General features: G+C 70.6%; 54 protein-coding genes and 1 pseudogene (1 of these 55 only partly in view). 19 read left to right on the top strand and 36 right to left on the bottom strand.

Features of this window, described 5'->3' with window-relative positions; translation table 11 throughout:
- The 10 genes in view from ACFWBB_RS08805 to ACFWBB_RS08760 are tightly spaced (at most 13 nt apart) and all read right to left on the bottom strand, a layout consistent with a single transcriptional unit that may run on beyond the window.
- On the bottom strand, positions 1-219 hold the 5' end (the start) of the coding sequence (locus ACFWBB_RS08805; RefSeq protein WP_385268594.1) for an NADH-quinone oxidoreductase subunit J. Its footprint begins 624 nt before the window's first position; the window shows 219 of its 843 coding nt (coding positions 1-219); it begins with the start codon at positions 217-219; the stop codon falls past the left edge of the window.
- A complete protein-coding gene (gene nuoI / locus ACFWBB_RS08800; protein WP_385268592.1) occupies positions 216-866 on the bottom strand; it encodes an NADH-quinone oxidoreductase subunit NuoI in 651 nt (216 codons plus the stop codon). The genes ACFWBB_RS08805 and nuoI overlap by 4 nt, the downstream gene beginning before the upstream one ends.
- On the bottom strand, positions 859-2,220 hold the full coding sequence (gene nuoH, locus ACFWBB_RS08795; protein ID WP_385268590.1) for an NADH-quinone oxidoreductase subunit NuoH: 1,362 nt from the start codon (positions 2,218-2,220) through the stop codon (positions 859-861). Before nuoH ends, nuoI begins: the two co-directional genes overlap by 8 nt.
- The gene (locus ACFWBB_RS08790; protein ID WP_385268588.1) at positions 2,217-4,751 is read right to left on the bottom strand and encodes an NADH-quinone oxidoreductase subunit G; all 2,535 of its coding nucleotides are present in this window, start codon (positions 4,749-4,751) and stop codon (positions 2,217-2,219) included. Before ACFWBB_RS08790 ends, nuoH begins: the two co-directional genes overlap by 4 nt.
- Entirely contained in the window at positions 4,748-6,100 is a 1,353-nt protein-coding gene (nuoF, locus tag ACFWBB_RS08785) for an NADH-quinone oxidoreductase subunit NuoF (RefSeq protein WP_385268586.1), read from the bottom strand. Before nuoF ends, ACFWBB_RS08790 begins: the two co-directional genes overlap by 4 nt.
- Positions 6,097-6,984 carry an NADH-quinone oxidoreductase subunit NuoE gene (gene nuoE, locus ACFWBB_RS08780; protein ID WP_385268584.1) on the bottom strand — a complete coding sequence of 296 codons (888 nt, stop codon included), beginning with the start codon at positions 6,982-6,984 and terminating at the stop codon, positions 6,097-6,099. Before nuoE ends, nuoF begins: the two co-directional genes overlap by 4 nt.
- Positions 6,981-8,303: an NADH-quinone oxidoreductase subunit D gene (locus ACFWBB_RS08775; protein WP_385268582.1), complete on the bottom strand. Its 1,323-nt coding sequence runs from the start codon at positions 8,301-8,303 to the stop codon at positions 6,981-6,983. Before ACFWBB_RS08775 ends, nuoE begins: the two co-directional genes overlap by 4 nt.
- Positions 8,300-9,064 carry an NADH-quinone oxidoreductase subunit C gene (locus tag ACFWBB_RS08770; RefSeq protein WP_385268580.1) on the bottom strand — a complete coding sequence of 255 codons (765 nt, stop codon included), beginning with the start codon at positions 9,062-9,064 and terminating at the stop codon, positions 8,300-8,302. The genes ACFWBB_RS08775 and ACFWBB_RS08770 overlap by 4 nt, the downstream gene beginning before the upstream one ends.
- Positions 9,061-9,615 (bottom strand): NADH-quinone oxidoreductase subunit B family protein, encoded by a 555-nt coding sequence (locus ACFWBB_RS08765; protein ID WP_062640096.1) that lies wholly within the window; start codon positions 9,613-9,615, stop codon positions 9,061-9,063. Before ACFWBB_RS08765 ends, ACFWBB_RS08770 begins: the two co-directional genes overlap by 4 nt.
- 13 nt (positions 9,616-9,628) lie before the next feature.
- Positions 9,629-9,988, bottom strand: a complete 360-nt coding sequence (locus ACFWBB_RS08760; RefSeq protein ID WP_007383963.1) for an NADH-quinone oxidoreductase subunit A — start codon at positions 9,986-9,988, stop codon at positions 9,629-9,631.
- A 738-nt stretch (positions 9,989-10,726) separates the two neighbouring features.
- Between ACFWBB_RS08760 and ACFWBB_RS08755 the strand changes: the two genes are divergently transcribed.
- Complete coding sequence (locus ACFWBB_RS08755; protein WP_385268577.1) at positions 10,727-11,536, top strand: C40 family peptidase; 810 nt, start codon at positions 10,727-10,729, stop codon at positions 11,534-11,536.
- A 173-nt stretch (positions 11,537-11,709) separates the two neighbouring features.
- A complete protein-coding gene (gene def, locus ACFWBB_RS08750) occupies positions 11,710-12,336 on the top strand; it encodes a peptide deformylase (protein WP_385268575.1) in 627 nt (208 codons plus the stop codon).
- 3 nt (positions 12,337-12,339) lie between these two features.
- On the opposite strand, the gene ACFWBB_RS08745 is transcribed toward def, so the two are convergent.
- Positions 12,340-13,635: a geranylgeranyl reductase family protein gene (locus tag ACFWBB_RS08745; RefSeq protein WP_385268573.1), complete on the bottom strand. Its 1,296-nt coding sequence runs from the start codon at positions 13,633-13,635 to the stop codon at positions 12,340-12,342.
- Between the two features lie 97 nt (positions 13,636-13,732).
- Here ACFWBB_RS08745 and ACFWBB_RS08740 point away from each other — a divergent pair, with 97 nt between their 5' ends.
- Together ACFWBB_RS08740 and ACFWBB_RS08735 are read left to right on the top strand one after the other, a co-directional pair.
- On the top strand, positions 13,733-14,239 hold the full coding sequence (locus ACFWBB_RS08740; protein ID WP_385268571.1) for a GNAT family N-acetyltransferase: 507 nt from the start codon (positions 13,733-13,735) through the stop codon (positions 14,237-14,239).
- A gap of 415 nt (positions 14,240-14,654) precedes the next feature.
- Positions 14,655-14,777: pseudogene (locus tag ACFWBB_RS08735) on the top strand (serine/threonine kinase); the annotation flags it as partial.
- A gap of 128 nt (positions 14,778-14,905) precedes the next feature.
- Here the strand turns inward: ACFWBB_RS08735 and ACFWBB_RS08730 are convergent.
- From ACFWBB_RS08730 to ACFWBB_RS08715, 4 genes are read right to left on the bottom strand one after another with little or no spacing between them, the layout of a single operon-like run.
- Entirely contained in the window at positions 14,906-15,601 is a 696-nt protein-coding gene (locus ACFWBB_RS08730) for a demethylmenaquinone methyltransferase (protein WP_385268569.1), read from the bottom strand.
- Positions 15,602-15,633: 32 nt separating this feature from the next.
- The gene (locus tag ACFWBB_RS08725) at positions 15,634-17,136 is read right to left on the bottom strand and encodes an acyltransferase family protein (protein ID WP_385268567.1); all 1,503 of its coding nucleotides are present in this window, start codon (positions 17,134-17,136) and stop codon (positions 15,634-15,636) included.
- Positions 17,136-19,511, bottom strand: coding sequence for a bifunctional polysaccharide deacetylase/glycosyltransferase family 2 protein (locus tag ACFWBB_RS08720; RefSeq protein ID WP_385268565.1), 2,376 nt, complete (start codon positions 19,509-19,511; stop codon positions 17,136-17,138). The genes ACFWBB_RS08725 and ACFWBB_RS08720 overlap by 1 nt, the downstream gene beginning before the upstream one ends.
- Positions 19,512-19,530: 19 nt before the next feature.
- Positions 19,531-19,947, bottom strand: a complete 417-nt coding sequence (locus ACFWBB_RS08715) for a hypothetical protein (RefSeq protein WP_385268563.1) — start codon at positions 19,945-19,947, stop codon at positions 19,531-19,533.
- A 307-nt stretch (positions 19,948-20,254) separates the two neighbouring features.
- Between ACFWBB_RS08715 and ACFWBB_RS08710 the strand changes: the two genes are divergently transcribed.
- Positions 20,255-21,298 (top strand): chitinase, encoded by a 1,044-nt coding sequence (locus ACFWBB_RS08710; RefSeq protein ID WP_385268561.1) that lies wholly within the window; start codon positions 20,255-20,257, stop codon positions 21,296-21,298.
- 109 nt (positions 21,299-21,407) lie between these two features.
- On the opposite strand, the gene ACFWBB_RS08705 is transcribed toward ACFWBB_RS08710, so the two are convergent.
- The 5 genes from ACFWBB_RS08705 to ACFWBB_RS08685 form a co-directional block, all read right to left on the bottom strand.
- Complete coding sequence (locus tag ACFWBB_RS08705) at positions 21,408-22,016, bottom strand: hypothetical protein (RefSeq protein WP_385268559.1); 609 nt, start codon at positions 22,014-22,016, stop codon at positions 21,408-21,410.
- Positions 22,017-22,045: 29 nt separating this feature from the next.
- Positions 22,046-23,245: a cyclic dehypoxanthinyl futalosine synthase gene (mqnC, locus tag ACFWBB_RS08700; protein ID WP_385268557.1), complete on the bottom strand. Its 1,200-nt coding sequence runs from the start codon at positions 23,243-23,245 to the stop codon at positions 22,046-22,048.
- A 72-nt stretch (positions 23,246-23,317) separates the two neighbouring features.
- Positions 23,318-24,160 (bottom strand): prepilin peptidase, encoded by an 843-nt coding sequence (locus ACFWBB_RS08695; RefSeq protein WP_385268555.1) that lies wholly within the window; start codon positions 24,158-24,160, stop codon positions 23,318-23,320.
- A gap of 130 nt (positions 24,161-24,290) precedes the next feature.
- Entirely contained in the window at positions 24,291-26,042 is a 1,752-nt protein-coding gene (locus ACFWBB_RS08690; protein WP_385268553.1) for a protein kinase, read from the bottom strand.
- Positions 26,043-26,113: 71 nt separating this feature from the next.
- Positions 26,114-26,962, bottom strand: a complete 849-nt coding sequence (locus ACFWBB_RS08685) for a menaquinone biosynthetic enzyme MqnA/MqnD family protein (protein ID WP_385268551.1) — start codon at positions 26,960-26,962, stop codon at positions 26,114-26,116.
- A gap of 288 nt (positions 26,963-27,250) precedes the next feature.
- On the opposite strand from ACFWBB_RS08685, the gene ACFWBB_RS08680 reads away from it, so the two are divergent.
- The 5 genes from ACFWBB_RS08680 (at position 27,251) to ACFWBB_RS08660 (ending at position 30,919) form a co-directional block, all read left to right on the top strand.
- Entirely contained in the window at positions 27,251-27,454 is a 204-nt protein-coding gene (locus ACFWBB_RS08680; protein ID WP_385268549.1) for a cold-shock protein, read from the top strand.
- A gap of 206 nt (positions 27,455-27,660) precedes the next feature.
- Positions 27,661-28,362, top strand: coding sequence for a class I SAM-dependent DNA methyltransferase (locus tag ACFWBB_RS08675; protein WP_385268547.1), 702 nt, complete (start codon positions 27,661-27,663; stop codon positions 28,360-28,362).
- 111 nt (positions 28,363-28,473) lie between these two features.
- Complete coding sequence (locus ACFWBB_RS08670) at positions 28,474-29,280, top strand: alpha/beta fold hydrolase (protein WP_385268545.1); 807 nt, start codon at positions 28,474-28,476, stop codon at positions 29,278-29,280.
- Positions 29,280-30,569, top strand: coding sequence for a PP2C family protein-serine/threonine phosphatase (locus tag ACFWBB_RS08665; protein WP_385268543.1), 1,290 nt, complete (start codon positions 29,280-29,282; stop codon positions 30,567-30,569). The genes ACFWBB_RS08670 and ACFWBB_RS08665 overlap by 1 nt, the downstream gene beginning before the upstream one ends.
- The gene (locus ACFWBB_RS08660) at positions 30,566-30,919 is read left to right on the top strand and encodes an STAS domain-containing protein (protein ID WP_385268541.1); all 354 of its coding nucleotides are present in this window, start codon (positions 30,566-30,568) and stop codon (positions 30,917-30,919) included. Before ACFWBB_RS08665 ends, ACFWBB_RS08660 begins: the two co-directional genes overlap by 4 nt.
- A gap of 69 nt (positions 30,920-30,988) precedes the next feature.
- On the opposite strand, the gene kstD is transcribed toward ACFWBB_RS08660, so the two are convergent.
- The gene (gene kstD / locus ACFWBB_RS08655) at positions 30,989-32,776 is read right to left on the bottom strand and encodes a 3-oxosteroid 1-dehydrogenase (protein ID WP_385268539.1); all 1,788 of its coding nucleotides are present in this window, start codon (positions 32,774-32,776) and stop codon (positions 30,989-30,991) included.
- A gap of 129 nt (positions 32,777-32,905) precedes the next feature.
- Positions 32,906-33,391, bottom strand: a complete 486-nt coding sequence (locus tag ACFWBB_RS08650; protein WP_385268537.1) for an ATP-binding protein — start codon at positions 33,389-33,391, stop codon at positions 32,906-32,908.
- A gap of 124 nt (positions 33,392-33,515) precedes the next feature.
- Between ACFWBB_RS08650 and ACFWBB_RS08645 the strand changes: the two genes are divergently transcribed.
- Positions 33,516-34,382: a helix-turn-helix domain-containing protein gene (locus ACFWBB_RS08645; RefSeq protein WP_385268535.1), complete on the top strand. Its 867-nt coding sequence runs from the start codon at positions 33,516-33,518 to the stop codon at positions 34,380-34,382.
- A complete protein-coding gene (locus ACFWBB_RS08640) occupies positions 34,379-34,624 on the top strand; it encodes a DUF397 domain-containing protein (RefSeq protein WP_385268533.1) in 246 nt (81 codons plus the stop codon). Before ACFWBB_RS08645 ends, ACFWBB_RS08640 begins: the two co-directional genes overlap by 4 nt.
- 10 nt (positions 34,625-34,634) lie before the next feature.
- On the opposite strand, the gene ACFWBB_RS08635 is transcribed toward ACFWBB_RS08640, so the two are convergent.
- Entirely contained in the window at positions 34,635-35,720 is a 1,086-nt protein-coding gene (locus ACFWBB_RS08635; RefSeq protein ID WP_385268531.1) for a DUF5937 family protein, read from the bottom strand.
- A 98-nt stretch (positions 35,721-35,818) separates the two neighbouring features.
- Between ACFWBB_RS08635 and ACFWBB_RS08630 the strand changes: the two genes are divergently transcribed.
- Positions 35,819-37,168 (top strand): MFS transporter, encoded by a 1,350-nt coding sequence (locus tag ACFWBB_RS08630; protein WP_385268529.1) that lies wholly within the window; start codon positions 35,819-35,821, stop codon positions 37,166-37,168.
- Positions 37,169-37,654: 486 nt separating this feature from the next.
- Here ACFWBB_RS08630 and ACFWBB_RS08625 read toward each other — a convergent pair whose 3' ends face one another.
- A complete protein-coding gene (locus ACFWBB_RS08625) occupies positions 37,655-39,586 on the bottom strand; it encodes an AMP-dependent synthetase/ligase (protein ID WP_385268527.1) in 1,932 nt (643 codons plus the stop codon).
- Positions 39,587-39,796: 210 nt separating this feature from the next.
- A complete protein-coding gene (locus ACFWBB_RS08620) occupies positions 39,797-41,155 on the bottom strand; it encodes an acetyl-CoA C-acetyltransferase (protein ID WP_385268525.1) in 1,359 nt (452 codons plus the stop codon).
- A 101-nt stretch (positions 41,156-41,256) separates the two neighbouring features.
- On the opposite strand from ACFWBB_RS08620, the gene ACFWBB_RS08615 reads away from it, so the two are divergent.
- Together ACFWBB_RS08615 and ACFWBB_RS08610 are read left to right on the top strand one after the other, a co-directional pair.
- Positions 41,257-42,735, top strand: a complete 1,479-nt coding sequence (locus ACFWBB_RS08615) for a 3-oxoacyl-ACP reductase (RefSeq protein WP_385268523.1) — start codon at positions 41,257-41,259, stop codon at positions 42,733-42,735.
- A gap of 17 nt (positions 42,736-42,752) precedes the next feature.
- The gene (locus tag ACFWBB_RS08610; RefSeq protein WP_385268723.1) at positions 42,753-43,601 is read left to right on the top strand and encodes a MaoC family dehydratase; all 849 of its coding nucleotides are present in this window, start codon (positions 42,753-42,755) and stop codon (positions 43,599-43,601) included.
- Positions 43,602-43,651: 50 nt separating this feature from the next.
- Here the strand turns inward: ACFWBB_RS08610 and ACFWBB_RS08605 are convergent, their stop codons facing one another.
- The 8 genes from ACFWBB_RS08605 to ACFWBB_RS08570 all read right to left on the bottom strand — a co-directional run bounded on the left by ACFWBB_RS08605 (position 43,652) and on the right by ACFWBB_RS08570 (position 50,248).
- Entirely contained in the window at positions 43,652-44,296 is a 645-nt protein-coding gene (locus tag ACFWBB_RS08605) for a TetR/AcrR family transcriptional regulator (RefSeq protein ID WP_385268521.1), read from the bottom strand.
- 48 nt (positions 44,297-44,344) lie between these two features.
- Positions 44,345-44,653 carry a DUF4229 domain-containing protein gene (locus tag ACFWBB_RS08600; RefSeq protein WP_385268519.1) on the bottom strand — a complete coding sequence of 103 codons (309 nt, stop codon included), beginning with the start codon at positions 44,651-44,653 and terminating at the stop codon, positions 44,345-44,347.
- A gap of 153 nt (positions 44,654-44,806) precedes the next feature.
- Positions 44,807-45,331 carry a GNAT family N-acetyltransferase gene (locus tag ACFWBB_RS08595; RefSeq protein WP_385268517.1) on the bottom strand — a complete coding sequence of 175 codons (525 nt, stop codon included), beginning with the start codon at positions 45,329-45,331 and terminating at the stop codon, positions 44,807-44,809.
- A 56-nt stretch (positions 45,332-45,387) separates the two neighbouring features.
- Positions 45,388-46,551, bottom strand: a complete 1,164-nt coding sequence (mqnE, locus tag ACFWBB_RS08590; RefSeq protein WP_385268515.1) for an aminofutalosine synthase MqnE — start codon at positions 46,549-46,551, stop codon at positions 45,388-45,390.
- 93 nt (positions 46,552-46,644) lie between these two features.
- Entirely contained in the window at positions 46,645-47,100 is a 456-nt protein-coding gene (locus ACFWBB_RS08585) for an Lrp/AsnC family transcriptional regulator (protein ID WP_385268513.1), read from the bottom strand.
- Positions 47,101-47,168: 68 nt separating this feature from the next.
- The gene (locus ACFWBB_RS08580; protein ID WP_385268721.1) at positions 47,169-47,825 is read right to left on the bottom strand and encodes a UbiX family flavin prenyltransferase; all 657 of its coding nucleotides are present in this window, start codon (positions 47,823-47,825) and stop codon (positions 47,169-47,171) included.
- 66 nt (positions 47,826-47,891) lie between these two features.
- Positions 47,892-48,794 carry a menaquinone biosynthesis prenyltransferase MqnP gene (gene mqnP, locus ACFWBB_RS08575; protein ID WP_385268511.1) on the bottom strand — a complete coding sequence of 301 codons (903 nt, stop codon included), beginning with the start codon at positions 48,792-48,794 and terminating at the stop codon, positions 47,892-47,894.
- Entirely contained in the window at positions 48,791-50,248 is a 1,458-nt protein-coding gene (locus ACFWBB_RS08570; RefSeq protein ID WP_385268509.1) for a menaquinone biosynthesis decarboxylase, read from the bottom strand. Before ACFWBB_RS08570 ends, mqnP begins: the two co-directional genes overlap by 4 nt.
- An 88-nt stretch (positions 50,249-50,336) precedes the next feature.
- On the opposite strand from ACFWBB_RS08570, the gene ACFWBB_RS08565 reads away from it, so the two are divergent.
- Positions 50,337-50,735 (top strand): PLD nuclease N-terminal domain-containing protein, encoded by a 399-nt coding sequence (locus ACFWBB_RS08565; RefSeq protein WP_385268507.1) that lies wholly within the window; start codon positions 50,337-50,339, stop codon positions 50,733-50,735.
- A gap of 252 nt (positions 50,736-50,987) precedes the next feature.
- Here the strand turns inward: ACFWBB_RS08565 and ACFWBB_RS08560 are convergent, their stop codons facing one another.
- Positions 50,988-51,332, bottom strand: a complete 345-nt coding sequence (locus ACFWBB_RS08560; protein WP_385268719.1) for an ArsR/SmtB family transcription factor — start codon at positions 51,330-51,332, stop codon at positions 50,988-50,990.
- Positions 51,333-51,412: 80 nt separating this feature from the next.
- On the opposite strand from ACFWBB_RS08560, the gene ACFWBB_RS08555 reads away from it, so the two are divergent.
- Complete coding sequence (locus ACFWBB_RS08555; RefSeq protein ID WP_385268505.1) at positions 51,413-52,381, top strand: zinc-binding alcohol dehydrogenase family protein; 969 nt, start codon at positions 51,413-51,415, stop codon at positions 52,379-52,381.
- Here ACFWBB_RS08555 and ACFWBB_RS08550 read toward each other — a convergent pair.
- Complete coding sequence (locus ACFWBB_RS08550; RefSeq protein WP_385268717.1) at positions 52,378-52,497, bottom strand: DUF397 domain-containing protein; 120 nt, start codon at positions 52,495-52,497, stop codon at positions 52,378-52,380. The two genes, ACFWBB_RS08555 and ACFWBB_RS08550, sit on opposite strands and share 4 nt — an antisense overlap.
- A complete protein-coding gene (locus tag ACFWBB_RS08545) occupies positions 52,457-53,371 on the bottom strand; it encodes a Scr1 family TA system antitoxin-like transcriptional regulator (protein WP_385268503.1) in 915 nt (304 codons plus the stop codon). Before ACFWBB_RS08545 ends, ACFWBB_RS08550 begins: the two co-directional genes overlap by 41 nt.
- A 124-nt stretch (positions 53,372-53,495) precedes the next feature.
- Here ACFWBB_RS08545 and ACFWBB_RS08540 point away from each other — a divergent pair, with 124 nt between their 5' ends.
- Positions 53,496-54,092 carry a hypothetical protein gene (locus ACFWBB_RS08540; RefSeq protein ID WP_385268501.1) on the top strand — a complete coding sequence of 199 codons (597 nt, stop codon included), beginning with the start codon at positions 53,496-53,498 and terminating at the stop codon, positions 54,090-54,092.
- Positions 54,093-54,291: 199 nt separating this feature from the next.
- On the top strand, positions 54,292-55,038 hold the full coding sequence (locus tag ACFWBB_RS08535; RefSeq protein ID WP_385268499.1) for an alpha/beta hydrolase: 747 nt from the start codon (positions 54,292-54,294) through the stop codon (positions 55,036-55,038).
- Positions 55,039-55,191: the final 153 nt, after the last annotated feature.

Raw genomic sequence — 55,191 nt, 5'->3', positions numbered from 1 at the left:
GGTGTAGACGACGACCTGCACGATGCCCAGGAAGTAGGCACCGTTGGCCAGGTAGAAGACCGCGAGGACGATCATGGTGCCGGCGAGACAGAGCGCGCTGTGCACGGCCTTCTTCATGAAGACGGTGCACAGGGCGCCGATCACCGCGACGGTGCCGAGCACCCAGAACTGGAAGGCCTCACCGGTCGAGGTGGAGTAGGCGGCGAGCTGCGCGCTCATCGGCCGACCACCTCCTCCGACGCCGGCTCGTCCGCACCGGACGTGGCGGCGGCCTCCTGCGGGGCCTCACCCCTGGAGACGGCCGGCTGCCGTTCCGTGCCCGGTGCCGCCTCCGTCACCAGGCCCCGGTAGTAGTCCTGCTCGTCCGTCCCCGGGTAGATCGCGTGGGGCGAGTCGACCATGCCGTCCTCGAGACCGGCGAGCAGCTGCTCCTTGGTGTAGATCAGGTTCGCGCGGCTGGAGTCGGCGAGCTCGAACTCGTTGGTCATCGTCAACGCGCGCGTGGGGCACGCCTCGATGCACAGGCCGCACAGGATGCAGCGCGCGTAGTTGATCTGGTACACGCGCCCGTACCGCTCGCCCGGCGAGTAGCGCTCCTCGTCGGTGTTGTCCGCGCCCTCGACGTAGATGGCGTCGGCGGGGCAGGCCCAGGCGCACAGCTCGCAGCCGACGCACTTCTCCAGGCCGTCCGGATGGCGGTTGAGCTGGTGCCGTCCGTGGAACCGGGGAGCTGTGGTCTTCTCCTGCTCCGGGTACTGCTCGGTCAGCCGCTTCTTGAACATGGCCTTGAAGGTCACGCCGAAGCCGGCCACGGGGTTCTGGAAACCGGGCGTCGTCTGCCCGGCCTCCTTGGGCTCCTCAGCCATCGGACGCCTCCTTTCCATCCATCGATCCGTCACTCACAGTGTCCGCCCCACCACTGACAACGAGCTCCCGTTCCTGACGTGAGCGGCGCCTGGGCACCGGTGGAAGCTCCTGGCCCGGCAGTGGCGGTACGGGGAACCCGCCCGCCATCGGGTCGAAGCCGACGGGCTCGGCGGGGGCCTGTGCGTCCTTCCCGCCGTTGCGGAACATGTCCACGACGAAGGAGAGCACCAGCAGGGCCAGGACACCGCCGCCGACGTAGAGGGCGATGTCGGTGAAGCCGTAGTTCTCGTTGCGCAGCGTCCGTACGGTCGCGACGAGCATCAGCCACGTCACCGAGACCGGGATCAGGACCTTCCAGCCGAGCTTCATCAGCTGGTCGTAGCGGACGCGGGGAAGCGTGCCGCGCAGCCAGATGAAGAAGAACAGCAGCAGCTGCACCTTGACGACGAACCAGAGCATCGGCCACCAGCCGTGGTTCGCACCCTCCCAGAAGGTGCTGATCGGCCAGGGGGCCCGCCAGCCGCCGAGGAAGAGCGTGGTCGACACCGCGGAGACCGTCACCATGTTCACGTACTCGGCGAGCATGAACAGCGCGAACTTGATCGACGAGTACTCGGTGTTGAAGCCGCCGACCAGGTCGCCCTCGGACTCCGGCATGTCGAAGGGAGCGCGGTTGGTCTCGCCGACCATCGTGATGACGTAGAGGATGAAGGAGACCGGCAAAAGCAGGATGTACCAGCGGTCCTGCTGCTGCGCGACGATGGTCGACGTCGACATCGACCCCGAGTAGAGGAACACCGAGGCGAACGAGGCGCCCATGGCGATCTCGTAGGAGATCATCTGCGCGCAGGACCGCAGACCGCCGAGCAGCGGATAGGTGGAACCGGAGCTCCACCCCGCCAGCACGATGCCGTAGATGCCGACCGAGGCCACCGCCAGGATGTAGAGCATCGCGATCGGCAGGTCGGTCAGCTGCATCGTGGTGCGCTGACCGAAGATCGAGATCTCGTTGTCGGCGGGCCCGAAGGGGATCACCGCGATCGCCATGAAGGCCGGGATGGCCGCGACGATCGGCGCGAGGACGTACACCACCTTGTCCGCGCGCTTGACGATGAGGTCTTCCTTCAGCATCAGCTTCACGCCGTCGGCGAGCGACTGGAGCATGCCCCAGGGGCCGTGCCGGTTGGGACCGATGCGCAGCTGCATCCAGGCGACGACCTTGCGTTCCCAGACGATGGAGAACAGCACGGTCACCATCAGGAAGGCGAAGCAGAAGACGGCCTTGACGACGACCAGCCACCAGGGGTCGTGGCCGAACATCGAGAGGTCTTCAGCGGCGAGGTACGGGCTCATGCCTCCACCTCCTTGGGGGCGTCGGCGGCGAGCGTCGCCGGGCCGATACGGACGAGGGTGCCGGGCGTGGCCCCGGAGTCGGATGCGACGCCCCTGCCGGTGGAGTTCAGCGGGAGCCAGACCACCCGGTCGGGCATCTCGGTGATCATCAGCGGGAGTTCGACCACCCCGGCGGGCCCGGTCACGGCGAGTACGTCGCCGTCCTTGACGCCCGCCTCGGCGGCTGTGGCCGCCGACACGCGCGCGTGTGCGGCGTGCCGGGTCCCGGCGAGCGCCTCGTCGCCCTGCTGGAGGACACCCTGGTCGAGCAGCAGCCGGTGCCCGGCCAGGACAGCCTCCCCGGCGGCGGGTCGCGGCAACTGTGCCCCGGTCTGCCGGGGTTCGGTGGCCCGGGAGCCGTCCCAGGCGCCGAGTCGGTCGAGCTCCGCGCGCGCCGTGCGCAGGTCCGGCAGGCCGAGGTGGACGTCCATGGCGTCGGCCAGCATCTGAAGCACGCGCGCGTCGGCGGGAGCCGGGCGGCGTGTCATCTGGTCGGGCTTCAGTGCCGCCTCGAAGACGCGGACCCGGCCTTCCCAGTTGAGGAAGGCGCCCGCCTTCTCGGCGACCGCGGCCACCGGGAGGACGACGTCGGCGTGCTCGGTGACCTCGCCGGGTCGCATCTCCAGCGACACCACGAAGCCGGCCTCGGCGAGCGCCGCACGCGCGCGTGCCGGGTCGGGCAGGTCCGCGACCTCGACGCCCGCGACGAGCAGCGCCTGGAGTTCGCCGGATACGACGGCCTCGACGATCTGCCCGGTGTCCCGGCCGTAGCGGTGCGGAAGTTCGGCCAGGCCCCAGACCGCGGCGACCTCGTCACGCGCGCGTGGGTCGGTGGCCGGACGGCCGCCCGGCAGCAGCGAAGGCAGCGCGCCCGCCTCGATCGCGCCCCGCTCCCCCGCCCGGCGTGGGATCCACACCAGGCGGGCGCCGGTCGCCGAGGCGGCCCGCACGGCGGCGGTGAGACCACCGGCCACACCGGCCAGTCGCTCGCCGACGACGATCACCGCGCCCTCTGCCCGCAGCGCCTCGGCCGCCCTGGCGCCCGCGTCCTCCAGACCGACACCGCCCGCGAGCGCGTCCAGCCACTCCGTCTCGGTGCCCGGAGCGGCCGAAAGCAGCGTGCCGCCCGCCTTCTCCAGACCCCGCGTGACATGCGTGGCCAGCGAGAACACCCGCTGCCCGTGCTTGCGCCAGGCCTTGCGCAGCCGCAGGAAGACGCCGGGCGCCTCCTCCTCCGACTCGAACCCGACCAGCAGGACGGCGGGCGCCTTCTCCAGGAAGGTGTACGTGACGCCCGTACCTGCCCCGGACTCCGTCCGGGAGCCGCCGCGCCCTAGGTCCAGGCCGCGACCGGCGACGTGTGCGGCCAGGAAGTCGGCTTCCTCGCTGCTGTGCACGCGCGCGCGGAAGTCGATGTCATTGGTGTCGAGCGCCACGCGCGTGAACTTGCTGTACGCGTAGGCGTCCTCGATGGTGAGGCGGCCGCCGGTCAGGACGCCGGTCCTGCCACGCGAGGCCAGCAGGCCCTGGGCCGCGATCTGCAGCGCGTCCGGCCAGGAAGCCGGTACGAGGTCACCCTCGGCGTCGCGCACCAGAGGCGTTTCGAGCCGGTCCCGCTGCTGCGCGTACCGGAACGCGAACCGCCCCTTGTCGCAGATCCACTCCTCGTTGACCTCGGGATCGTTGGCGGCCAGTCGCCGCATGACCTTGCCGCGCCGGTGGTCGGTGCGCGTGGCGCAGCCGCCGGAGCAGTGCTCGCAGACCGAGGGCGAGGAGACCAGGTCGAAGGGCCGGGAGCGGAACCGGTACGCCGCCGAGGTCAGCGCGCCGACCGGGCAGATCTGGATGGTGTTGCCGGAGAAGTACGACTCGAAGGGGTCGCCCTCACCGGTACCGACCTGCTGGAGCGCCCCCCGCTCGATCAGTTCGATCATCGGGTCGCCCGCCACCTGGTTGGAGAACCGGGTGCAGCGGGCGCACAGCACACACCGCTCGCGGTCGAGCAGCACCTGCGTGGAGATGGGGAGGGGCTTCTCGTACGTCCGCTTCCTGCCCTCGAAGCGCGACTCGGCCTGGCCGTGCGACATGGCCTGGTTCTGAAGGGGACACTCGCCGCCCTTGTCGCAGACCGGGCAGTCCAGCGGGTGGTTGATGAGGAGCAGCTCCATCACACCGTGCTGCGCCTTCTCGGCGACCGGTGAGGTGAGGTGGGTCTTCACCACCATGCCGTCCGTACACGTGATCGTGCAGGACGCCATGGGCTTGCGCTGGCCCTCCACCTCGACGATGCACTGGCGGCACGCGCCGACCGGGTCGAGGAGGGGATGGTCGCAGAAGCGGGGGATCTCGATGCCGAGTTGCTCGGCGGCCCGGATGACCAGGGTGCCCTTGGGCACGCTGATCTCGGCGCCGTCGATCGTCAGCGTGACGAGATCTTCCGGCGGGACCGCCGCCTCGCCGCCTCCGGAGGGAGCGCTGGTGGTCACCGTCATGCGTTCACCTCCGTGTGCTTGTCCGCCCAGGCCGTCGACTTGGCCGGGTCGAAGGGGCAGCCGCGGCCCGTGATGTGCTCCTCGTACTCCTCGCGGAAGTACTTGAGCGAGGAGAAGATCGGCGAGGCGGCGCCGTCGCCGAGGGCGCAGAAGGACTTGCCGTTGATGTTGTCGGCGATGTCGTTGAGTTTGTCGAGGTCGGAGAGGGCTCCCTTGCCGGCCTCGATGTCCCGCAGCAACTGCACGAGCCAGTAGGTGCCTTCACGGCACGGGGTGCACTTGCCGCAGGACTCGTGTGCGTAGAACTCGGTCCAGCGGGTCACGGCTCGCACGACGCAGGTCGTCTCGTCGAAACACTGGAGAGCTTTTGTGCCGAGCATGGAACCCGCGGCACCCACTCCTTCGTAGTCAAGAGGGACGTCGAGGTGCTCTTCGGTGAACATCGGCGTCGAGGAGCCGCCCGGCGTCCAGAACTTGAGCCGGTGCCCGGGTCGCATGCCGCCGCTCATCTCCAGGAGCTGGCGGAGGGTGATGCCGAGCGGGGCCTCGTACTGGCCGGGGGAGGCGACATGCCCGCTGAGCGAGTAGAGCGTGAAGCCCGGGGACTTCTCGCTTCCCATCGACCTGAACCATTCTTTGCCGTTTTGCAGAATCGCGGGAACCGACGCGATCGACTCGACGTTATTCACCACAGTCGGGCATGCATAGAGGCCCGCGACAGCAGGGAAAGGAGGGCGCAGCCGCGGTTGACCACGGCGGCCTTCGAGCGAGTCGAGCAGTGCGGTCTCCTCACCGCAGATGTACGCGCCGGCGCCGGCGTGCACGGTGAGTTCGAGGTCGAGTCCGCTGCCCAGGATGTTCTCGCCGAGGTAACCCGCCGCGTAGGCCTCGCGCACGGCCTCGTGCAACCGCCGCAGAACGGGGACGACTTCACCACGCAGATAGATGAAGGCATGAGACGACCGGATGGCGTAGCACGCGATCACGATGCCCTCGATGAGGCTGTGCGGGTTCGCGAAGAGGAGCGGGATGTCCTTACAGGTCCCGGGCTCCGATTCGTCGGCGTTGACAACTAGATAGTGCGGCTTTCCATCACCCTGGGGAATGAACTGCCATTTCATTCCCGTCGGGAATCCCGCGCCGCCTCGTCCTCGCAGACCGGAGTCCTTGACGTATGCGATCAGGTCGTCCGGCGACATGGCGAGCGCCTTGCGGAGGCCCTCGTACCCTTCGTGCCTTCGGTAGACGTCCAGGCTCCAGGACCGGTCCTCGTCCCAGAAGGCCGACAGCACGGGTGCGAGCAGCTTCTCCGGGCTGCTGCCCTTCAACTCGGGTGCCAAGGTCATCACTCCCCCTCCTCGGCGGTAGGCCCTGCCGGGTGGGCCGGGTCGGAGGCCGACGTCTCCTGCGGCGCGTCGTGCGAACTCAGGTGCTCGGTGGGCGACGGCTCGTGCGGTGTCGCGTCGCTCGGCGCCCTGTCCTGCGGCTCGTCGTGCGGCCCGCCGTCCCGCGGATGGACCACGCGCGCGGGTGCGGTCTCTCCCCTTGCCAGGCGAAGACCCACCAGCGACGCAGGTCCCGCACTGCCGCCTGCCTCGACGGCTCCGTCGCGCTCGTCGGGGAAGCCCGCCAGGATCCGGGCGGTCTCCTTGAAGGTGCACAGCGGCGCACCGCGCGTCGGCGACACGGTGCGACCGATCCGCAGGTCGTCCACCAGGCGCTTCGCGCTCTGCACGGTCTGGTTGTCGAAGAACTCCCAGTTGACCATCACGACTGGCGCGAAGTCACAGGCAGCGTTGCACTCGATGTGCTCCAGGGTGATCTTGCCGTCGCCGGTGGTCTCGCCGTTGCCGACGCCCAGGTACTCCTGGAGCTCCTCGAAGATCGCGTCGCCGCCCATCACCGCGCACAGCGTGTTGGTGCAGACACCCACCTGGTAGTCACCGCTGGGGCGGCGCCGGTACATGGTGTAGAAGGTGGCGACCGCGGTGACCTCCGCCGTGGTCAGTTCCAGCACGTCCGCGCAGAACCGCATCCCGGTACGCGTGACGTGTCCCTCCTCCGACTGCACGAGATGCAGCAACGGCAGGAGCGCGGACCGGGAGTCGGGATAGCGGGCGATAATCTCGCGCGCGTCCGATTCCAGCCGGGCCCGGACGTCGTCCGGGTAGGCGGGCGCGGGCAGTTCGGGCATGCCCAGGCTGACGCCCCGCTCGGAAGAAGAGGTGGTCACCGGTCGACGCCTCCCATCACGGGGTCGATGGATGCGACGGCGACGATGACGTCGGCGACCTGGCCGCCCTCGCACATCGCCGCCATGGCCTGCAGATTGGTGAAGGACGGGTCCCGGAAGTGGACCCGGTAGGGCCGGGTGCCTCCGTCGGAAACGGCGTGCACCCCGAGTTCGCCCTTGGGTGACTCGACGGCCGCGTACGCCTGTCCCGGCGGCACGCGGAAGCCCTCGGTCACCAGCTTGAAGTGGTGGATCAGGGCCTCCATGGAGGTGCCCATGATCTTCTTGATGTGGTCGAGGGAGTTACCGAGTCCGTCGGGGCCCAGGGCGAGCTGGGCGGGCCAGGCGATCTTGCGGTCGGCCACCATGACGGGACCGGGCTGCAGCCGGTCCAGGCACTGCTCGACGATCCGGAGCGACTGGCGCATCTCCTCCAGGCGGACCAGGAAGCGGCCGTAGGAGTCGCAGGAGTCCGCGGTCGGGACCTCGAAGTCGTACGTCTCGTAGTCGCAGTACGGCTGCGCCTTGCGCAGGTCGTGCGGGAGGCCGGTGGACCGCAGGATGGGGCCGGTGGCGCCGAGGGCCATGCAGCCGGCCAGGTCGAGATGGCCGACGTCCTGCATACGGGCCTTGAAGATGGGGTTCCCGGTGGCGAGCTTGTCGTACTCGGGGAGGTTCTTCTTCATCTTCTTCACGAACTCGCGGATCTGGTCCACCGCGCCGGGCGGCAGGTCCTGGGCGAGTCCGCCGGGGCGGATGTACGCGTGGTTCATCCGCAGGCCCGTGATGAGCTCGTAGATATCGAGAATCATTTCACGATCACGGAATCCGTAGATCATGATCGTGGTGGCGCCGAGTTCCATGCCGCCGGTGGCGATGCACACCAGGTGGGAGGACATCCGGTTCAGCTCCATCAGGAGCACCCGGATGATCTTGGCCCGCTCGGTGATCTGGTCCTCGATACCGAGGAGCTTCTCGACGGCGAGACAGTAGGCGGTCTCGTTGAAGAAGGACGTCAGGTAGTCCATGCGCGTCACGAACGTGGTGCCCTGCGTCCACGTGCGGTACTCGAGGTTCTTCTCGATACCGGTGTGGAGGTAGCCGATGCCGCAGCGGGCCTCGGTGACCGTCTCGCCCTCGATCTCCAGGATCAGACGGAGCACCCCGTGGGTGGAGGGGTGCTGGGGGCCCATGTTGACGATGATGCGCTCGTCGTCGGCGCGGGTCGCGGACTGGACGACCTCGTCCCAGTCGCCACCGGTGACCGTATATACGGTGCCCTCGGTGGTCTCACGGGCGGATGCTGACTGCGTGCTCATGAGTACGACCTCCGCTGGTCCGGAGCCGGGATCTGGGCGCCCTTGTATTCGACGGGGATGCCGCCGAGGGGGTAGTCCTTGCGCTGCGGATGGCCCTGCCAGTCGTCCGGCATCATGATCCGCGTCAGTGCCGGATGGCCGTCGAAGACGATCCCGAAGAAGTCGTAGGTCTCGCGTTCGTGCCAGTCGTTCGTCGGATACACGGAGACCAGGGACGGGATGTGCGGGTCGGCGTCCGGGGCGCTGACCTCCAGGCGGATCAGCCGGTTGTGGGTGATCGAGCGCAGGTGGTAGACGGCGTGCAGCTCGCGGCCCGTGTCGTTCGGGTAGTGCACGGCGCTGACGCCGGTGCAGAGCTCGAAGCGCAGGGCCGGGTCGTCGCGCAGGGTGCGGGCGACCCGGAGCAGGTGCTCGCGCTCGATGTGGAACGTGAGCTCGTCGCGGTCGACGACCGTCTTCTCGATCGCGTTCGCGGGGAGCAGGCCCTGCTCCTCCAGCGCGCCCTCGAGTTCGTCGGCGACCTCGTCGAACCAGCCGCCGTAGGGCCGGCTCGCCGCTCCGGGGAGCCGGACGGAGCGGACCAGGCCGCCGTACCCGGAGGTGTCGCCGCCGTTGTCGGCGCCGAACATGCCGCGTTGGACGCGGACCTCCTCGCCGCCCTGGCCACGCTGGCCGGGCAGGTTGGAGGCGGAGAGATCCTTCTCGGGATTCACCCCGTTCGAGGACCCGTTCGCACCGTGGGTGCCGTTCGCGTCGCTCACCGCAGCAGCCCCTTCATCTCGATCATGGGCAGGGCCTTGAGCGCCGCTTCCTCCGCCTCGCGGGCCGCCTCCTCGGCGTTCACGCCGAGCTTGGTGTTCTGGATCTTGTGATGGAGCTTGAGGATCGCGTCCATCAGCATCTCGGGGCGAGGCGGGCAGCCCGGGAGATAGATGTCGACGGGCACGATGTGGTCGACGCCCTGGACGATCGCGTAGTTGTTGAACATGCCGCCGGAGGAGGCGCACACGCCCATGGAGATGACCCACTTGGGGTTCGGCATCTGGTCGTAGACCTGGCGGAGCACCGGCGCCATCTTCTGGCTCACCCGGCCCGCGACGATCATCAGGTCGGCCTGGCGGGGCGAACCCCGGAACACCTCCATACCGAAGCGCGCCAGGTCGTAGCGGCCGGCGCCGGTGGTCATCATCTCGATGGCACAGCAGGCGAGGCCGAACGTGGCGGGGAAGACGGACGCCTTGCGCACCCAGCCCGCGGCCTGCTCGACGGTGGTCAGCAGGAAACCGCTCGGCAGTTTTTCTTCGAGTCCCATGACTAAAGGCCCCTCAGTCCCATTCCAGGCCGCCGCGCCGCCACACGTACGCGTACGCCACGAAGACGGTGAGCACGAAGAGCAACATCTCCACGAGCCCGAAGACACCCAGGGCGTCGAAGGTGACGGCCCAGGGGTAGAGGAAGACGATCTCGATGTCGAAGACGATGAAGAGCATCGCCGTCAGGTAGTACTTGATGGGGAAGCGCCCGCCGCCGGCCGGCGTGGGGGTCGGCTCGATACCGCACTCGTAGGCCTCGAGCTTGGCGCGGTTGTACCGCTTCGGCCCGATCAGCGTGGCCATGACCACGGAGAAGATCGCAAAGCCTGCCCCGAGGGCTCCCAGTACGAGGATGGGCGCATACGCGTTCACCGCTCCTCGCTCCTCTCAGTCGGCACTGACTGCTGGCGATGACGTGGACTCGCCGCCCCGCAGATCACGTGGACCCCGCCCGTCCCGGCGAAGATCGCGAACATGTGAAGCAGGTCACAAGCCCAACTGCCTGGCATCCTATGCCCGCCGCTCTGTGATCTGCGACACGGGGTATTACACAAGCTTTGTGATCTCCACCACCTGACGAAGGATCATGAAGTCATATCGACAGTGATCTTCATACGCGAAGCGTCAGAGTGATCACAAGAAGTGACATTTACGCTCGTCACCGCAGGAAACGCGGGTCGTCTCCATATCAAGAGGCTTCCCTTGCATGCAAATTGGTGATGGACGCCGGGCCCTGATAGTGGCGCGCATTCACACATCAGAGGGAGACGGTGGCGGGATGTGGACGCGTGCTCGCGTTCACGAGCGGAAGCGACCGCACCGGGCGCGCGAGACGCGACGGCTCGGGTGGCCGTTCCGTGACCTCCGCCACATCGCGAGAGGCGCCCAAGAAGAGGGCTTGGCCAACCGTCTTAACCGGTGGTAGGTGGCGGGCAATCCGGGCGTAACGACGAAAGCCCATGATCACAGGCCTGATCACCCGCGTCCGCAATGTCCGTTACGGCGTCAATAAAGAACCCAGGGCAGGGAATTTGGGGCGCCCATTGAACAACTGTGGCGCACCACACGTTTCTTGAAGGTATGGAGGAGCCCCTGATACCGGTTGTACCCATGTCCCTCACCGCTCACATACGCAGCCACCGGAAACCCCGCCGCAGCGCGTCGACGATCGCGATGCGGGCCGGAGTCGCCAGTGGTGTCCTCGGCACGCTGGCCGTCGCCACAGCAGCTGGCTCGGCCAACGCCGCCGAGCCGGTGACGCAGACGCTCGAACTGCCCGTGCTCACCGGCGACCTGGCCGCCCAGGTCGCGCAGTCCGCTCAGGCCACGCAGCAGGCCGCGGCGAACTACCAGCTTCAGGCCGAGCGTGACGCGGCCGCCTCGGCCGCCGCCAAGGAGGCCAAGAAGGACCTCGCCCACGCCAAGGCCGAGGCGAAGAAGAAGTCCGAGGCCGCCCGCAAGGCCGCCGCCGAGCGGGCCACGCGTGCCGCCGAGCGGACCACGCTCTCCACGACGGCGAGCACTGACAGCACCAGCTACGCCAGCACGAGCAGCTCCACGGCGACCGGTTCGGCCGCGGCCGTCATCGCCTTCGTGAAGGCACAGATCGGCGACGCCTACGTCTCCGGCGGCACCGGCCCCAACTCGTGGGACTGCTCGGGTCTCATGCAGACCGCCTTCAAGCAGGTCGGCATCGACCTGCCGCGCGTCTCGCAGGACCAGTCGACCGCCGGCACCCAGGTGTCGCTGGACAACCTGCAGCCGGGCGACATCCTGTACTGGGGCAGCGCGGGCAGCGCCTACCACGTGGCGGTGTACGTCGGCGACGGCATGTTCGTCGGCGCGCAGAACCCGTCCACCGGTGTGGCCGAGAAGCCGCTGTCGTACGACCCGCCGACCGGCGCGGTACGGGTGCTCTGACACCCCTCTGGTGCCCTCTGAGGGCACCTCACGCACGCAAGGGCCGCAGCCGCTCGGGGGCAGCGGCCCTTCGGGCTCTTCTCGAGCGCCCGGGTGCCAGGGACTCTCCTGGGACGCTTGTGTGCGAGTCGCGGAACTCCGCGGCCCGCACACGAGTTGAAGGAGAGAGCGCCATGCCAAGCGTGTTCGTCCAGGGGCGGCCCGTCGCCTCGTACCCCCCGCTCGCGCCCGAGGCCCGGCGCGGCTCGGTTCGGCGTGTCACCGAGGTCGGTGAAGCGGTGCTGCACAAGCCCTGCCGGGACGTCACCGAGTTCGGCCCGGATCTGGCCGCGCTCATCGACGACATGTTCCTCACCATGTACGTCGCCGAAGGAGCCGGCCTGGCGGCCAACCAGGTCGGTGTCGACCTGCGGCTGTTCGTCTACGACTGCCGGGACGACGAAGGTGCCCGACATGTCGGACACCTTGTCAATCCGGTGCTGGACGGACTCGAGCCGGCCGGGCGACGTCTGCTCGACGAGGGCGAGGGATGTCTGTCGGTGCCGGGCGCCGTCATGGACGTACCGCGACCGGACCGGGCCGTGGTGCGCGGGTACGACCGGGAGGGGCGCCCGCTCGTCGTCGAGGGGCGGGGGTACTTCGCGAGGTGCCTGGAGCACGAGAGCGACCATCTGAACGGCCGGGTCTACCTGGACCGGCTCCCCACGAGGGCGAGGAAGCAGGCGCTTCGGCAGGTGGCGGACCGGCGGGAGGAGGTCCTCGCGCGCCGGGCCGCCAGACAGGAGGCGCTCACCTCCTGACGCTCAGGCCTTGGGCGCCACCTTGCTCAGGCCGTTGATGATGCGGTCCATCGCGTCGCCGCCCGTGGGATCCGTGAGGTTCGCGAGCATCTTCAGGGTGAACTTCATCAGCAAGGGGTGGGTCAGGCCGCGCTGGGCCGCGATCTTCATGACCTTCGGGTTGCCGATCAGCTTCACGAAGGCGCGGCCCAGCGTGTAGTAGCCGCCGTAGGTGTCCGCGAGGACCCTCGGGTAACGCTGGAGGGCCAGTTCACGCTGTCCGGGGGTGGCGCGGGCATGGGCCTGGACGATGACGTCGGCGGCGATCTGCCCGGACTCCATGGCGTAGGCGATGCCCTCGCCGTTGAAGGGGTTCACCAGGCCGCCGGCGTCGCCGACCAGCAGCAGGCCCTTGGTGTAGTGGGGCTTGCGGTTGAAGGCCATGGGGAGGGCGGCGCCACGGATCGGGCCGGTCATGTTTTCGGGGGTGTAACCCCAGTCCTCCGGCATGGACGCGCACCAGGCCTTGAGGACCTCGCGCCAGTCGAGCTCCTTGAAGGAGTCGGAGGTGTTCAGCACGCCCAGGCCGACGTTCGACGTCCCGTCGCCCATGCCGAAGATCCAGCCGTAGCCGGGCAGCAGACGGTCCTCGCCCGGGCCCCGGCGGTCCCACAGTTCCAGCCACGACTCCAGGTAGTCGTCCTCGTGGCGCGGCGAGGTGAAGTAGGTGCGGACCGCGACGCCCATCGGACGGTCCTCGCGGCGGTACAGGCCCATCGCCAGCGAGAGGCGGCTGGAGTTGCCGTCGGCGGCCACCACGAGCGGAGCACGGAAGGTCACTTCGCGCTTCTCCTCGCCCAGCTTGGCGTGCACGCCGATGATGTGGCCGGTGCGGTCGTCCATGACCGGGGCGCCGACGTTGCAGCGCTCGTACAGGCGGGCGCCCGCCTTCTGGGCCTGGCGGGCGAGCTGCTCGTCGAAGTCGTCCCGCTTGCGGACGAGTCCGTAGTCGGGGAAGGAGGCGAGATCCGGCCAGTCGAGCTGGAGGCGGACGCCGCCGCCGATGATGCGCAGGCCCTTGTTGCGCAGCCAGCCGGCCTCCTCGGAGATGTCGATGCCCATGGCCACGAGCTGCTTGGTGGCTCGTGGGGTGAGGCCGTCGCCGCACACCTTCTCGCGCGGGAACTCGGTCTTCTCCAGGAGGAGTACGTCGAGTCCGGCCTTGGCGAGGTAGTACGCGGTCGTGGAGCCGCTCGGCCCCGCGCCGACGACGATCACATCGGCGGTGTTTTCGGAGAGGGGCTCGTTCACGACGGTCACGGCGGGATCTCCCCAAGTTCGGAATCTTCGTGCCGACCGGCACTGGACATGGGCAGTCTATTCAGCAGAATTGATCACCCGGCTGAAGGGCTGCCCCGTGAACCGAGCTCTCCCCGTAGTACGGCTGCGTGTCCCCACGGACGAGGACGCGGTCACCTGGCACCGGGTCTTCGACGACCCGGACGTGATGGAGTTCCACGGCGGACGGTCCGCGGAGCTGTCCGCCTACGAGGAACTCACCGCCCGGCAGCGCCGGCACGACGCGGAGCGCGGTTTCTGTCTGTGGACGATGCTGGACCGCGACGACCGGGTCATCGGGTTCACGGGCGCCCAGCCGTGGCCTCAGGAGTGGGGTCCCAAGGGCGAGATCGAGATCGGGTGGCGGCTCGGCCGGGAGCACTGGGGGCAGGGTTATGTGACGGCGGCCGCGCAGATGACGCTGGAGCGGGTGCGGGCCGCCGGGGTGCCCGGGGTGGTGGCCATGGTCGACGCGCGCAACGCACGGTCCATCGCCGTCACGGAGCGGCTGGGCATGCGGCTCGCGGAGGTCTTCACGACACCGGAGCCGAAGCGGGAGGGGCGCTGCTACCGCCTCGCGTGGTGAGCGCAGTTGCCGGGCCGGTGCTTCGGCACGGTGACCGCGGCCGCCCAGCGCGGCTGGCGGGCCGGTGCTTCGGTGAGCGCGGCTGCCGGGCCGGTGCACGCCCGGTGAGCGCGGCTGCCAGCCGGTGCGCACGCGGTGACCGCGGCTGGCGGGCCGGTGCTCGCACGGTGAGCGCGGCTGGCGGGCCGGTGCTCGCACGGTGACCGTGGACAGTGCTCTGGCGGGGTGACCGCGGCTGCCGGAAGTGCCTTGCGTGGGACCTGCCGTCACTCGACCACTCCGTGACCTTCCGTAGCCGTTGGCTACAGAAAGACACCGTGCGCTTCCGGACGGCGCCCCGGGCGGCTGCCCTTCCAGTACCGCTGGGGGTGGCATCTGTGTTCATACCACCCAAAACACCCGAAGTGCGTGTGCCGAGGTGCCGCGAGGCACCGTGGTCACCGTGTGGTTCGACTTCGGCGAGGGGGAAGGCGGCGGGGGCGCGGGCGCGGGCGAGCTGGACCGGCCCGGGCATCCCTTCGAGGCGATCACCAGGTGATCACCAGGTGACAGTGGCAGCGACGGTGCGGGTCGCGGTCACGGTCACGATTCCTGTGGCCCGTGACCCGTGACCCGTGGCCCGTGACCCGTGGCCCGTGACGCGGCCGGAACCGGTCGTACCGCGCCTCAGGCCTTCTTGAAGCCCCGGTGCAGGGTCACCACGCCGCCCGTCAGGTTGCGCCAGGCGACCTTCGACCAGCCGGCCTTGCGCAGGTGCTCGGCGAGTGCGGGCTGGTCGGGCCAGGCGCGGATGGACTCGGCGAGGTAGACGTAGGCGTCCGGGTTCGAGGAGACCGCGCGGGCGACCGGGGGCAGGGCGCGCATCAGGTACTCGGTGTAGACGGTCCGGAAGGGCGCCCAGGTCGGGTGCGAGAACTCGCAGATCACCACGCGTCCGCCGGGCCGGGTCACCCGGTACATCTCGCGCAGCCCGGCGTCGAAGTCCTGCACGTTGCGCAGGCCGAAGGAGATGGTGACGGCGTCGAACACGTCGTCCTTGAAGGGCAGCCTGGTGGCGTCCCCGGCCGTGAACGGCAGCCAGCCGTGGTTCTTCTTCCCGACCTGGAGCATGCCGAGGGAGAAGTCGCAGGGGACGACGTAGGCGCCGGTCTGCGCGAAGGGAAGGGAGGACGTCGCCGTGCCCGCGGCGAGGTCCAGGACCTTCTGGGCGGGGCGGGCGTCGACCGCCCTGGCGACCTCCTTGCGCCACCTCCGGTCCTGTCCGAGCGACAGGACGTCGTTGGTCAGGTCGTACCGTTCCGCCACGCGGTCGAACATCGAGGCGACTTCGTGGGGCTGCTTGTTCAGGGAAGCACGGGTCACCCGCCCATTGTGGCAGCCCCGCCCTCACCGGCTCACGGCAGGAGCCTCGGCCTCTTCCGTGCCGCGACGTCCTCGACCCACCCGCAGAGCAGCACGAACAGCGCGATCAGCAGCCAGCCCACCCCGAACATGAACCACTGGCTCTCCAGCGGCAGGTAGGTCTCGAACGCGGGGATGTCCCAGAATCGGTCGATCAGCGGTACGGCCAGGATCAGGGCGATCTCGTGCCAGAGGTAGATCGTCACCGCGCGCGCGTTGAAGACGGTGACGATCCGGTTCGTGCGCCGGAAGCGGGTCAGCCAGGCGAAGTCGATCCCGAAGTACGCCTTCGCCCACATCAGCAGCATGACGAAGCCCGCCGACCAGAAGGCCTGCGCTAGGGGGTCCTCGTCCAGGTCGTAGGTGCCGAACTCGGCCTGGTGCGTGAAGGCGTACCAGCCGCCGAACCCGATCGCCACGAGCGACACCACGACCACCAGGGCCGGCTTCATCCGCTGGAGGACGCCGTCGCGGTGCGCGAAGCCGAGCATCCAGCAGAAGAGGTACGTCGACAGGTCCCACATCGCGGTGCCGACGCGGTTGTCCGGGCCCGCCCAGACGAAGGTCAGCACCAGGATCGGCGCGAGGGAGAGCGCCAGCACGGGAACCGGGGCGAGCCGGAACAGCCGGAGCAGGAGCGGGGAGAGCAGCACGAACCACAGATAGGTCCGCAGGTACCAGAGGATCTCCCAGGCCTGCTGGCCCCAGGCGTTGCCCGGCGGGTCGCCCAGCGGCACGACCCAGTAGACGATCTCCCAGCCCGGTATCCAGTCATGGATCAGCATCGCCAGGACGACGAAGACGCCCCAGAACCAGAAGGGGGGAAGAAGCCGGCGGAGGCGGCTCTTCACCACCTTCAGCGCCGGACGCTCCAGGGACTTCGCCATCAGGGTGCCGGCCAGGCCGAACATGATCCCCATGGAGGGGAAGACCATGCCCGCCCAGGCCCAGCCGAAGGTGTGGTACGCGACGACGCGGATGAGCGCGAGGGCTCGGAGCGTGTCGAAGTAGCGGTCCCGCTGGGGGGCGGCCGGCCTGGAGGAGGACGGGGGTCCCTCCGTCACACCCTCGGTGACGGACGCCTGGGCCTCCGGCTCCTGAGCGGGTTCCAGCCCCTGGGCCGAGTCCTGCACCGGAACCGGGTCCGGAACCGGGGCCGTGTCAGGGGCCGGGCCGGTGTCCGGGTCCACCACGGGCAGGGGCGCCGTCTGGTCGACGACACCGCCCTGCCCGTATGCGGTGAACTCCGCGTGCTGCGCGTACTCCTGCGCATACGGCTGCTGCGCATGGGGCTGCTGCACGTACTGCTGTGGATACGGCTGCTGTGGATACGGCTGTTGCGGGTACTGCTGCGGCTGTTGCCCGTACCCGTCGGACCCGTACCCGTCAGACCCGTACGGGTACGACGACGGCTGCCCGTACCCCTGGCCCTGCCCCTGCACCTGGCCCTGTCCGTACCCCTCGCCCTGCCCGGGTCCCTGCTGCTCCCAGCTCATCAGCCCACCCCGGCCGGGGTGCCGACCTCGCCGGTGCGCTTCAGTTTCTGCCAGCGCAGGCGGCCGCCGGTGAGAGCGGTGATGCAGGAGTGGATGAGGACGAGGTACATCATCTGGCGGTAGGCCAGCTGCTGGAGCGGCATCATCAGCAGATAGCGGTACTTCTCGCGGTCCAGGCGGAAGGCGTAGGCCGCGCAGCCCAGCTGGACGCCGAGTACCGCCAGCCAGGCCAGCAGGGCCGCCTGGAAGTCGACGAAGATCATCGAGTAGACGGTGAACACGTCGATGAGCGGGGCGAAGACCGGCGTGATGATCTGGAAGAGGACCACGAGCGGCATGCCCACACGGCCGAAGCGACCCGAAGGGCCCCTGTCCGTGAGGGACTTGCGGTGCTTCCACAGCGCCTGCATGGTGCCGTAGGACCAGCGGTAGCGCTGGGACCACAGCTGCTTCAGGGAGCCGGGTGCCTCGGTCCAGGCCTTGGCGTGCTCCTGATAGACGACCTGCCAGCCCGCGCGGTGCATGGCGATGGTGATGTCGGTGTCCTCGGCGAGGGTGTCCTCGCTCATCCCGCCGACCTCGAGCACGGCATCGCGGCGGAACGCGCCGATCGCGCCCGGGATGGTCGGCATGCAGCGCAGCAGGTCGTACATGCGGCGGTCGAGGTTGAAGCCCATCACGTACTCGATGTGCTGCCAGGCGCCGATGATCGTGTCGCGGTTGCCGACCTTGGCGTTGCCCGCGACCGCGCCGACGTCGGCGTCGGCGAAGGGCTGCACGAGCTGGTGCACGGCGTCGGGCTCGAAGACCGTGTCGCCGTCCATCATCACGACGATGTCGTAACTGGCGCTGCGGACACCGTTGTTGAGGGCGGCCGGCTTGCCCGCGTTGTCCTGCCGGATGACGCGGACGTTCGTCATGCCGAGGGCCCTCGCCGCCTCGCGCGAGATCTCGGACGTGTCGTCCGTCGAACCGTCGTCCACGACGATGACCTCGATCGGGTGGGTGCTCTTCGCCAGCGACTTGAGGGTGTTGGCGATGCACTCCTTCTCGTTGTACGCCGGAACGATCACGCTGACCGGCCGGGTGATCGTCGGCCCCCAGCTGAAGCGGCGCTTGTTGCGCTTTCTGTAGTGCCGGCGGGCCAGGATCAGCATCATCCCGAACCGGCCCATGACGGCCACGCCGACGATCATCAGCCCCACCGAAAGCGTCGGGACGGTCCACTCGGCGAGGGTGACCGCCGCGATGAGGGCCTTGCCCTCGTAGAGGGTCACGCCGGAGGCCTCGCGGTGCGCGGCCTGGAGACGGTTGATGGTCCCGCCGTTGCCGCCGGTCCCGCCGGTGCCGATCCCGCTCTCACCGTTGGGCGCGGTGCCGGGCTGCCCGCCGGTCGCTCCCTGGGTTCCCGTCGTCCCGGTGCCGGTACCGGCGGCACCCGCGGCCGTACCCGCGGCCTGCTGACCCGTGCCGGAGGCCTGCCTGGCCGCGGCGTTCTGCTCCTGCATCACGCCGCTGATGGTGGTGAAGGTGTAGCCCGCGGCCTTCATCTTCTTGATGTACGTCGGCAGCGCCTTGATCGTCTGCGAGCGCTCGCCACCCGCGTCGTGGAAGAGCACCGACGCGCCCTTGCCGTCCTCCGGCGTGGCCCACTTGATGATCTTCGAGACGCCCGGCTTCTTCCAGTCGTCGCTGTCCGTGTCGACGAAGACACTGGTGTAACCGTCCTGGCCGAGCTTCTCGTAGACGGGCCAGCTGTAGTTGTCGATGGCGTCCGCCTCGGAGGAGTACGGGGCGCGGAAGAGCGTCGTCGTGATGCCGGCCGCACCCGCGAGGGCGAGCTGGGTCTGCTCCATCTCACGGTCGACGCGGGCGTCGGACTGGTAGGAGAGGTCGACGTGGGTGAAGGTGTGGATGCCCACCTCGTTGCCCTCCTCGACCATGTCCTTCACGATGCTCGGGTAGCGCGACACCATCGAGCCCACCAGGAAGAACGTGCCGGGCACGTCGTACTTCTGGAGGATCTCCAGCACCTGGGGGGTCCAGGTCGGGTTCGGGCCGTCGTCGAAGGTCAGCGCGATCGTCTTGTCCGGCACCGAGAGAGTCGTGGCCTGGCCGCCCTGGAAGGTCAGGATCGGGCCGCCGTCGAGGACCTTGTTGGGCACCTTGTTGGCGCTGGCCCCGGTGCGCACCCGCTGGTCCCCGCCGACCTCGGCGCGCAGATAGCCGTCGAGGAGCATCACGCTGGTCAGCGCGAGCAGAAGCAGCAGGGCGAGGATGACTCGCGGTTTCTGAAGCGCCGCGGCCTTGCCCGCCGCCCGCGACATGCGGGTCGGGGCGCGGCGGCGGCCGCGGGAGGTACTGGTGGTCGTCATGGGAGTGGCTGCGCTCCGGTCAGTTGGCGGCCGCGGCCGCCGAGGCGGTCGCGGTCGGGGCGGAGCTCGGCGGCTCGCCGGTGGCGACGCCCGTGGGCGGGGTGCCGGTGGGCCTCGAGGGCGGGGTGCCGACACCGCCCTGCGGCTGGTAGCCGCCGGGGCCGGAGTTCTGGGCGCCGGGCGGGCCTCCGTTGCCGAACGGCAGCAGCGAGGACGGGGCCAGGGAGGTGCCCCAGCCCATGAAGGCGGCGCCGAGGACCACGGCGTACACAAGACAGCCGACCCCCATGAGGAGACCGATCCGGCGCAGCAGCTTGGACCTGCGTCCGGAGTTGTCAACGAACACGGGCCCCTCGGCGGAGGCGTCGTCACGTTTGCGGCTGCGACGGCTGCCGCGAGCGGCGGCACGGCTTTCGATGGCAGGCTCGGATTGCATTCCACGGATATTAGAGAGCCTTTATGTGGCACAAACTCTGTGCTGCTTGTGAGACACCCATGAGAAACGCGTGAACCTGTCTCTTCCCTGAGAGATCCCCAAAACTCCTGCGCGGCGCCTGCCCGTCATGGGAGGGTTGAACATCCCTTTTGGGCGGATGCATATCACCTTTTGCGCGCTTACCTCCATGAACTGTCTGTGTGTCCACTGTTCCCGCGCGATCCGCCCACATGTGAGACATTTCCATTTCGGAAACGCGCTTTGTTTCCGTGCTGAGACAGAAATCACGAAAGCGGGTGCATACGCAATGAGGAGTTTCCTGATGCCGACGGCCGGGGTCACCTGCCTGTTTACCCTGGCCGTGACGGGATGCTCCGCGGGTTCCGACAGCACGTCGGACGCGGCACCACCCGCGGCAAGCAAGCAGGCGAGCAGTAGTCCCTCGCCATCGGCCAGTGCCGGCTCGTCCAGTACCGGCACCTCCTACGCGCCGTACGTGAGCGCGGTGGAGGCGGATGACAACGACTCGGCCGGTTCGCCGACGACGTACAACCTGGCGTTCGTCATCGCCGGCGGCAGCGGCTGTACGCCGAAGTGGAACGGTACGAACGCCATCGGCGACTCCGCGGTGAAGTCCCGCGTCTCGGCGCTGACCCAGTCGGGCGCCACCGCGCGCGTCTCCTTCGGCGGGGCCTCGGGCAAGGAGTTGGCGGCCACCTGTGACAGTGCGTCGGAGCTCGCTCAGGCGTACGGCGAGGCGCTCGACGCGGCGGGCTCCACACAGGCCGACTTCGACATCGAGGGCGACGAACTGACCGACTCCGCCTCGGTCGCCCTGCGTTCCCAGGCGATCGCGGCGCTCCAGAAGGAACGCCCGGACCTGGAGGTCTCCTTCACCCTCCCGGTGATGCCCTCCGGGCTGGACTCCGACAGCCTGGCGCTGCTGACGTCCGCGAACAAGTACGACGTCCAGGTCTCCACCGTCAACCTCATGACGATGAACTACGGCGAGTCGTACGCCGGCGACATGGGCGGCTACGCGATCACCTCGGCGACGGCCGCGCAGGCGCAGCTCAAGAAGGTCTTCGGGACGACGGACGCCGGCGCCTGGAAGGGCATGGCGCTCACCTCGATGATCGGCACCAACGACGTCGCCAACGAGACGTTCTCGCTCTCGGACGCGGCGCAGGTGCGGACGTTCGCCGAGGAGAAGGGCATCTCCTGGGTGTCCATGTGGTCGACGTTCCGCGATCAGCAGTGCGAGGAAGGCTCCGCCGCGGATGACGCGCTGACCAACTGCAGCGGGGTCGAGCAGGAGAACGGGGCGTTCGCGGAGGCGTTCTCGGAATAGAGCACGGGTTCGTCGGCCAGGTGCCGGCCGCCGGTTCGTCGTGGCTGGTCGCGCCCGCGCGGCGGAGCCGCACGATGTCACAGCCCCGCCCCCCGAAGGGGCGCCGCTGTCAGCGCCGTCGGTACAGCAGGCGGCCCTCGATCACCGTGGCCACGCAGGTTCCCGCGCCCCGGGTCGACAGGGCCGCCTCGTCGGGCACGTCGAAGACGGCGAAGCGGGCGGCGGAGCCCCGTTCCCTGGGCGGGGCGAACTCCACCGGCAGGCCGCAGGCGTACGGGTCGAGCGAGGGCACCCCGCCGGGGTGCGGGGCGGACCGGCCCACGACCGCCAGGCCGGAGCGGGCCAAGGCGTCCCGCACCGCACGTCGGCGCAGTTCCCCGCAGGCCGCCGCGACCGTGCCGTGGGCCAGCATGCGCTGCACCCCGCGCCGGGCGCTGGCCCCCCACCGGGCGTCGTCCGGAGCCAGTGCCCTGAGCGCGTCCCCGGTCAGCGGCTCGGTGCCCAGTTCACCGGCCTCGCGCGGGTCGGGGTGGTAGGCCGCCTCCAGCAGCTCCGTGCCGTGCGGGTTGACGAGACCGGGCGTCAGGATGCCGGGCCACTGACGCACCCGCGCCGACGGATACGCGGCGACGAGCTCGTCCAGCGACCCGGCGTCGGCGATCCACGCGCCCTGGACGGCGAGCGCCCGGCCCTTGGAGTCCGCGTGAATCGTCAGCATGCGAAGGCTGTTCGGAAACCGGTCGGGGGCTAGTTGGAAGCCAGGAGCTTGAGTTCGGGGTGGGCCGTGCCGCCGGCGATCGCGGTCGACGAGATGTGGGACATGACCCGCTCGTCCACCGGGTCGTTCGCCGGGTCGTCGTGCACGAGGAGGTGCTCGTACGTCGTCGCGCGCTGGGCCGGGACCCGGCCCGCCTTCCGGATCAGGTCGATGATCTCGAGGCGGTTGGAGCGGTGCTTGGCTCCGGCCGAGGAGACCACGTTCTCCTCCAGCATGATCGAGCCGAGGTCGTCGGCGCCGTAGTGCAGGGAGAGCTGGCCGACCTCCTTGCCCGTCGTCAGCCAGGAGCCCTGGATGTGGCGGACGTTGTCGAGGAACAGACGGGCGATCGCGATCATCCGCAGGTACTCGAAGAGGGTCGCCTGGGTGCGGCCCTTCAGGTGGTTGTTCTCGGGCTGGTACGTGTACGGGATGAAGGCCCGGAAGCCGCCCGTCCGGTCCTGCACGTCACGGATCATCCGCAGGTGCTCGATGCGCTCGGCGTTGGTCTCGCCGGTGCCCATCAGCATGGTGGACGTCGACTCGACGCCCAGCCCGTGCGCGATCTCCATGATCTCCAGCCAGCGCTCGCCGGACTCCTTGAGCGGGGCGATGGCCTTGCGGGGGCGGGCGGGGAGCAGCTCGGCACCGGCGCCGGCGAAGGAGTCGAGACCGGCGGCGTGGATCCGGGCGATGGCCTCCTCGACCGGCACCTTCGAGATCCGCGCCATGTGCTCGATCTCGGACGCCCCCAGCGAGTGGATCACCAGCTGCGGGAACGCCTCCTTGATGGCCGCGAAGTGCTTCTCGTAGTACTCGACGCCGTAGTCCGGGTGGTGACCGCCCTGGAACATGATCTGCGTACCGCCGAGTTCGACGGTCTCGGCGCACCGCCGCAGGATGTCGTCGAGGTCGCGCGTCCAGCCCTTGGCGGTGTCCTTCGGGGCCGCGTAGAACGCGCAGAACCTGCACGCCGTGACGCACACGTTCGTGTAGTTGATGTTCCGCTCGATGATGTACGTGGCGATGTGCTCGGTCCCCGCGTACAGACGGCGGCGTACGGCGTCGGCGGCGGCGCCGAGCGCGTGCAGCGGGGCGTCGCGGTAGAGGTCGAGGGCCTCTTCCGGGGTGATCCGCCCGCCGTCCGCGGCACGGTCGAGCACAGACTGGAGGTCGGCCTTCTCGGGCACCGGAACGTCCCTTTCGTCAGGGGGTGTGGGCGGACCGAGCCAGCCTACGCCAGCCGTCTCGGCACCCGGGCGTCAGGCCGCGTAGGCGCCGATCAGCAGCCCGGCGAAGGTCCCCGCGAGCATGAACGGCCCGAACGCGATCGTCGTCTTGCGTCCCGCCCGTCCCACGACAACCAGCGCACCGCCGTACAGCGCCCCGAGCAGGAACGCGGCGAACGTGCCCAGCATGAGCGTCGCCCAGCCGTACCAGCCGAGGACGGCGCCCGCCGGGAGCGCCAGCTTCACATCGCCGTAGGCCATGCCGCCGGGGTTGACGAGATGCAGCACGAGATAGCCGCCGCCGAGGGCCGACGCGCCCAGCAGCGCGGTCGTCCAGTCACCGGCGTGCTCGGGCAGCAGCGCGGCCGCGCCCAGCAGGACGAGGGCGGCGGCCGCGAGCGGGAGGGTGAGCGGATCGGGCAGCCGGCGCACCCGCAGGTCGACGGCGGTCAGCAGCACCCCGACCGGCGCGAGCAGCAGCCAGACGGCGAGCTCGGGCCGCGGGCCGGTGGCGGCGGCGAGCGCGGCACACACGAGAGCGGTGAGGACGGCGTAGCGCGGGGCGCCCGGGCCGTACGAGTGTGTGCCCGGGCCGTACGAGTGTGTGCCCGGGGCGTATGAGGGAGTGCCCGGGGCGTATGAGGGAGTGCCCGGGGCGGGTGAGGGAGCGCCCGCCTCGGCGCACCGGTCGCATCCCGCCCGCCCGAGCCACCCCCGGATCGGGTGCCCGCCCGGGCAGCTCGCCCGCCAGCCGCCGTCCCTCTCCTCCCACGGCACGGAGAACCGGTAGACGGCCCGCGGCAGCAGCGCACCCGCCATCGCGCCCCACAGCACAGCGCCGGCGATCAGCGCCAGGTCACTGGGAGGTGTGGTCATCGACAGGGATCTTAGGGACCCTGCCCTTCTCGCGCAGTCTCCTCAGCCGGCCCGCTCCCCCGAGCCCGCTGCTCGACCACCCGACGACCCGACGACCCACCACCCGACCACCCGAAGACCCACCACCCGACTACCCGACCTTCGACATCCGCGCCACCGGGTTGCCCTCCGCCGCGCTGTCCGAGCTGTAGGTCAGGTCGTCGCCGGTCGGGGTGAGCCGGATCGTGTGGGCCTCCGGGTTGCAACCGGCGTGATTGCTCTTCGCCCCGACCGAGGTGGCGACGACGTCCTTCGCCGTCACCTGCTTCAGCGTCAGGAGGTCGACACAGATGCCGCCGAGCGCGTCGGTCTGCCGCAGCTCACCCAACTTCTCGCCCACGTCCGCCTGTTGGACCGTCACCCGGAAGGTGCCCATCGGAAGCGTGCCGTCGAGGCCGCTGCCCTGGCCCTCCCAGGTGCCGACATAGCGGGCCGGGAGGGCGGTGGGCGCCGCCGAGGCGGCCGGGCCGGAGGTCGAACCGACCGTCGGCGCCGAGGAGTGGGCGCCGCTGGCGGCGCCGTCGTTCCGGTCGCCGTCGCCCGGCAGCATGCGGAACAGGAACACCGAGCCGACCGTGACCGCCGCCATCGCTCCCGCGACCGCCAGCGCGACGGTGCAGCTCAGTCGCCGCCCGCGCCCGCCCTCCCCCGGAGCCGCGGTGGCCGCCACGGTGACGGAGACCCTGCCGGGCCGTTCGGCCGCGGGCGTCGCCGGTCCGGCGTCCCTCGGCGCGGGGACGAGACCCGGCTCGTCGACCGGAGTGGCCGCACCCCCGGCGAACCCGGCGAACCCGGCACCGGTTGCGCCCCCGGCACCGCCGCCCATCACCGGCGGCGGGCCGAACTCCCCCAGTCTCACCGCCGGTTCCCCCGCCGTCACCGCCGGGCTGCTGAATCCCACCGGACCGGACGCGACCGGCTCCGCACCGGCCCCCGTCCCCTCCAGGTTCAGCAGCTGTACGGCGCTCCGCCCCAGTTGCTCCACCAGCGCGCCCGGCAGCCACCCGCCCGCCACCAGCCGGGCCGCGCCCTCGGGGGCGAGCCGTCGGGCCACCTCGGCGGGGGCCGGTCGGACGGCCGGGTCCTTGGCGAGGCAGGCCTCGACCACCGCCCGCAGGTCACCCCGCAGCGCGCCGTCCGGCTCACCCAGCTCCGGCTGCTCGTGGACGACCCTGTAGAGGAGGGCGGCCGAGGAGTCCCCGGGGAACGGAGGCAGGCCGGTCGCCGCGTAGGCCAGCACCGCGCCGAGGGAGAAGACATCGGCCGCGCCGGACGCGACCTTGCCGAGGATCTGCTCGGGGGCCATGTAGCCGGGCGAGCCGACCGAGACGCCGGTCGAGGTGAGCGAGGCCGTGCCGTCGGTCGCCCGGGCGATGCCGAAGTCGATCAGCAGCGGGCCGTCCACCGTCAGCAGGACGTTGGACGGCTTCACGTCCCGGTGCACCAGGCCCAGCCCGTGCACGGTCGCCAGCGCCTCCGCGAGGCCTGCGCCCAGCACCCGTACGGAGGTCTCGGGCAGCGGGCCGCCGGAGGTGACCGCCGCGGCCAGCGACGGACCGGCGGCGTAACCCGTGGCGACCCAGGGCACCGTGGCCTCCGGGTCGGCGTCCAGTACCGGCGCGGTCCACGCGCCGCCGACCCGCCGCGCGGCATCGACCTCGCGCCGGAAACGGGCCCGGAACTCCTCGTCGAGCGCGAGATGCGGGTGCACGATCTTCACGGCGACCGTGCGGCCACCGGCGCTGCGGCCCAGGTAGACGCGGCCCATCCCGCCGGAGCCGAGCCGGCCGAGCAGCCGGTAGGGCCCCACGGTCGTCGGTTCGTCGACTCCGAGCGGCTGCATGAATGTCCACCCTTCCCCCGAAAGGCGCCCCGCGGGCCCCCATTGGACTCGGCAGCAGCGTAGTGCCGTGGCTAGGGCCGGAGCAGCTCCACCTTGACGTCCGCCGGGAAGCCCGTGGTCGGACCGACGCGGCGGGCGAACTCGGTCACGGCCTCCAGCTGGGGGCCGCCGAAGCGGAAGTCGAGGGTGGTGAAGTACTGCTCGAGCACGTGCTCGTCGAACTCCTCCCAGCGGGCCGCCTGCTCGGCGACCTTGCCGACCTCGTCCAGGGAGAGGTTGCGGGACTCGATGAAGGCCTCGTGGACCTTGCGGGTGATGACCGGCTCGCGCTCCAGGTACTCGCGGCGGGCCGCCCACACCGCGAAGACGAACGGCAGGCCGGTCCACTCCTTCCAGAGCGCCCCGAGGTCGTGCACCTGCAGACCGAACCTGGGCCCGTCCAGCAGGTTGGCCCGCAGCGCCGCGTCGCCGATGAGTACGGCCGCCTCGGCCTCCTGCATCATCAGGCTGAGGTCGGGCGGGCAGGTGTAGTAGTCGGGCCGGACCCCGAAGCGGTCGGCCAGCAGCAGCTGGGCCAGGCGCACGGAGGTGCGGGAGGTCGAGCCGAGGGCGACCCGGGCGCCGTCCAGCTCCTCCAGCGGGACCTGGGAGACGATCACGCAGGACATCACCGGGCCGTCGCAGCCGACGGCGATGTCGGGGAAGGCGATCAGGTCGTCGGCGTTCTTGAGGAACTCGACCAGGGTGATGGGCCCGATGTCGAGATCACCCCGGACCAGTCGCTCGCTGAGCTTCTCCGGGGTGTCCTTCGTCAGCTCGAAGTCGAGGAGGGTGCCGGTTCTCGCGAGCCCCCAGTAGAGGGGCAGGCAGTTGAGGAACTGGATGTGGCCGACGCGCGGCCGGGTGCGAGAATTGTCCACATCGCGAGGCTAGACCCCATCGGATACCGTGGGCACTCCACCCCCTCGGTCAACCTCTTCCGCGGATCTTCAAACGTCCGGGTGACGTGATCTTGACCTCTATTGCTTTCGGCTGCCTGCATGCTAGGCTCGCCGCAAGTTGCAGTTTGGTTTCCCTTGCAGTACAGAGCCTGCGGAGCATGTAACCGCGGGCTCTTGTCGTATTCAGACGTATGCAGTTGTGCGGCACTTGCTTTCACGCTTGCAGGGTTCTGGAGCAGGGCAACCCTTTGGGCCCAAGGAGGGCTTATGGCTACCGGAACCGTGAAGTGGTTCAACGCCGAAAAGGGCTTTGGCTTCATCGCCCAAGAAGGCGGCGGCCCCGACGTCTTCGTCCACTACTCCGCGATCAACACGCAGGGTTTCCGCTCGCTCGAGGAGAACCAGCAGGTCTCCTTCGACGTGACGCAGGGCCCGAAGGGTCCCCAGGCGGAGAACGTCACCCCCGCCTGATTCTTCACACCCTGAGATCGCAAGTCTGAGAGCAGCACCCAAGGAGCCCCGTGCCGTACGGCACGGGGCTCCTGCCTTTGCCTGAGGGGGCTCCTGCCTTTGCCTGCCGGCCCTGGGGCTCCTGCCTTTGACTGCCGGCCCTGGGGCTCCTGCCTTTTGCCCGGCTCCCCTTCGGTTGTCAGTGGGCGCCGCTAGGGTCCCCGCCCATGACCGACACCACGGACGCCACTCCCACTCCTCCTCCCGCCCCCACCGCCCCGGCCTTCGTCACCGCCACCCGCACCTTCTACGACGCCGTCGCCGAGGACTACGCCGAGCGCTTCCGCGACGGAATCGCCGCGAGGCCGCTGGAGCGGGCCGTTCTCACGGCGTACGCCGAACTCGTCGGCGCCGGTGGCCGGGTCGCCGACCTGGGGTGCGGCCCCGGCCGGACGACGGGGTTCCTCGCCGCGCTGGGGCTCGAGATGTCCGGGCTCGACCTGTCGGAGTCGATGCTGGCGATCGCGCGGCGCGAGAACCCGGGGATCCCGTTCGCGCAGGGCTCGATGCTCGACCTGGACCTGCCCGACGGGGGTCTGGCGGGGGTCGTCTCCTTCTACTCCTCCATCCACACCCCGGTGGAGGAGCTGCCCGCCCTCTTCACCGAGTTCCACCGCGTCCTCGCCCCCGGCGGCCACCTCCTGCTCGGCTTCCAGGTCGGCGACGAACCGCGCCGCCACGACCGCCCCTGGGGCCATCCGGTCGCCCTCGACTTCGAACGCCGCCGCCCGGAGCGGATGGCCGAGCTGCTGACGGCGGCCGGATTCGCGATGCTGTCACGCACCGTGCGCGAAGCGGACACCGACAGCGGCGAGACGACGCCACAGGCCCTCCTGGTCGCCCGCAGGCCGGCGCGGACGCACGCGTAGGCGCTCCCGAGCGGCACCGTTCACGGCCCACCGCAAGCCGGGAAGGGACCCCGGCGAGGGTGGTTCGGAGCGGTGCCGGAGTGGTGGCCGGGGTTTGCGAGGATGGGAGGCATGGACATCGATCGCAGGAACAACGTCACTGTCACCGGCAACCCGCAGGGGCCGACCGTGGTGCTGGCGCACGGGTTCGGCTGTGATCAGAACATGTGGCGGCTCACGGTGCCCGCCCTGGTCGCGGAGGACTACCGCGTGGTGCTGTTCGACTACGTGGGGTCCGGCCGCTCGGATCCGTCGGCGTTCTCGGAGGAGCGCTACGCCTCTCTCGACGGCTATGCCCGGGACGTGGTGGAGGTGTGCGAAGCGCTGGACCTGCGTGACGCGGTGTTCGTGGGGCACTCGGTCAGCGCGATGATCGGGGTGCTGGCCGCCGGCCTGGCTCCGGAGCGCATCGGGGCGCTGGTGATGGTCGCTCCGTCACCGCGTTACATCGACGACGAGGGCTACCGGGGTGGATTCAGTGCGGAGGACATCGACGAGCTGCTGGGCTCGTTGGAGTCGAACTATCTGGGCTGGTCGGCGGCGATGGCGCCGGTGATCATGGGGAACGCGGAGCGGCCCGAGCTCGGTGACGAGCTGACGAACAGTTTCTGCGCCACCGACCCGGAGATGGCGCGCGTCTTCGCCCGGGCCACGTTCCTGTCGGACTCCAGGGACGACCTGAAGCGCGTGAGCGTGCCGACACTGGTGCTGGAATGCACCCAGGACGCCATCGCGCCCCGGGAGGTCGGCGCCTTCGTCCACCGGGCGATCCCCGGCTCGAAGCTGGTCACCCTCGATGCCACCGGGCACTGCCCGCACCTGTCCGCGCCCGAGGCCACCAACGCGGCGATCACCGGCTTCCTGGCAGGTCTACGGTGATGTGCCGCACCGGACAGCAGGCCGGCCCGGGTGACGCCGGCGACGGGAAGACATCGGACGCGGCGTTCGCCGCGCTGCTGGAGGACGGTGCCGAGGAGCTGTACGAGAGCGCGCCGTGCGGATACCTGTCCACGCTGATGGACGGGACCATAGCGAAGATCAACAACACCCTGCTGTCCTGGCTCGGCCTGGAGCGGAACGCGGTGGTGGGACGGATGCGGTTCACCGACCTGCTGACCGTGGGCGGCAAGCTGTACCACGAGACGCACTTCGCGCCGCTGCTGCGGATGCAGGGCAGGATCGGCGGTATCGCGCTGGAGATGAAGCAGGCCGACAGCGCCCGGATACCCGTACTGGTCTCCTCCGTCGTCAAGCACGGCGCCACCGGCGAGCCGCTGCTGATCCGCACCACCGTCTTCGACGCCCGGGACCGCCGCGCCTACGAGGAGGAACTCCTGCGCGGCCGGAAGGTTGCCGAGGAGGCGCGCAGACAGGCGGAGGCGGACCGCGCCCGGCTCCAGGAGGCGCTGGCCGTGCTCCAGCAGTCGCTGCTGCCCGCCACCCTGCCGCGGGTGCCCGGGATGGAGACGGCCGCCCACTACCACACGGCCTCCCCCGAACGGCTCGGCGGCGACTTCTACGACGTCTTCCCCGTCGACGGCGAACGCTTCGCCTTCTTCCTCGGCGATGTGTGCGGCAAGGGCCCCCAGGCCGCCGCCGTCACCTCGCTGACCCGCTACACCCTGCGCGCCGCCGCTGTGCACGACTCCGACCCGGTCGCCGCCCTGTCGACCCTCAACAAGGTGCTGCACGAGCGTTACTCGGGCAGCGGCGACCCGCGCTACTGCACCGCCGTCTTCGGCGTTCTGGAACCAGGCCCCGCAACCGGGCAGGTCGCCGTCCGGCTCGCCTCGGGCGGCCATCCGCCGGTCATCGTCCTGCGGGCCGACGGCACGGCCGACTTCCTGCCCACCCCCGGCGGTCTTCTCGTCGGTGTCCTGCCCGACGCCCGCTTCGTCACCGCCACCACCGTCCTCGCCCCCGGCGACACCCTCCTGCTCTACACCGACGGCCTCACCGAGGCCCGCACCGGCGAGGACCGCGGCAGCCTGTACGGGGACGAGGCGCTGCGCGACTTCGTCGCCAAGCACGCCGGCCGGTCCCCGCAAGCCGTCGTCGAGGCCCTGATCGGTCTGCTGGACGACTTCGGCGACGGTCTCGACGACGACACCGCCCTGCTCGCCCTCGGTGTGCCCGCCGCCGACCCGGCGACGAAGAGCACCCCATGAACGCGCTGAAGATCACCACCCGTGACGCCGTGACCGGCCCCGTCGTGGAAATCCTCGGCGACCTCGACTACGCCCACGCGGGCCGGCTGCGTGAACTGCTCCCCACGCTCACCCTCCAGCCGGGCCAGCGCCTCATCCTGGACCTGACCGACATGGAGTTCTGCGACTCCAGCGGCATCACCGCGCTGATCGCCGCCCACCACCACGCCCTCGCCGCCCACGCGGACATCGCACTCGCCGGCGTTCCGGCCAACACCCGGCGCGTCCTGCGCATCGTCGGCCTCGACCAGATCTTCCCCCTCCACCCCGACAGCGAGGCCGCCGTCCGGGACATCCGGCAGAGCCGCTGACGAAGCCCCGGGCCGCCCGCAGACCCGCACGACGCCGACGCGCCTTCGAGGCCGAGTCTCCGGCTCAGGTCACTGGAGCCCCCCGGCGAGATGCAGGGCCGCGATGTAGCCGAAGGTCATCGCGGGGCCGATCGTCGAACCCGCGCCCGCGTAGCTGTGGCCCATGACGGCGGCGCTGGCGTTTCCGGCGGCGTACAGGCCGGGAATCGTCGATCCGTCTGCGCGCAGCACGCGGGCCCTGGCGTCCGTGCGCAGGCCGCCCTTGGTGCCGAGGTCGCCGGGGACGATGCGGAAGGCGTGGTACGGGGGCAGCCACAGGGGGGCCAGGCAGGAGCTGGGGAGCACCGAGGGGTCCGTGTAGTAGTGGTCGTAGGCGCTGTCGCCGCGCTGGAAGTCGGTGTCCCTGCCTTTCAGGGCGAGGGAGTTGAAACGGTCGACGGTGGTGCGGAGCGCGCCGGGCGGCACGCCGATCGAGGCGGCGAGGGCGTCGAGGGTCCAGGCCTTGTGCGCGGCTCCCGAGGTGTACCAGTCGTCGGGGAGTACGAAGGTCGGGGCGATGTCCTTGAAGAGGTACCGGTTGCGGTAGTTCTGGTCGACGACCAGCCACGCCGGGATGTCGGGGGCGGTGGGGTCGCGGTCGTACATCGTGTGCACCACGTCGCTGTAGGGGCCGGCCTCGTTGACGAAGCGGGCACCGGCCTGGTTCACCAACAGGCCGCCAGGAAGGGTGCGTTCGGCGAGGCAGAAGTAGGGGTCGCCGGGGAGCGGGATCGCGGGTCCCCACCAGGCGTCGTCCATCAGCGCCAGCGCCCCGCCCGCGCGTTGACCGGCGCGTATCCCGTCCCCCGTGTTCTCCTTCGCCCCGACCGTCCACTCGGTCCCGATCGGCTGCCGCTGGTACTGCGCCCGCATCGCCGCGTTGTGCTCGAACCCGCCCGAGCCGACGACGACACCCCGCCGGGCCCGCAGGAGTCCCGGCACGCCGCCCCGCGCGACGACGGCCCCCGTCACCACTCCGCCCTCGACCAGCAGGTCGGTGAGCGGGGTGTTCAGCCACACCGGCACCTGGGCGGCGAGCAGGCCGGCACGCAGCCCTGCGGCCAGCGACTGCCCCATGGTGAGCGGCTTCTGCCCGAGCAGGGCCGCCCTGGTCCCCCGCGCCAGACACTCGGTGGCGACGGCGGCCCCCTTGACGCTCACGGCGGCCAGCGCGAGCCACTTGTAGTCCGCGCTGAAGACGACCATGCCTGCCGGCACTGCCATGTACGGCGGGTTGAGGCGGGCGAGTTCGGCGCCGAGGAGGTTGCCGTCCAGTTGGTCGGGCTCGATGGAACGGCCGCCGGGCAGCCCGCCCGGCAACTCGGGGTAGTAGTCGCTGTACCCGTCCATGAAGCGGAAGCGCAGCGGGCTGTTGGCCATGACGAAGGAGAGCATGGCGGGCCCGTGCGCGAGAAAGGCGGCCTGGCGGTCGGCGGGGACGTCCGCCCCGACGACGGCGGCCAGATAGGCCGCCGCCTTGGCGGGCGTGTCCGGGACCCCGGCGGACAGGATGACGGAGTTGTTGGGGATCCAGACTCCGGCGCCCGAGCGGGCGGCCGACCCACCGAACGTCGGCGCCTTCTCGACCACGACACAGCTGAGCCCACGCTTCGCCGCCGTCAGCGCGGCGGTCATCCCGGCGGCGCCTGAACCGATGACGACGACGTCGTAGGTACCGAGGAGGGGAAGGTCGGCGGCGGCCGCCTCCCGGCCGACGGCGGCCAGTGCCAGCCCGGCACCCGCGCCGGCGGAGGCGCCGAGCACGGCCCTCCGGGAGGGAAGGCCGACATGTCTCGCAGGGTCCGCGCTCGTGTTCATGGCCACTCCAGCCGGCTGGGAACGATGGGAACGAATGGACGGATTCGGGTGCGGAGCCCGGAATGTCGCGCAGGGTTCTTGTGAAGTCAAGGGCCGTGCGGTGGCCGAAACTTCTCCCTCGGGGTCACCTCAGGTCGCCCTGCCGTGAAGAGGGCCGCGGAGAGGGGCGCGGAGCGGCAGTTCGGCCCAGACCGTCTTGCCGATGTCCCGCTCCGCGACACCCCATGTGCGGGCCAGCACCCAGACGAGGATCAGGCCCCGGCCGCCCTCCTCCTCCGGGTCCGTGACGATCCGCAGTCGCCGGTCCGCGCGGGCGTCGCTCACCTCGACACGCAGCGTGTCCTCCGGGAGCAGAAGGAGCCGCAGCTCGAAGTCCCGGCCCGGGACGCGTCCGTGCGTGACGGCGTTGGCGGCTAGCTCCGCGACCACCTGCTGCGCGGTGTGGTTGGCGTCGCCGCCGTGCGGATGCCCCCAGGCGGTGAGCTGGTGACCCGTGAGGCGACGGGCCAGGCGGGCCCCGCGCGGCGTCGCGCTGAGGCGCAGGGTCAGTTCACCGAGAGGGGTGTCCCGGGTGGCTTCCCGGGTGGAGATCTGGGTGGAGATTTCGGAGTTCACCTGACTGAGCGTGGTCGGTTGTCCCTACCCTGACCAGAGACAGCCTGACGACTCTGTGTAGTTGTACGGCTGCGGTGGGGCAGGCGTACGGGTCGTCGGCCGTGACCACGGAGGCGGGAGGGTGGTGGCGTACGTGACGGACGACCGCAGGCCGGAGACACCGGCGGAGGCCGACGGGACGACAGGACTGTTCACGGCCCTGGGCAAGATGCTGAAACTGCTGCGGGAGCGTAAGGGGCTCACCCAGAAGGAGTTCGGGGAGCTGGTGGGGTACGGCCCGGACGCGATCTCCGCGATGGAGCGGGGCGTACGGACGATCCGGCCCGAGGTGCTGGAGAAGGCGGACGAACTGCTGGCTGCGGGGGGCCTGTTCAAGGAGGCCGTTCCCGAAGTCAGGGAGGCGATGAGCCGGGTGCGGACGCGGCATCCGGAGTGGTATCGCGGATACGCGGCGATGGAGGCCGAAGCCGTTGAGCTGCACCAGTACTCCATCAACGCGGTGCACGGGCTGCTCCAGACCAAGGACCACGCCCACGCGGTGTTCGCGAACCGGCGTCCCTTCCTGAACGAGGAGACCATCGAGAAACGGGTGGCCGACAGGCTCTCGCGCCAGCAGGTCTTCGACCGTTGGCCTGTGCCGATTGTGAGTTACGTGATCGAGGAGACCGTCCTGGACCGGCCGATCGGTGGACGGGATGTCCATGCGGAGCAGTTGCGGCGATTGCTGACGGTCAGCCGCATGCGGAACGTCGAAATCCAGGTGATGCCGACCCGGGTGCAGGAACACCCGAATCTGGATAGCGCCTTCAACCTTCTGACGCCCAAGAAGCATTCGCAGGTCGCATATACGGAGGCACAGGGCTTTCCCCGGTTGATCACCGACCCGGAAGAGGTCCGGAAGATCGCCGCCCGCTATGGGAGCATGCGGGCGATGGCTCTCCCGCCCCGGGAAACCCGAACGCTGATCGAGAAAAAGCTGGAGGAGCTGTGAACAGCGAGGACCTCAACTGGTTCAAGTCCAGCTACAGCAGCGGCGAGGGTGGCGATTGCCTCGAAGTCGCTTACGTCTGGCGCAAGTCGACGTACAGCGGCGGAGAAGGAGGCGAATGCCTCGAAGTAGCCGTCTGTCCCCGGATCATCCACGTCCGGGACTCCAAGAACCCCGACGGCCCCCGCCTCTCCCTCGCCACCGGTGCCTGGGCCGAGTTCCTCGCCCACGCCGTGAAGCCGTGAAGCAGTCGCCTCAGCGCAGCACCGCCCCCAGCAGGTCGGACCCCAGTGCCGTCAGCGCGGGCAGATCGAGGGTGTACCGGACGTAGCGACCGTGCCGCTGGGCCGTGAGCAGGCCCGCGCGGCGCAGCACGGCGAGGTGGCGGGAGACCTCCGGGGGCGTGAGGTCCCATGCGTAGGCCAGCTCACGGTTGGTCTGCGGGCTGCGGGCCAGGGTGCGCAGCAGGCGCAGCCGCACCGGATGGGCGAGTGCCTCCAGCCGTAGGGTGACCGTCTCCAGCGACACCGGCTCCGCCGGACCCGGCTCGCCCACCGGGTACTGCACCACCGGCCGCCACCCGGGCGCGTGGACCGCCACCAGGTGCGGGCGGCCGAAGACGCTGGGGATGAAGGTGACCCCGGTGCCGTGGGCGGTGGTCGCCTTGTCCTGGAGCTTGTCGACGATGATGCAGTCGCCGTCCGGCGCCAGGGTGACCGCGTCGGAGACCGAGGCGAGGGCCGCCCCGACGCCCTGGCGCCTCAGCAGGTCGTTCTTCAGGCGCAGGTCGGTGGCGAGTCGCACGGCGACGCCCGCCCAGGTGGCGTCGAAGAAGGCCTCGGCGCACTGTTCGAGGGTGTCGCGCACCCGCGCCCGCACCGCCGCCGGGTCGGCGAGCAGCCGTTCCGCGAAGGCCTCCTGCAGCGCGCCGCGGGACTGGGCCAGGTCCAGGGCCCGCTCGCGCGCGGTCGCGTCGGTGAGCGGCGACGGCATGCCGAAGTGGACCCGGTTGCTGCCGCACGTGGTGACGAGCGCGGCGGTCACATACCGCTCGTCGTCGATCCGGTCCACGTCGTCCAGCTCCTCGGCGAGGGTCGGCCGGGGCCGGGCGGGGATCAGGAAGTCCGCCTGTGAGGAACGCCAGAGGAACTCCGCTTCCCGCAGCCGCTCGGCCAGCTCCGGCCGCAGCGCGGTCCAGACGTCCCCGGCCCAGCCGGCGAGCTGCGGATGGTGCCCGGGTTCCGCCAGCACGTGCAGCATCGCGGTCAGCTCGGCCAGCGGCGAGGCGGCGAACCGCAGTCGCTCCGACGGCAGGCCGCTGATGTCGATCCTCAACGTCATCCCTCATCATCACCGACCGGGCGGCCGACGACGGCGTCGGTTGACGGTCTCCGTCAACCGACGTGGCCGACCGGGAGGTTGAACTCACCGTTGCCACCATGGCAACCACCCCCAAGATCCGGCCCCGCGCCCTCGTCCGTGCCTCCGGAGGCCCCCGCTATGCCGTCGCCCTGACCGTGGACGCGCTGGGCACCGGCATGCTGCGACCCTTTCTGCTGATCTACGGGGTGACGGTGCTGAGGCTGTCCGCGCCGGTCACCGGCATCGCCATGACGGCCGGCGTCGTCGTGGGCCTGGCGTGCATGCCCGTGGTGGGCCGATGGCTGGACCGGGGCGCACGCAGCACCGTCGTGGCGGCTTCGATGCTGGTGCAGGTGCTGGGTGTGGCCCTGTTGCTGGCCACCCCGGCGGGACACGCCGGCCTGTTCGCGACGGCGGCGCTCGTCCTCGGCGTCGGCAACCAGGCCTGGCCGGCCGCCCATGCCGCTCTCGTGGCCACGGTCGCCCACGGCCGGGAACGCGACACCGCTCTCGCGGCGGGCCGCGCCCTGCGCAACGCAGGCCTGGGAACCGGCGCGCTCCTCGCCACCGCCTGCCTGGCGGGCGGCACCGGCGCGTTGCAGGCGCTGGCGGCCGTCACCGGCGTCGCCTATCTCGCGGCGTCGGCCCTGGCCTGGTCGGTCCACCTGCGCGCGTATCCGGCCGCTCCTCCGGCCGAGGACAGCGCCGACGAGCCCGCCCACGCACCCGCCCCTCGGATGCGCGCGCTGCTGGCCGCCAACGTGATCTACGCCTTCTGCCTCAACGTCCCCGAGGTCGCGCTCCCCCTGGTCCTGGTGACCCAGTTGCACGCGTCCCCGGTGTGGTCGGCGGCCATCTTCGTGGCCAACACGGTGCTGGTGGTCACCTTGCAGGTTCCGGTCACGGTGCTGATGTCCCGTTTCTCGCGGCGGAGCGTGCTGGCTGTCGCCGGCGTGGTGCTCACCGTGTCCTACCTGGGCTTTCTCGTGGCCACCGCACTGGGGCACGGCTGGGGTGCCCCGGCCGTCGCCGCGGTGTCCGTGGTCTGCACCCTCGGCGAGATCCTCTACGCCGGCAGCGCCACCGCGCTCGTCACCGTCCTCGCCCCGGCCCATCTCCTGGGACGCACCCTCGCCCGTTTCGAGCTGTCCACGGGTTTCGGCCTCGCCGTCTCCCCTGCGGTCATCACCGCGCTCGCGCCCCACGGCCCGGCCGCACTCTGGGGCGGCCTCGCCGGTGCGACGCTCCTCTCCGCCTCCGCCGTCGCCACCGAGAAGGATCAGGGAACGCAGCCCAGGGAATCCGGAGGCGGGCCCAGCGGGTCCTGCGCCAGCACCGCCGGAGCGCTCAGCGCCGCCTCGTACGCCGTCCGTTCGAACACGAACGGACCGATCGGCAGCTCGCCCCACTCCTCGCGTTCGGGCTGACGGAAGGCGGACCAGGTGACCGTCGTGGGGGTCACCTCGATACGGGCCATCAGCGTCCAGCACTGCCAGATGCCACAGGGGCAGCCGAGGAGGGGGGTCCGGTCGGTCGCGCGCAGGAAGGGGTTCTCGCTGAACTCAAGGACGCCCAGACCGTCGTGCTGGCGCCAGACGTGTTCCGCCGACTCCCGTTCCTGGTCCTCGAACTGGTCCTCCAGCTCCGGTCGCCACAGCTCACGTGTCGCCCAGGCCGCGTGTGCGCGCAGGTCGGCGCCATCGACGCGAATGCCCCAGACCAGGGCGGAGGGGTGATCGTCCCAGGGGTAGTGGAAGAACTCGATGCCGTTCACGAGCCGCATACTCCCCGAGGGGGGCCGCCCCGCGATTCCTTTACCCCGTCCGTCGCGTCCGTCGCGCCCGTCGCGTCCGTCGCGTCCGTCGCGCCCGTCGCGTCCGTCGCGCCCGTCGCGTCCGTCGCGCCCGTCGCGTCTACCGCGGCTCCTGCTCGTACAGCCCCTCCACCTGGTCCGCGAAGTCGCGCAGGACCGCCTCGCGGCGGAGCTTCATGGAGGGGGTGAGGTGGCCGGCGTGTTCCGAGAAGTCGGTCGGGAGGACGGCGAAGCGGCGGATCGACTCCGGGCGGGACACCAGCTTGTTGGCCTCGTCGATCGCCCGCTGGAGTACGGCGTGCAACTCCGGGTCGTCGATGAGCAGTTCCGCCGGGACCGGGTGCTTGCCGTTCATCTGGCGCCAGTGGGTGAGGCCGTCCGGGTCGAGGGTGAGGAGGACGGAGACGTAGGGACGGCCGTCGCCGAGGACCATGGCCTGGGAGATCAGGGGGTGGGAGCGCAGCCAGTTCTCCAGGGGCGCGGGTGCGACGCTCTTGCCGCCCGCCGTGATGATCATCTCCTTCTTGCGGCCGGTGATCGTCAGATAGCCCTCGTCGTCCAGTTCGCCGAGGTCACCGGTGGGCAGCCAGCCGTCGGGGGCGGCGGGGACGACTCCTCCGGCCGCCGGGTCCCAGTAGCCCCGCAGGACGTGTTCGCCGGCGATCAGGATCTCGCCGTCCGCGGCTATGCGGATCTTCGTCCCCGGCAGGGGCCAGCCGACCGTGCCCAGGCGGGGTTTGAGCGGTGGGGTCACCGTGGACGCGCCCGTGGTCTCCGTCAGGCCGTAGCCCTCGTAGATCTCGATGCCCGCGCCGAGGTAGAAGGCGGACAGGCGTCGGCCCAGGGGGGAGCCGCCGCAGATGGCGTGCCGGACGCGGCCGCCCATGGCGTTGCGGATACGGCGGTACACGAGCGGGTCGTAGAGGGCACGGGCGGCGCGGAGGGTGGCCCCCGGGCCGGATCCGGTGCCGGTCTTCTGTGCCTCGACCGCCTCGCCGTAGCGGCGGGCCACGCCGGCGGCCCGGTCGAAGGAGGACAGCTTGCCGCTCGCCTCGGCCTTCCCGCGGGCGGTGTTGAAGATCTTCTCCAGCATGTACGGGATGGCCAGCAGACAGGTGGGTCTGAAGGCCGCCAGGTCCGGGAGGAGTTCGTCGGCCTTGAGGCTCGGGGCGTGGCCGAGGCGGACGCGGGCCCGGACACAGGCGATGGCGACCATGCGGCCGAAGACGTGGGACATGGGCAGGAACAGCAGGACGGAGAGGTCCTCGCCCCCCGACTTGAAGATCGGGTAGAGCAGTTCGATCGCGTTGTCGACCTCGGCGAAGAAGTTGCCGTGGGTGAGCGCGCAGCCCTTGGGGCGGCCCGTGGTGCCGGAGGTGTAGATGAGAGTGGCGAGCGTGTCGGGGACCAGCATTCCCCGGCGGATCTCCACCTCGGCGTCCGGTACGTGCTCGCCCGCCTCGATCAGCCGGTCCACATGCCCCTTCTCCATGACCCACAGGTGGTGGAGGTCGGGCAGCCGGTCGAGCTCGGGGCCGAGCGTCGCCGCCTGGGCGGTGGCCTCGGTGACCAGGGCTACCGCGCCCGAGTCATGGAGGATCCAGCGGGTCTGGAAGACGGAGGAGGTCGGGTAGACGGGCACGGTGACCAGGCCGGCCGCCCAGGCCGCGAAGTCGAGCAGCGTCCATTCGTAGGTCGTGCGGGCCATGATGGCGAGCCGGTCGCCGGGCACGAGGCCCTCCGCGATCAGCCCCTTGGCCACCGCGTGGACCTGGGCGGCGAAGCGCTCGGCGGTGATGTCCGTCCACTCGCCGTCCTGGCCCTTGCGGCTGAGGACCACCGCCTGGGGGTCGGCGGCCGCGTTGTCGTAGGGCAGGTCGGCGAGCGAGCCGTAGGTCACCGGGCGCGCGAACGCCGGTACGGACGCCTCCCGTACCGCGCCGTCCAGTCGTCGTGTCTCGGGTTCCACCAGGCTGGGCGGAGCGTCGGGGTCGGCGTAGGCCGAGCCGGCGGCTGGATACGGCGTGGACACGGGCGGCTCCCTGGGCGTGCAGCGACGAAACTGCTTGCTGCATGACGTACGTGCCTCGCGCACCGAGGCGTTCAACCGGGATGCCCCCGAAGGCAGGGGTTACCGCCAGTTAGGTAGGGGATCGTACGGCGTGCGCGTGTGGAGCTTGTGCGTGTTCGGGGATGTTCCGGGGCTGGGGATGTGCAGTCTCGGGGGTTATGTGAGGAATCTTCACGTTCGTTCCAGGATCGCGGTGACTCCCTGCCCGCCGGCCGCGCAGATCGAGATCAACCCGCGTGCGGGGCCGTCCCGTTCGGCGAGCAGCTTGGCCAGGGTCGCCACGATGCGGGCGCCGGTCGCCGCGAAGGGGTGACCGGTGGCGAGGGAGGATCCGGCGACGTTCAGGCGGTCGCGGTCCACCGGCGCCAGGCCCCGCTTCTCCCAGGCCGCGAGCGTCGCCAGCACCTGGGAGGCGAAGGCCTCGTGGACCTCGAACAGGTCGAAGTCCTCGATGCCCAGACCGGCCCGCTCCAGCATGCGCGGGACAGCGTACGCGGGTGCCATGAGCAGCCCGTCCTCGCCGTTCGCGACATCTCCGCGCACGAAGTCCACGGCCGCCGTCTCGTACGCCGTCAGGTAGGCGAGCGGCTCCAGGCCGCGCGCCTCGGCCCACTCCTCGGAGGCGAGGAGCACGACCGCCGCACCGTCGGTGAGCGGCGTCGAATTGCCCGCCGTCATGGTCGGGTCGGGCCCGTCGGTGCCGAACACCGGTTTCAGCGCGGCCAGTTTGTCGACCGTGGAGTCCGGGCGCAGGTTCTGGTCGCGGGCCAGGCCGTGGAACGGGACGACCAGGTCGCCGAAGAAGCCGCGCTCGTAGGCGGCCGCGAGGCGCTGGTGACTGGCGGCCGCCAGTTCGTCCTGGGCCGCGCGTTCGACGCCCCAGGCGCGGGCGGTGACCGCCGCGTGCTCACCCATGGACAGACCGGTGCGGGGTTCGGCGTTGCGCGGGATCTCGGGGATCAGGTGGGCGGGGCGGATCTGCGCGAGTGCCTTGAGGCGGGCGCCGGTGGACCTGGCCCGGCGGGCTTCGAGGAGGATGCGGCGCAGCCGGTCGTTGACGCCGAGCGGGGCGTCGCTCGCGGTGTCGGCGCCGCCCGCGATCGCGGACTCGGTCTGGCCGAGGGCGATCTTGTTGGCGGCGGCGATCACGGCCTGGAGGCCGGTGCCGCAGGCTTGCTGGATGTCGTAGGCGGGGGTGCGGGCGTCGAGCTTCGAGCCGAGGACGGTCTCGCGGGCGAGGTTGAAGTCGCGGCTGTGCTTGAGGACGGCTCCGGCGACCAACTCGCCCACGACGCCGGGTACATCGAGCGCGTACCGGTTCACGAGCCCGTTCACGGCCGCCGTCAGCATCTCCTGGTTGGAGGCGGTGGCGTAGGGGCCGTCGGAGCGGGCGAAGGGGATACGGGTGCCGCCGACGATCGCCACGCGGCGGACGCGCGGCAGTTCCGGGCGGGGTTGCGGCGCTTGGCTCCCAGCGACTTTCAGATGGCTGACCCGCTGGCTCGCCCGTGCCGGCTCCGAGGTACTCATCTCGACCTGCTCCTCACCCGTGACCTAGACTTACCCACGGTAACCTTACTCCAGAGTAAGCACCCGGTACGTCGTGTCCGCCGAGCCCGTGGGAGATCATCATGGCCGACCGCTATCTGAGCTTCACCGCCACCGCGCCCGGCCGCCTCCTCACCCGGCGGCTCGGGCTCCCGCAACCGGCGGCGCTCAGGCGCTGGACAGCCGAACAGCCCTCCCTGGACGGCCACTTGCTGCAACTCACGGCCGGCGGGCCGTCCGCGCTCGACCTCGCGCCGGTGCTGGCCCGCACCGGACTGCCCACCGAACCCGTCGGCTCCGCCGGACCGGCCGGCTCCGCCGCCGCCCCCGCCGCCGTCGTCCTCGACGCGACCGGTGTCCGTGACGTCGAGACGCTCGCCGAGGTGCACGCGGCCCTGTACCCCGTCGTGCGGACGGTCACGGCGAGCGGGCGGGTGGTCGTGCTGGGCGCGCCCCTGGACGCCCGGGACCACCACCAGGCGGCCGTACAGCAGGCCCTGGAGGGGTTCGTGCGGTCCCTGGGCAAGGAGATCGGACGGGGCAGGACGGTGAACCTGGTCCGGCTGACCGACGCCTCCGCCGCCGAGTCCACCCTGCGCTTCCTGCTCTCCCCCAGGTCGGCGTACGTCAGCGGCCAGGTGATCGGCGTGGGGGCCGCGGGCAGCGGCGGGTTCGAGGGGGCCGACGGGTTCGAGGGGACCAGGGAGGCTGAGGGGGCCAGCGGGTTCGACGGGTCCGGCGGGTTCGAGGGGACCAGGGGGGCTGAGGGCACCGGCGGGTTCGACGGGACCGGCGGGTGGGAGGGGTCCGACGCCCCCGTCGACCGGGCACTCCCCCTCGCCGGCCGCACCGCGCTCGTCACCGGGGGCGCCCGGGGCATCGGCGAGGCCGTCGCCGAGACGCTGGCCCGGGACGGCGCCCATGTCGTCGTCCTGGACGTACCGCAGGCCGAGGAGGACGCCCGCCGGGTCGCCGCGCGGCTGGGCGGCAGTGCCCTCACGCTCGACATCACGGCCGCCGACGCGGGCGAGCGGATCGCCGCCGAGTTCCCCGACGGGCTGGACGTGCTGATCCACAACGCCGGGATCACACGGGACCGGCGGCTGGTCAACATGCCGGCGGATCGGTGGAGTTCGGTGCTCGACGTCAACCTGGCGAGCGTGCTGCGCACGACGGACGCGCTGCTCGCCAAGGGCACCCTGCGGCCGGGCGGGCGGATCGTGGCCACCGCCTCGATCGCCGGGCTCGCGGGCAACGCGGGGCAGACGAACTACGGCGCGAGCAAGGCGGGCGTCGCCGGTCTGGTCCGGTCCCTCGCGCCGCGCGCGCTCGCCGAGCACGGGGTCACGGTGAACGCGGTGGCGCCGGGCTTCATCGAGACGAGGATGACGGCCGCGGTGCCGTTGTTCATCCGTGAGGCGGGCCGCCGGATGAACTCCCTGGCGCAGGGCGGGCTGCCCGTCGACGTCGCCGAGACGATCGCCTGGCTCGCCCATCCGGCGTCCGGCGCGGTGAACGGGCAGGTCGTGCGGGTGTGCGGCCAGAGCCTGCTGGGGGCGTAGTGACCGGCGTAGTGATCATGCTGTCCGGGCCTCCGTCCCTCGGTCCGCGGCTCGCCCTCGGCGCGCTGCGCTCGCCGTTCAAGCGGCCCGGGCCGGGCGTCGCGTTCTCCGGCACCGGTGACCGTCTCGTCCTGCCCGACCTGCGGGTGGACCTGGAGCGGCTGGCCGCCTACGAGCGGGTGTGCGGCTTCCCGACCGGTGAGGACGCACTGCCGCTCACCTATCCCCACGTCCTGGGCTTTCCGCTGGCCATGCGGATCATGAGCGGCCGCGGCTTCCCCCTGCCGTTGCTCGGCCTCGTCCACACGTCGATCGAGATCACCCGCCACACCGCCCCGGCGGCCACCGGTACCTACGAACTCACGGTGTACGTCGAGCGGTTGGCGGCGCACCGGCGGGGGACGGAGGCGGTCGTGGTGACGGAGCTGCGGGAGCGCGGCGCGGTCGTGTGGGAGTCGACGAGCACATATCTGGCCCGGCACCGTACCGAGTCCGTGCCCGCCGCCGAGTCCCCTGCGGCGACCCGGGAGCCCGTTCCCGTGCTCGACGAGTGGCGGCTCGCCGCCGACGTGGGGCGGCGCTACGGTGCCGCGTCGGGCGACCGCAACCCGATCCACCTGCACGCGCTCACGGCCCGCCTCTTCGGCTTCCCGCGGGCCATCGCGCACGGCATGTGGACCGTGGCCCGCTGTCTCGCCGCGCACGGCAGCCCGCCGGCGGTGCGCGTACGGGCGGAGTTCCGGGCGCCCGTCCTGCTGCCGGGCACGGTGGCCTTCGCGTCCGACGGCGAACGGTTCGAACTGCGCGGAACGGGAGAGGCGGGACGGGTGCATGTGAAGGGGCGGGTGGATCCGCTCAGGCCGTGACCGTCCCGCCGTGGCGTGACCGGCCCTTCGCGACGGCCACGCGTCGCGTCTCAGGTTTCCGGTGGGGACCAGGGGCGGCTGTTCATGAGGTTGCCGAGGCCTGCCCAGGCGAAGTTCATCAGGGTGGCCGCCGCCTGGCGGGCCGTGGTGCCGTCGGCGGTGTTGGCCCAGGCGGCGAGCGACTCGGCGGCGCCGACCAGCGCCTCGGCGAGTCCGGCGACCTCGCGTTCGGGGAGGTCTGGGTCGCGGTGGGCCTCCCTGGCCGCGACCACGATCAGCTGGGTGACGAACGCGACGATCTCCTCGCGCATCGCCGCGACCTCGGCGGCGAAGGGCTCGCCGTGCGTGCGGGCCTGGAGGTGCAGTACGGACCAGGCGTGCGGGTGCTCGGCGGTGTGCGCGAAGAACGCCAGCAGGCCGTCCCAGAGTTGGCGGTCGGCGGGCAGATCGGTGCGGACGCCGGTGCGCACCGCCGCGACGAGTGCCTGGGCCTCACGCCGGATGCAGGCGGTGAAGAGGTCTTCCTTGGAGTTCAGGTACAGATACACCAAGGGCTTGGAGACGCCCGCCAGTTCGGCGATCTCGTCCATCGACGCGGCCATGTACCCGCGGCGGCCGAAGGTCTCCACGGCGGCGTCCAGCATCTGCTGCTCACGGACCGCACGCGGCATCCGCTTGGTCTTCACGGCACCCATGGGCACAGCGTAGTTGGGCCCGCGCGGGCCCGCCCCGCGCGATGAGGGTCAGGAGGTCTGCGCCTGGCCCTGGGAGTGCGCCGCCTCGTCGACCGTGGCGTCCTCCTGGGACCGGTTGGCATCCAGGTTGGCCTTCATCCGGTCCACCCGCTGCACGACGTGCACCGAGGCGCGGTCGCGTTCCTTGCGCAGCACCACGAAGCTGATCGGCGCGGAGATCACCAGTGAGAGGAGGAGGATCCACATGATGTTGGAGTCGCCGAGGCCGCGCGGGACGACGCCCGAGTAGACGAGGCCCCAGACGACCACGAGGCAGCCGGCGAAGACACCGAGGCGCATCAGTGTGTAGCGGAGCATGTCAATCCACTCTTCCGATTCCAAAAGGGGCCGTCATCCAGTGAAGCACGCCGAAGCCCCGATCTTGCAGCGGGGTGCGGGCGGCCGGAGCGGTCACATCGGGTCCGGAGCGGTCACGTCAGGTCAGGTCAGGTCAGGTCAGGTCAGGTCAGGTCACGTCAGGGGGAGCAGCATGATGATGTCGTCGCGGTCGTCGTCCGGCGCTACCCGGATCGCGCCGGGGATGCGGCCGACCTCCTTGTAGCCGCAGGAGTCGTAGAAGCGCTCCAGGCCGAGTCCGCCGCGGCAGGTGAGCCGGATCGCGTCGATGCCGTCGAAGGCGCGGGCCTGCTCGGCGGCGGCCGCCAGCAGGTCGCGGCCGTAGCCCCTGCCCTGGTGCCGGGGGTGCACCATCACCGTGTACAGCGTCAACCAGTGGGTCTGGAGCCGGTGCGTGTTGAAGCTGAAGAACGCCGTCGCGGCCACCTCGCCGGCCGGGTCGTGTCCGACGAGCAGCCGGGTGCGCCCCTCGGCCATCTGGACGAGGTGCCGGACCAGCTCGGGCCGGACCGTCTCGCGCTCCACCGGCGGCACGAAGCCGACGGCTCCGCCCGCGTTGGAGACGTCCGTCCACAGGTCGAGGATGCCGTCGCGCAGGGCGGGGGTGACGGCGGGGTCGAGAGTGAAGGTAAGGGCCACGCAAGGATGGTAGTCCTTACGTGGCCCTGCGTTCCGAGCCTTTGCCGCTGACGTGCTCAGACCCGCATCGGCTGCGGCGACTCACGGCGGGCCGGGTCGGGGCCGTCGTACTCGCGGATGATCTCGTACCGCGTGTTGCGCTCCACCGGGCGGAAGCCGGCGTCCCGGATGAGGTCCAGCAGGTCGTCGCGGGTCAGCTTGTTCGGGGTGCCGTAGTTGTCGGCGTCGTGCGTGATCTTGTACTCGACGACCGAGCCGTCCATGTCGTCGGCGCCGTGCTGAAGCGCGAGCTGCGCGGTCTGGACGCCGTGCATGACCCAGAAGACCTTGACGTGCGGGACGTTGTCGAACAGCAGCCGCGACACCGCGAAGGTCTTGAGGGCCTCCGCGCCGGTCGCCATCTGGGTGCGGGCCTGGAGCCGGTTGCGGACCTTGCCGTCCTGCATGTCCACGAAGTCGTGCTGGTAGCGCAGCGGGATGAAGACCTGGAAGCCGCCGGTCTCGTCCTGGAGTTCACGCAGGCGCAGGACGTGGTCGACGCGGTGCCGGGGCTCCTCGATGTGGCCGTACAGCATGGTGCACGGGGTCTTGAGACCCTTCTCGTGCGCCAGCCGGTGGATGCGCGACCAGTCCTCCCAGTGGGTGCGGTGGTCGACGATGTGCTGCCGCACCTCCCAGTCGAAGATCTCGGCGCCGCCGCCGGTCAGCGACTCCAGACCGGCGTCGATCAGTTCGTCGAGGATCTCGGAGGCGGACAGCCCGCTGATCGTCTCGAAGTGGTGGATCTCCGTGGCCGTGAACGCCTTGAGGGAGACCTCCGGGAGGGCGGCCTTCAGTTCCCGCAGCGAGCGCGGGTAGTAGCGCCAGGGCAGGTTCGGGTGCAGGCCGTTGACGATGTGCAGCTCGGTGAGGTTCTCGCCCTCCATCGCCTTGGCGAGCTTCACCGCCTCCTCGATGCGCATCGTGTACGCGTCCTTCTCGCCCGGCTTGCGCTGGAAGGAGCAGTAGGCGCAGGAGGCGGTGCACACGTTCGTCATGTTGAGGTGCCGGTTGACGTTGAAGTGCACGACGTCGCCGTTCTTGCGGGTCCGCACCTCGTGCGCCAGCCCGCCCAGCCACGCCAGGTCGTCCGACTCGTACAGCGCGATGCCGTCCTCACGGGTCAGCCGCTCACCGGCCCTGACCTTCTCCTCCAGCTCGCGCTTGAGCCCGACATCCATGCCCACACCTTTCGACGACTACACCACCGACGACCAACCGTACGCCCCCGCCCCTCGGACGGGAGGCGCCCCCGAACGGCCCTGAAACGGGCCTCAGACCTCTTCGGGGAGCTCCCCGACCCGGTTCTCCCACTTGGTGGAGAGCACGATGGTGGTACGGGTGCGGGAGACCCCCTTGGTCCCGCTGAGGCGGCGGATGATCCGCTCGAGACCGTCCACGTCGTTCGCCCGCACCTTGAGCATGAACGAGTCGTCGCCGGCGATGAACCAGCAGTCCTCGATCTCGCTGAGGTCCTTCACCCGGTTCGCCACGTCCTCGTGGTCGGCGGCGTCGGAGAGGGAGATGCCGATCAGGGCGGTGACGCCGAGACCGAGCTGGGCGGCGTTCACCGTGGCGCGGTACCCGGTGATGACACCGGCCGCCTCCAGCCGGTTGATGCGGTCGGTGACGCTGGGTCCCGACAGACCGACGAGGCGCCCCAGCTCCGCGTAGGAGGCCCGGCCGTTCTCCCTCAGGGCCTGGATGAGCTGCCTGTCCACCGCGTCCATGCGAATCGAAGCCTTCCGATCAAAGTTCCTGAAGAGATGCGAGGTACTGCGATGTGCTCAGACGGCGCTCATGTGGCCCGGGTTCCGTTCGCGCCGCCCAGTTCGCCGTCCCACCGGCGGTAGAGCCCGTGCGCGACCCCCGCCGCGTCGAGAACGCGCCCGGCGACGAAGTCGACCAGGTCCTGGATGTGGGTGGCTCCCGCGTAGAAGGCGGGTGAGGCGGGCACCACGCTCGCGCCGGCCTCGTCCAGCGCGACGAGATGGCGCAGGGTCTGTCCGTTGAGCGGCGTCTCGCGCACCGCCACGACCAGGGGCCGCCGCTCCTTGAGCGTGACGCTCGCGGCCCGCTGGAGCAGGTCCTTCGACAGCCCGAGGGCGACCCCGGCGACACAGGCCGTCGAGGCGGGGACGATCAGCATCCCCTTGACCGGATACGACCCGGAGGACGGCCCCGCGGCCAGGTCCCCCGCCCCCCAGTACCGGACACGGCCGAGGTCGGTGTCGAAGGCGCCCGGCTTGCCGTCGGCCCCCCGCGCCAGCCATTCCCGCAGGTCGTCGCGCCAGTGCGCGTCCCGGAAGGAGATCCCGGTCTCGTCGAGCAGGGTGAGCCGCGAGGCCCGGCTGACCACCAGGTCGACGCTCTCACCCCCGGCGAGCAGCGCACGCAGCACAGCGGCGGCATAGGGCGTACCGGACGCCCCGGACACCCCCACGATCCAAGGCACGCGCTGCGTTTCTCCTGCGTTCACACCTTGAGCGTACCGGTGGGGACGGAGGTCTTCAGGACCGGACTACACCGTGAGCCCGCGCACCAGCAGGTCGAGGAGCGCGCAGACGAACAGGCTGATGCCGATGAACCCGTTCGTCTGGAAGAACGCCCTGTTCAGCCGGGACAGATCATGGGGTCGCACGATCGAGTGCTCGTACACGAACGCGCCCGCGACTGTCACCAGACCCAGCCAGAAGAAGGCGCCCGCGTCCGTGGCCAGGGCGTACCAGACGAACAGGCCCGTGGTGATCGCGTGGCAGACCCGCGCGCCCCGGATCGCCGCCGGGATGCCGAAGCGGGCCGGGACCGACATGACGCCGATCTCGCGGTCCGTCTCGACGTCCTGGCAGGCGTAGATCAGGTCGAAACCGCCGATCCAGATGCCCACCGCCAGACCCAGGATCACCGCGTCCCAGGACCACTCGCCGGTGATCGCCAGCCAGCCGCCGATCGGGCCCATCGCCTGCGCAAGACCCAGGATGGCCTGCGGGAAGTTCGTGAACCGCTTGCCGTACGGATACACCACCATCGGGATCACCGCGATGGGGGCCAGGGCCAGACAGAGCGGGTTCAGCAGCGCCGCCGCGCCCAGGAAGATCACCAGGGCGATCAGGGCGCCGGTCCAGGCGTGCCGCACCGACATCGCGCCGGTGACCAGCTCGCGCTGGGCCGTGCGGGGGTTACGGGCGTCGATCTCGCGGTCGATGATCCGGTTGACCGCCATGGCGAAGGTGCGCAGGCCCACCATGCAGACGGTGACCAGCAGCAGCCTGCCCCAGTGGATGTTGCCGTCCGTCTCGAACATGGCCGTCAGCGCGGCGATGTAGGCGAAGGGCAGCGCGAAGACCGAGTGCTCGATCATCACCAGGCGGAGGAAGGCCTTGGTGCGTCCCGGCTGCGGAAGCGCTGCGGATGCGGAGGTCACAGCCCGTACTCCTTCCAGCGGCGGTCGACCTTCGCCGCCGTATCGGGGTCGGACAGCACCATCTCCGGCCAGCCGCCGTCCCGCGTGTAGCCCTCCTCGGGCCACTTCCGCGTCGCGTCGATGCCCGCCTTGCCGCCCCAGAACTGCTGGTAGGAGGCGTGGTCGAGATGGTCGACCGGGCCTTCGACGATGGACAGGTCACGGGCGTAGTCGGTGTTGCCGAGCGCCCGCCACGCGACCTCGTGCAGGTCGTGGACGTCGCAGTCCGAGTCGACGACGACGATCAGCTTGGTCAGCGACATCATGTGGGCGCCCCACACCGCGTGCATGACCTTCTGCGCGTGCTTGGGGTACTTCTTGTCGATCGAGACGATCGCACAGTTGTGGAAACCGCCGGCCTCGGGCAGGTGGTAGTCCACGATGTCCGGGACGATGATCTTGAGGAGGGGCAGGAAGAACCTCTCCGTGGCCCGCCCCAGGGGCCCGTCCTCCGTCGGCGGCCTGCCCACCACGATCGACTGGAGCAGCGGCCGCTTCCGCATCGTCACACAGTCGATCTTCAGCGCGGGGAACGGCTCCTGCGGGGTGTAGAAGCCGGTGTGGTCGCCGAAGGGACCCTCCGGCAGCATCTCGCCCGGCTCCAGCCAGCCCTCGATCACGACCTCCGCCTGCGCGGGCACCTGGAGGGGCACCGTCTTGCAGTCGACCATCTCGATCCGCTTGCCCGCGATGAACCCGGCGAAGAGGTACTCGTCGATGTCGCCGGGCAGGGGCGCGGTGGAGGCGTACGTCACGGCGGGCGGGCAGCCGAAGGCGATCGCGACGGGAAGCCTCTCGCCCTTGCGCGCCGCGACCTGGTAGTGGTTGCGGCTGTCCTTGTGGATCTGCCAGTGCATGCCGATCGTGCGCTTGTCGTGGCGCTGGAGGCGGTACAGCCCGAGGTTGCGGATCCCGCTCTCCGGGTCCTTGGTGTGCGTCAGACCCAGGTTGAAGAAGGAGCCGCCGTCCTGCGGCCAGGTGAAGAGCGCGGGGAGGGCGTCGAGGTCGACGTCGTCTCCGTGCAGGACGACCTCCTGGACGGGCGCGTCCTGGGGCTTCACCTTCTTCGGCGGTACGTGCGTCATCGCGCCGAGCTTCCCGAACGCCTCGCGGACGCCGACGAACCCGTGCGGCAGCTCCGGCCGCAGCAGCCCGCCGATCCTGTCGCTGATCTCGCCGTACGACTTCAGCCCGAGGGCCTTCAGGAGCCGCCGGTCGGTGCCGAACACGTTCATCGCGAGGGGCATGTCCGACCCCTTCACGTTCTCGAAGAGGAGCGCGGGGCCACCGGACTTCTGGACCCGGTCGACGATCTCCCCGACCTCCAGATACGGATCGACCTCGGCCTTGACGCGCTTGAGGTCGCCTTCGCGTTCCAGTGCCCTGAGCAGGGAACGAAGATCGTCGTAAGCCATGTGTCCCAGTATCGGCCACCCGCTACCCTGGCCCGGTCACCGGGGCCCAACCACGCCCCCTCACCGCCTCCTGGGGGAACCCGCCACCATGCTCAGGTATCTGCCGTTCCTGCTGGTCCTGGCGCTGTGGATCTATGCCTTCATCGACTGCCTGAACACCCCCGAGGAGGAGGTGCGCGGGCTGCCGAAGGTGGTCTGGGTCATCATCATCCTGCTCTTCGGCGAGGTGCTCGTCGGGCCGATCGCCTGGCTGGTGGCCGGCCGGGCCCGCCGCGCGCCCCTGGGCGGCGCCACGGCGTCCGGGTCGCCCGGCGCCCGGCGCACCGAGTGGGTGGCACCGGACGACAACCCCGAGTTCCTCAAGTCCCTGAAGGACGAGACGGCCAGGAAGGACGAGAAGCTTCTCAAGGACTGGGAGGCCGACCTGCGCCGCCGCGAGGACGAGCTGAAGCGCCGCGAGACGGGCGAGGAACCCAAGGACAGCTGAGGGAACCGCGGCCGCTGGTCACCGGGAACACGGGCTCGGAGGGCAGGGGCACAGCCCGGCTCACGGCATTGGCGACCCCCGACCTCGTACGGCAACCGCTCCTCGTCACCGAACCCGGATGCGCCTGACCGCGAAGCGGGCGCGCCGGTCCACGAGCCAGTGGGGCGTCCCTTCGACGCGGCCGTCGAGGCAACCGATGCCCGCAGGCGGTCCGCCCGATACCCGCACCGGCGGAGGGGCCGGACGATGCCGTCAGTCGCGCCTGAGGACGAGGTCGAGCAGCCCGGGGAAGCGGGCGTCGAACTCCTCGCGCCGCAGCCGGTTGACCCGCCTGGGCCCCTCGTCGCGCTGCTCGACGAGACCGGCTCCGCGCAGTACGGCGAAATGGTGGCTGAGGGCCGCCTTCCCGACGGGCACGTCGAAGCTGCCGCAGGCCCGCGTCCACTCCGGCGAGTCCGCCAACTCCCTGACGAGGCTGAGTCGTACGGGGTCGGCCAGCGCGGCGAGCGCGGTCAGAACGGGAACGTCGTCGGGCTGGACATGCTCGGGGGCGGCCCGATGACCGACGCTGCGCTGTGCCACGCCCGACTCCTCCATGCCGCTTGCCGAGTGTTCGACAGAAACCATACACTCGTGAGTGTTCGCTTTTCATTGAACATATGGCGAGGGAGTCCGGCATGCGCGCGATCGAGATCCGGCGGTACGGCGGTCCTGAGGTCCTGGAGGCGGTGGAGGCGGACGTGCCCGAGCCCGGCCCCGGCCAGGTGAGCATCGACGTGGCCTACGCCGGGGTGAACTTCGCGGACCTCAAGGCGCGCGCGGAGGGATACCGGGTCCCGGCGCTGCCGTTCCGTCCCGGACTGGAGCTCTCCGGCCGGGTGCGGGCGGTCGGTGACGGCGTGACCGGGCTGTCCGTGGGCCAGGAGGTGACCGCCCTGCCGCAGAGCGGCGCCTACGCGGAGGTGGCCGTGGCCGAGGCGGCGACCGTCTTCCCGCTGCCGGAGGGCGCCGACCTGCGCACGGCCGCGAGCCTCCTGGCGGTGCTGCCGACGGCGTACGCCCTGGTGCACACCGTCGGCCGGCTACAGCCCGGCGAGAGCGTCCTGGTGCAGGGCGCGGCCGGCGGAATCGGCACCGTCACCGGCCAGTTGGCGAAGGCGGCGGGCGCAGGCGCGGTGTACGGCGTGGTGTCGTCGGCGGCCAAGGCCGAGTACGCCCGCGGCCACGGCTACGACGAGGTCTTCGTCGGCGACTTCGAGAAGGCCGTACGAGCGGCGACCGGCGAGCGCGGGGTCGACCTCGCCCTGGACCCCATCGGCGGCGAGACGCTGAAGGCCTCACTGGCCTCCCTCGCGGTCTTCGGCCGCCTGGTCTCCTTCGGCAACGCGAGCTCCGCCGATCCGTGGCACGTGGGGCAGCCGGAGCTGTACCCCACCGGCCTCTCGGTCGCCGGTTTCTCGATCCTCACGCTGGCCCAGACCGCCCCCGTCGAGCTGCGGACGCTCGTCGGGCGGGCGTTCGCCAAGGCCGCCGACGGGACGGTGTCCCTGCCGGTCACCGCCCAGTTCGCACTGGAGGAAGCGGCGCAGGCGCACCGGCTGATGGGGGCACGGCAGAGCACCGGGAAGCTGCTGCTGAAGATCTAGGACCTGACGCAGGCGACGAACGCGGCCCAGGCGCTCCGCGCGACGACGATCACCGGGCCGTCGGGGACCTTGCTGTCACGGACGGGGACGACGGGGAAACCGGGGCTGACCTCGATGCAGTCGCCGCCGTTGGCGCCGCTGTAGCTGCTCTTGATCCAGGTGACCGCGCTCGGTTCGGGCTGGCTCATGATGCTCGTACCCTTCCATCACGTCGCTGATCAGAGCGGCGGACTCGGGGGCTGACAGTGCGTCGGCCCTGAGCACATCATAGGTATGACTGTGGGCCAGGAAGACGGCTGGATCGTCGCTGAAGTGGCCACGGTCCAGCGACTCGGAGTAGACCCACTCGTGCCCGTCGGGCAGCCTGATCAACGACAGTGAAGTGTCGGGCCGGTCGATTTCCGGGCGGCCCAACGGGACCACCTGGATGCGGATGTTGGGGAGCCTTCCCACCCTCAGCAGATGGGCGCACTGCTCCCGCATGACCTCACGCCCTCCCACCACGTGGCGCAGGCAGGTCTCGTCCAGCACAGCGAAGTAGTACGGTCCGCCCTCGACGTAGAAGCGCTGCTGACGGCTGAGCCGGGCCCGGACACGGTCCTCCACGTCGTCAGCCTGCGGGAGACGGCGCGCGAACAATGCGGCCGCGTAGTCGGGGGTTTGGAGCAGGCCCGGCATGACGTGTGTCTGATACGCCCGCAGGGCCACCGTCTCCGCGTCCATCCTCGCCCTGCGCTCGAACCAGTCCGGATGCTCCACCTGCGGGTACCAGTCCACCCGGCTCCACAGTCGCGCCAACGCCCCGCCCGTGCAGAGCACTTCGTCGCACTTCTTCGCGAACGGCTCCTGGGGGACCCGGGTCCCCGACTCCACTCGGGCCACGAGCGAGCGGTCGCAGGGGATCGCCCTGGCCAGCGCGTCCTGCGTCAGCAAAGCCCCCTCGCGGAAGTGCCGCAACAGCTCGCCGAACAGCGCGGCGTTGGTCGTCACGGTCGTCCCCCTCTGTGACAGGCGTCCACTGGCACGCGTCGGACATTGATACGCACCGTGCCCTCGCGCGACGCTCGACACACCCAGAGTCACCAAGTCGGTACGGAGAGGGCACGGACGGGGCATGACCGAAAACACCGAGAGCACCGAGAGTCAGTTCGAAACAGGAACGGTCGTCTACGACCCCGTGTCGGACAACGTCGGCGAGTACCGGGGCAAGGCGGGCCCGTACGCACTGCTGCGCCCGCTCGGCGGCGGCCGGGAGTGGGAGGCCCGCCCGGAGACGCTCCGCCCGGCCAGCCCCGGCGAACGCCTCAGCGCGGCCGTTCGCGCCGCCAACTCCCGCTCGTTCCAGGGGCAGCGGGAACCCGCGTCCCCCGTCCCCGTCCGTGACTGCGCGGCCTGCGCCGATCTGGCCGCCCTCCGCGACGACGCCCGCGCCCGGCACGACGGCAGCGCCGAGACCGACGCGGACGTCCTGCTACGCCGCCACCAACTCCGTTACCACGCGGCCCTGCTGGGTCTGCGGGAGTACGCGCTCGTGCCGGACGCCTCGGCCGGGGCGGAGTACGAGACGGCATGCACCGAGTGCCCGGCCGGGTCCGGGGCCCGGCCGGGCCCCGCCGACGTGGAGGAGTGGCAGCGCGGGCACACCCGGGAGACCGGACACACCCGCTACCGCCGTACCGTCGCCGACTACGCCGTGCTCGCTTCACGGTGATCGGGTCCGCCCGCCGGGCTTCCGCGAAATCCTGTGGCGGACCACGGCGACCGCTGCTACTTTTCCGGAAGCCGTGCGAGAGAACGAGGAGGTGGTACCCGTGAACACAGCAGCGACATGGGTGCTCTCCTCCGGGGTCACGGTCGGGCGATAGGTCGTCCGGGAGCGCCGTTCCAGAGCCCTCCCGAAAGGCACGACCATGCATTTCACGTCTGAACAGCGTCTCGACGACGGCGTTCTCGAACGCGATTTCACCCTCGGCGAGATCCCCGGCATCCTCTGGACGCCCGCGTCCGCACCGGCATCCGCGTCCGCACCGGTGCCCCTGATCCTGCTCGGCCACCCCGGCGGACTGGACAGGATGCGCCCCCGACTGGCGGCCCGGGCCCGGCACTCCGCGGCGGAGGGCTTCGCCTCGGCGACCATCGAGCTCCCCGGAAGCGGTGACCGGCCCCGTTCCGCCGCCGCCGAGCAGGCCCGCGCCGATCTGCGGCGGGCGCTGGAGGCCGGCGAGCCGGTCTCCGACGAGATCGTCGACCGGCTCGTCCTCCCGCTGGTCGACAAGGCGGTCCCGGAATGGCGGGCCGCCCTGGACGCCCTCCTCGCGCTGCCCGGGATCGACGGCCCGGTCGGGTACTCGGGAGGGGTGATCTCCATCGGCGTCCGGCTGGCGGTGGTCGAGCCGCGCATCTCGGCCGCCGCTCTGTTCGCCGGGAGCTACGTGCCCCGGGCCATGTTCGAGGAGGCCCGGCAGGTCACCATTCCGCTGCACGTCCTCCTGCAGTGGGACGACGAGGGCAACGACCGGCAGGCGGCCCTGGACCTGTTCGACGCCTTCGGCTCCAAGGAGAAGGCGCTGAACGTCAACATGGGCGGCCACACCGGCGTCCCGCCGCACGCGGGCGAGGCGGCGGCCCGGTTCTTCACCCGGCACCTGAAGTCCTGACGTGACACCGGACCGCCTGGCGGGCAGCAGACGCCAGGCGGGGCCGGCAGGGCGCCGCACCGGAGACGCCGGGGCCGGTGCGCCCCTGGGGCAAGGGGCCGGAGCCCCTGCGGACCGTCGCCGGTCAGCCGTCGGCTGCGGACCGTCGGCGAC

The sequence above is a fragment of the Streptomyces sp. NPDC060000 genome, from assembly GCF_042737375.1.
In the GTDB taxonomy this organism is placed as follows: Bacteria; Actinomycetota; Actinomycetes; order Streptomycetales; family Streptomycetaceae; genus Streptomyces.
This window is presented reverse-complemented; position numbering and strand designations above follow the sequence as displayed.

Coding starts and splice junctions, on each gene's coding strand:
- ACFWBB_RS08560 (WP_385268719.1), bottom strand. CDS start 51,332: ATGGAGGAGTCGGGCGTGGCACAGCGCAGCGTCGGTCATCGGGCCGCC.
- ACFWBB_RS08710 (WP_385268561.1), top strand. CDS start 20,255: ATGAGGAGTTTCCTGATGCCGACGGCCGGGGTCACCTGCCTGTTTACC.
- ACFWBB_RS08790 (WP_385268588.1), bottom strand. CDS start 4,751: ATGACGGTGACCACCAGCGCTCCCTCCGGAGGCGGCGAGGCGGCGGTC.
- ACFWBB_RS08610 (WP_385268723.1), top strand. CDS start 42,753: ATGCTGTCCGGGCCTCCGTCCCTCGGTCCGCGGCTCGCCCTCGGCGCG.
- ACFWBB_RS08775 (WP_385268582.1), bottom strand. CDS start 8,303: ATGAGCACGCAGTCAGCATCCGCCCGTGAGACCACCGAGGGCACCGTA.
- ACFWBB_RS08535 (WP_385268499.1), top strand. CDS start 54,292: ATGCATTTCACGTCTGAACAGCGTCTCGACGACGGCGTTCTCGAACGC.
- ACFWBB_RS08725 (WP_385268567.1), bottom strand. CDS start 17,136: ATGAGCTGGGAGCAGCAGGGACCCGGGCAGGGCGAGGGGTACGGACAG.
- ACFWBB_RS08755 (WP_385268577.1), top strand. CDS start 10,727: ATGTCCCTCACCGCTCACATACGCAGCCACCGGAAACCCCGCCGCAGC.
- mqnE (WP_385268515.1), bottom strand. CDS start 46,551: ATGGATGTCGGGCTCAAGCGCGAGCTGGAGGAGAAGGTCAGGGCCGGT.
- ACFWBB_RS08695 (WP_385268555.1), bottom strand. CDS start 24,160: ATGACCACACCTCCCAGTGACCTGGCGCTGATCGCCGGCGCTGTGCTG.
- ACFWBB_RS08570 (WP_385268509.1), bottom strand. CDS start 50,248: ATGGCTTACGACGATCTTCGTTCCCTGCTCAGGGCACTGGAACGCGAA.
- ACFWBB_RS08690 (WP_385268553.1), bottom strand. CDS start 26,042: ATGCAGCCGCTCGGAGTCGACGAACCGACGACCGTGGGGCCCTACCGG.
- nuoH (WP_385268590.1), bottom strand. CDS start 2,220: ATGAGCCCGTACCTCGCCGCTGAAGACCTCTCGATGTTCGGCCACGAC.
- ACFWBB_RS08720 (WP_385268565.1), bottom strand. CDS start 19,511: ATGACGACCACCAGTACCTCCCGCGGCCGCCGCCGCGCCCCGACCCGC.
- ACFWBB_RS08620 (WP_385268525.1), bottom strand. CDS start 41,155: ATGAGTACCTCGGAGCCGGCACGGGCGAGCCAGCGGGTCAGCCATCTG.
- ACFWBB_RS08715 (WP_385268563.1), bottom strand. CDS start 19,947: ATGCAATCCGAGCCTGCCATCGAAAGCCGTGCCGCCGCTCGCGGCAGC.
- ACFWBB_RS08540 (WP_385268501.1), top strand. CDS start 53,496: ATGACCGAAAACACCGAGAGCACCGAGAGTCAGTTCGAAACAGGAACG.
- ACFWBB_RS08670 (WP_385268545.1), top strand. CDS start 28,474: ATGGACATCGATCGCAGGAACAACGTCACTGTCACCGGCAACCCGCAG.
- ACFWBB_RS08660 (WP_385268541.1), top strand. CDS start 30,566: ATGAACGCGCTGAAGATCACCACCCGTGACGCCGTGACCGGCCCCGTC.
- ACFWBB_RS08705 (WP_385268559.1), bottom strand. CDS start 22,016: ATGCTGACGATTCACGCGGACTCCAAGGGCCGGGCGCTCGCCGTCCAG.
- ACFWBB_RS08635 (WP_385268531.1), bottom strand. CDS start 35,720: ATGACGTTGAGGATCGACATCAGCGGCCTGCCGTCGGAGCGACTGCGG.
- ACFWBB_RS08675 (WP_385268547.1), top strand. CDS start 27,661: ATGACCGACACCACGGACGCCACTCCCACTCCTCCTCCCGCCCCCACC.
- ACFWBB_RS08565 (WP_385268507.1), top strand. CDS start 50,337: ATGCTCAGGTATCTGCCGTTCCTGCTGGTCCTGGCGCTGTGGATCTAT.
- ACFWBB_RS08600 (WP_385268519.1), bottom strand. CDS start 44,653: ATGCTCCGCTACACACTGATGCGCCTCGGTGTCTTCGCCGGCTGCCTC.
- ACFWBB_RS08615 (WP_385268523.1), top strand. CDS start 41,257: ATGGCCGACCGCTATCTGAGCTTCACCGCCACCGCGCCCGGCCGCCTC.
- nuoI (WP_385268592.1), bottom strand. CDS start 866: ATGGCTGAGGAGCCCAAGGAGGCCGGGCAGACGACGCCCGGTTTCCAG.
- ACFWBB_RS08605 (WP_385268521.1), bottom strand. CDS start 44,296: ATGGGTGCCGTGAAGACCAAGCGGATGCCGCGTGCGGTCCGTGAGCAG.
- ACFWBB_RS08585 (WP_385268513.1), bottom strand. CDS start 47,100: ATGGACGCGGTGGACAGGCAGCTCATCCAGGCCCTGAGGGAGAACGGC.
- ACFWBB_RS08765 (WP_062640096.1), bottom strand. CDS start 9,615: ATGGGACTCGAAGAAAAACTGCCGAGCGGTTTCCTGCTGACCACCGTC.
- ACFWBB_RS08555 (WP_385268505.1), top strand. CDS start 51,413: ATGCGCGCGATCGAGATCCGGCGGTACGGCGGTCCTGAGGTCCTGGAG.
- kstD (WP_385268539.1), bottom strand. CDS start 32,776: ATGAACACGAGCGCGGACCCTGCGAGACATGTCGGCCTTCCCTCCCGG.
- def (WP_385268575.1), top strand. CDS start 11,710: ATGCCAAGCGTGTTCGTCCAGGGGCGGCCCGTCGCCTCGTACCCCCCG.
- ACFWBB_RS08630 (WP_385268529.1), top strand. CDS start 35,819: ATGGCAACCACCCCCAAGATCCGGCCCCGCGCCCTCGTCCGTGCCTCC.
- ACFWBB_RS08665 (WP_385268543.1), top strand. CDS start 29,280: ATGTGCCGCACCGGACAGCAGGCCGGCCCGGGTGACGCCGGCGACGGG.
- ACFWBB_RS08680 (WP_385268549.1), top strand. CDS start 27,251: ATGGCTACCGGAACCGTGAAGTGGTTCAACGCCGAAAAGGGCTTTGGC.